Genomic DNA, 57671 nt, shown 5'->3' with positions numbered 1-57671 from the left:
TCCTGTGATGATATTTATATTTCCAGCTATATTACTTATGTAATTATAAAAACTTACTATCATGCTCAAAAATATAATCTTGGAATTTCTGTTGGTGAAGGCCTATCTTTAAAATACAATAAGATTAGGGAAATATATTATATTATTTCTTTATGCTATTTAGAGCTTAATGATATAGAAGCTTATAGGGAAAACTTTAAAAAATATTTAGCTTCTAGGGAAAATTCCCATAAATATTGTTTTGATTTAATTTTCCTTGAAAATAAAAGAATAATTCCTGAGATGTTTGGCTTTAGGATAAATAATTTGGTTATATAAAAAAAATAAAACATATCATTCTTTGACATGTTTTATTTTTTTTTATTTAATATTTTTTCTATTAAATCTAGCCTGCTTTTACCTAAAATTTGCTTAGTTTTTTTAGCAACCTCATCATTTTTATAAAACTTATCCCTATTTCCTTCTATTACTTTTACTATATTTGTTTCTAATTTTTCGTCCTCAATGTTTCCTTCAAAATAATAATCTATATATTCCCTTAATGCATAACTAAGATCTTCCTGATTTTTATAATACAATCTTAGCTCAGATTTATCCATACCTATCCCACCTTATATTATTCATAAATATATTTTATATCATTAAAATAAAACATACAATAACTATATAATTTTATTTATTATATATAAGAATTAATACATTGCTTTTGATATTCAAATAGCAGCTAATTTAACCACAAAAGAAAATATCTCAAAAAACAGCTTCATTTTTGTTGCCTTATATATAAGCTTTATTAACTCCTTATTAGAAGAACTATTTTTTAGAGGTTTTGCTTTTATTCAATTAAAAGAATTAATAAAAGAAAAATATGCTTATATATTTAGTTCAATAAGTTTTGCCCTATATCATGTCTTTATTATGTCTGGCTGGTTTAACCATGCCTTATTTATCCTGATACTTTTTTCATTAGTAATTGCAGGCCTTATTTTTGATTATTTTGATAGAAAAACAACAATTTATAACTCATGGCTTATTCATATGAGTGCTAACTTTGCAATAAACACAATCGGCCTTATGGCCTTTAATATAATATGAAAGTTCTAAAATTTTATTAAAATACATTAAAAAAGTTCACAATTTGTAAACTGTGCTACAAACTGTGAACTTTCTCCTCTTAAACTCCTAACTACTAACTACTAACTCTTAACTGTTAACTGTTAATTCCTAGCTAATTTAGCTTCTTTTCTTTTTTCAGTTTCATCTACAACTAAAGCTGATACTGCTGCTCCAGTTACGTTTGTTGCCGTTCTAGCCATATCAATAACTGCATCTACTGCCATTACCATTGCCATACCTTCTAATGGTAAGCCTAGAACAGATAATACAACTGTTGTTGACATAGTTGCTGCTCCTGGAACTCCTGCTATACCAATTGAACCAACTATAGTAGTTGCAATTATTAATATATAGTGATACATTGTTAAATCTATATTAAATACTTTTGCAACAAATATAGCTACTATTGCTGGATATAATCCACCGCAGGCATTCATTCCCATTGTTGAACCTAATGAAGCTGTAAAACTTGCAACTTCATCCTTAACCTTAGCTCTATTTATTAAGCTGTCTATTGTTACTGGTAAAGTACCATAGCTGCTTTGACTTGTGAAAGCAAGTAACATTGCTGGGAATATATCTCCAAAAAATTTAATTGGATTTCTTCTTGCTACAACTGATATTAATGGTGTATGAACTAATAATATTTGTAATATACATGCAATATAAACTGCTGCCACAACTGTTGCTAAAGATAATATTGTATCTAAACCGTTATTTGATGCTGCTGTTGCTATTAATCCAAATACTCCATATGGGATGAATTTAAGAACTATTCTTGTAATGCTCATAACTATTTCATAAGTTGCTAGAATAAAATCTTTAAAAGCCTTTATCTTATCTGGATTATTGTTATCTTCTATAACTAAAGCTATTGCTACGAAAATTGAGAAAACAACAACTGGTATAATTTGTCCATCTACTATTGAACCTATTACGTTTGATGGTAAAAATCCTAAAATTACATCTGTTAATGCAGGAATTTCTCTTGCTGTAAAATCTCCTGCTCCAGTAAATACAAAACCTTCTCCTAGATTAAATAACTTACCTATAATAATTCCTATTGCCGCTGCAATTCCTGTTGTTCCAAGTAATAATCCTACTGATTTAAATCCAATTGATTTTAAAGTTTCAATATTTTTAAATCTTACTAAACTTGTAATAATTGAAGTCATTACTAGAGGTATAACAACCATCTTAATTAATGACATATAGCCCTTACCTACTACCTTTAGGAATGGAATATTTCCCTTAAATACTATTCCTATAATTAATCCTAATGCTAAAGCTACTAAAGTAGCAATTGATCTTTTTCCATTTTTTTTGTTAACTACATATATTACATATGCAGCAGCTAATGAAGCAATAATTGCTAATATTAATTGAATATTTATATCCATTTTATATCCTCCTAAAATTAATTTTTTTATTGATAATATTAAAATAATTTATTAAATAATTCCTTAAAAATGTTCTATTACTGGCCAGTAAGTTCTATCGAATAAAAAACTTCTCCCCCTATATTCAGAGGCAGAAGATACATTTCCGCGGTTCCACTCTGATTAAATGTTTATATAAAAACATTCATCTCATTTAAAGTATATAAATATACTTCATCTCTATAATGGGAGAACCCATAAGGCCCTACTATTATTTCAAGCCTTAAACTCAGAGGTGCATTTCATTATTATAATTTTAGGTTATCTCAGCAACTAACCCTCTCTGTGAAAAATTAATAATAACTACTTCTCCTCTTCAACGTCTATTATTCTTATCGGATTACTATGATTTAATTATATCCACTGATTTTTAACTTGTCAATAATGATTAATGATATTTTATTTAAAATTTTTTCCAAAATAAGGTTAAACCTTTTCATTTTTCGATATTATTACAAAAAAATGTAATGGATAAGCTCCATTACATTTCCTTACTATTCTAAAAATCTATCAACATTTTCTCTTGTTACTTTTGTATGTTGAGTTTTTACATATTTTCCACTAATACCTTCTAGATCATTAACATCAAATCCCATAGCCAAGGAATAGGAAATATCAAAAATTGCCTTAGCCTGAAGCTTGGCATCACTTATTACAGTACCAGTTAATTCTCCTTTTTTTACAGCTTCTAAAGCTTCCTTTATCCCATCTATTCCCACTACTATTGGTTTCTTTGTAAAAAGCTCTGTTGAATTTATAGAATGCAGGGCACCTAAAGCCATTACATCATTATTGCTTATAACAAGTTCTATTGCATCCCCAAATTCCTCTATCCATTGATTCATTTTACTTATTGCTTGATCACTCTGCCAATTAGCACTATCATCAGCCAGCTTTTCTAGTTCAATACCATAATTATCAATATCTTTTATACAATATTCTGTCCTAATAGAAGCATCTTGATGCCCCGGCTCTCCTTCCAGCATAACATATTGTATTTTATTATCTTTATTTTTATCTAGTTCCCCTTTATTTTTATTCCATTCCTCTATAATAATCTCTGCCTGCATTTTTGCAGACTGCCTTGCCTGAGCCCCTACATAATATACCTTATTCCATCTATTTAAATCTTCTTCAACAGGCTCCCTGTTAAAAAATACTAAAGGTATATTGGCATTTTTGGCCTTATCAATTATTGTAGCGGCAGCAGTTCTGTCTACTAAGTTTACACAAATAATATCATAATCCTGTTTTATAAATTTATCTATTTGATTTCCTTGGTTTGTAGTACTGCCTTTTGCATCAACAAAATCTAACTGTATCTTTATATTTTCCTCTTGTTCCTTTTCCTTAGATATCTCTTCTAAATAAGAACTTATACTAGCTATGAAAGTATCATCTTGTCTATATAGGGTAACACCAATTTTTATTTCATTCTTTTTAGTTTCTTTATAATCTACATCACATCCTGAAAATATTGAAGTGCCTAATAATAACGTAGTAAAAACTATTAATCCCTTATACTTTTTCACAATAACCTCCTATAAATTACACCTGTATCACCTAATGATAGGAAATAAAATCTTTTGATTTTCTTCTGAATACATATTATAAGTATTTATTGTTGTTGATGTTATTTTGCTCTCATTAATTTTTTCATTTTCTATTTCAGAAACCATTGCCTTAATTCCTAAATAACCTAAATTAAACTCATTCTGCATAGCTATTGCATTAATAATTTTCTCTTCCATTAAGGAAATTATCAAACTTGTACTTCCTATTCCATAAAAAGCTGTTTCAGCCCTGTATTCCTTCTTAAGCTTTCCGGCAATTTCTAAGATATTTGGCTCAAAGGCAACTACTACTTTTGTATCTTCCTTCTTTAGAATTTCTGAAATACTTTTGTAAATTTCAGCCTCATCCTTAGGTAAATCTATAAATTCATAGGTGTTTTTACTTAATGAAATTTCGTCAATAAATCCTTCATATTTTTCTTTTTCACTACTTATATTAAATCCACTTCTTAGAATTTTTATTTTACTTCTTGTATTTCCATTTCTGATTACTTCATTAGCTAGTTTTTTACCAAGTTCATAGTTATCACAGGATATATATGTGAACTTTTCCTTAGTTTCTATATTAGATTCAAATAAAACAATTGGAATTTCCTTTCTAAAATCTTCTATAATCTTAGAAAGGGAATTATAATCTGCTGGAGAAATTAATATTCCATCTGTACCATTCATAATCTCTCTCTTAATTAGTTCCTTCTGTTCTTCCACATTATTATCTTCGAGAAGAGTTATAAAGCTTATATTTACATTTAAATCAGAAGCAGCCTGTTCCATACCATTTTTAACTATTCTCCAAACTTCACTGCTCTTACCCCTGACTATTACAGAAACCTTATATACTCTAACCTTTCCTTTTGCTCCCTTTGGCAGCAAGATAAAGGAAGATGTTATAAGAATTATTAAGAGAAAAATAAAGATTGTCCTTTTTCTTATTACCACAGTTATTCTCCTTTATTATCAAAGTATTTCCTTGCCGGCATATGAATTCTAATAATAGTGCCTTCATCAGGCTCACTAAAGATCTTTAATCCATATTCCTTACCAAAATATAGCTGGATTCTTTCATGAACATTTTTTAAACCTATGCCAGAACCTTTTTTGCTATTATGCTTTTCTTTTCTTACAAGCAGTTCCTCAGCTAGTTCCTGAGGCATTCCTAAACCATTATCAATAATATCTATATATAGATCCTTTTCTTCTAGATAAGCCTTTACTAAAATATTGCCATCTCCATCCATATATTCCATACCATGATAAATAGCATTTTCTATTAATGGCTGGACAATTAACTTGATGCATTGCAAATCTAAAGCTTCTTCTTGGGCTTCTATTTCATAGTCAAATTTATTTTTATATCTTATGCTTTGTATGGTTAAGTAATTTCTTGCATGTTCTAGCTCATCTTTTACTGTAATAATATTTCGCCCCTTACTTATACTAATTCTAAAGAATCTTGCAAGGGAAGTAACCATGGTTATAGCTCCGCTATAATTTTCATTTTCTATCATCCATACTATTGAATCTAAAGTGTTATATAAAAAGTGCGGATTAATTTGTGATTGAAGGGCATTAAGCTCGCTTTTTCGCTTTTCTTCCTGCTCTTTTACAATATTATCCATTAAAATATTCATTTGGTTTAACATTAACTTAATAGCTTTAGCTAAATGCTGAACTTCTTGAGAGCCCGTTTCTGAAATGTTTAAATTATCTACACCATTTTCAAATTCTTTAACTGCCTTTTCTAATTCCATAATTGGATTGGCTATTCTTGAAGAAACATACATATTAATTGATATCAAGGTAAAGATTGCAAAAAGCATTATGAATATGGCAAAGGCCCTAAAATCACTAGCCCCAGATACTATATCTTCTATAGGGGAAACAGAAACAATTTTCCAGCCTGTATAACCTACAGTCTTTATATTTATCATTCTTTTATTTCCCTGGAAATTTTCTAAATAGTTTCCATCTTCTAATTTTGCATTCTTATAATTTGTTTCTTCAATTAAGTTAGTATATATTAACTGTTGTCTAGGATGATATATAATTTCTCCATTTCCATCCATCAAATATACATAGGCATTTTGTCCTAAATCGACATTTTTACATATTTCCTCAATGCCGCTAAAGTTCATATCAACCAAAAGAACCCCTCTTTTAGCTTTACCATCTTCAGTTATTTCTACTGCCCTGCTTAAAGAAACAACCCAAGTATATTTGTAATTAGGATCGTAAAATAAATTTTGAACATGAGGAGTTGAAAAATGAAGGTTTTCACTTTTTTCTAAAGCATCTTGAAACCATTCATTTTCCCTTGGATCTATATTTTCTTTTAACTGTTGTACTGGATAGGAAGCTATTATATCTCCATGCTCTGAAAACAAGCTTATGCTGATTAAGAAGTCCTTATTGGCTTCGTAGAGTATATCCATTTCCTTATTAATATTTTCACTGGATAAATCCTTCTTCTTAATCCCTCTATAGTACATAGTATCGGATATTTTCATCATCTTTCTTAAATAGCTGTCTAAATTTAAATTAACTTGATCTAAAATAGCCTGATTATTTTTGGCAACCATTTCCTCAGTTAAGTTTGAAAATCTTAAATATAAGGCTCCCCCTACTACTATCATTCCAAGTACTGCCACAATTGTAAAAGAAACAGATATTATATTATGAATACTTGCTTTTTTATAATAATCTACTATTTTTTTTGGATTCCTTTTAACATATCTAATCATCATCTCTTTCTATACCTTGAAGGAGATATTCCATATTGCTTTTTAAATACATAGCTAAAATAATTAGCTTCCAAGTACCCAACCTTCCTTGCAATAATATAAGTCTTATCATCTGTTGTATTTAGAAGCCTTACTGCTTCCTCAAGCCTTATATTTGTAAGATAGCTCACAAAGTTCATGTCTGTTTCCTTCTTAAAAATTGTTGAAAAGTAGGTTGGACTTACATGTAATTCTGAACAAAGCTTTTCAACAGATATTTCTGGATCGCTGTAGTTTTCCTTAATATAGGCCTTAGCCTTTTCTACTAGCATTTTTGAGGAATTAATCCTATCTTTCTTTATAAGCTTATTTATTTTTGCAGATTTTTCTTTAAACCAGTTCTTTATATCATTTATTGAATCAGCCTTGCTTAAATATGAATAGCAATTAAAATCTTCTCCAAAGACTTCCTCAAAGTTAATGTTGTAATCTTGCAGAAGCCTTAATATAGCTGTAAAAACTTCCATAAGATAAACTCTGTATTTATTTAAATCTACTAAATCCTTCTCAACTTTACTAAATATCTTATCAATGATTTCTTCTATTTCCTCTTTACTTGATAATTTTATAGAATTTAACAGGGAACTTTCCTCTTGCTCCTCAAATTTTAACTGAATATCATTATTAGGCTCCACATCCTCTATATAAATTGCCTTTCCACTTCCTAATATAGGTCTATAATTTAAGGCTGTTTCGGCAGTTTTATAGGAATACCTTATATCCATTATATCTTCATATACTCTTCCAATCCCTGAAGATATTGTATTTGCAAAAACACATTGATATAGCCTGCTTACTTCATTCAATCCCTTAAGTAAATTATTCACTTCTGCTTTTTCTCCAAAGCTAGCCAATACAACAATTTTATCTGAGTAAGGAAAACTTACAAAATCACAGTAATTTCCAAGAGTTTCATCAACCATATTTTTAATGGAGATCAAAAGTAAACCAATATTATTTTCCTCTTCTTCTAAAACTGTTGTACCATCAATGTTTATTAAAGCAACTGTTAAATATTTTTTTATAAAATTTAGTCCTAATTTTCCTGCATCAGCTTCCCATCTCTCCTTGCTCATTCTTCCTTCTAGGGCTGAAACTAAATATTGCTCCCTTAGAACTGGAATACTCTCTAGGTAATGTTTTTTTAGTATTTCTACATTTCTTTTTTGAGCATATTCCTTATCAAGCTTGTCCTTTAACTTTTTAAGAATTTCTATAATTTCATTGGAATTAATCGGTTTCAACACATATTCAAAAACATTTATCTTTATTGCCTTATGAGCATATTCGAGTTCATCTGAACCAGAAAAAATTATTAATTTGGTAGAGGGCATTATTTCAGATAACTTTTCCCCTAACTCTAATCCATCTAGAAAGGGCATTTTTATATCGGTCATTACTACATCTGGGGCAAGTTTTTCAGCCATTTCCAAGGCTTCTTGTCCATTTTCTGCATCTCCTACCACTTCAAATCCATACTGCTCCCAGTTAACTTTATTTATTACTCCAACTCTAATTTCCTCTTCATCATCAACAACCATTATTTTGTATAGTTTCATAAAATACCACTCCTAGATATAGCATATACTTTTAAAAATATTATAAGCAAAATCCTAATCGATTACATTGTATATTATTCAAATAATTAGAATATTAACATAATTATAACACAAATAAATAAAAGTGCGAATATAATCTTAGTTAGATTATATTTGCACATTGCAATAATAAAAAACTCCTAGAGGACACCCCTGGGAGTTTTATTCTTAATTATTCATTGCCAATTCTCAATTATAAACTGTAAAAACTTTGCTTTTACAATACTATTCCAAAGATTAGTGATAAAATCATAGCTATAAAAAGTACAACTAAAAATTTATCCATAGTTTCTACTGAAACATCTATATTTCCATATAAGATACTTCTTATATTTTTATTTTCTTCTTTTTTTACTTCTTCAGCATTTTTATTTTCTATAATTTTATCTTCCACTTTAATCATCCTTTAATTTCTATTTCTTAGCTATATATTTTCTTACGTCTAATGATACTGCTGTGATTATTATTAAACCTCTTATTATATATTGCCAGTAAGCATTAACCCCAACGAAGTTTAGACCATAGTTAATAACTTGTAATAATACTGCACCTATTAATACTCCTGGTATTGTTCCTATACCACCTGAGAAGGAAACTCCACCAACTACGCAGGCAGAAATTGCATCTAGGTCATAGTTAAATCCTGTATTTGTAGTTGTTGAACCAGCTCTAGCTGCTTCTAAGAAACCAGCTAGTCCATAAAGAACTCCAGCCATGATAAATATAATCATTATATTCTTAACAACATTTACTCCAGAAACAGCAGCTGCTTCTGGGTTTCCACCTATTGCAAACATATTTCTTCCAAGCTTTGTTTTATTCCATACAAACCATATTATTAGTGATACTATGGCAAGATAGAATACAAGATAAGGTATTTCTAAAGCTCCTAATTTTAAGGATCCATTTACGAACTTAGTGTATTTTTCATCTAAATTTGCTATTGGTTGTGCTCCTAGCGGTGGTCTATCTATATAAAGACAAGATAATCCATAAGCAATAAGTTGAGTTCCTAAAGTAATTATAAATGCATGCACCTTTAATTTTGCAACACCAAAACCATTAATTGCTCCAAATATAGCTCCTATAGCCATTGCTATTAACATTGGTAATATTAATGGTAATTCTGGTAAGTTAGGATACATTCTTGATGCATAAGTTGTTGATTGCAGCAATGATGATGAAATTATTGCTGTAAATCCTAAAATACGTCCAGAAGAAAGATCTGTACCTTGCAGCACTATAAGACCAGCAACTCCAAGAGCCATTATTCCACGAGTTGAAGCCTGACTTAAAATATTAGTAAAATTCTTTAGAGATAAGAATCCTGGATCCTTTATTATAAAGAATATTATCATTAAAACTAAAACAATATATAATGCATAATTTAGCAAGAAATCTTTTACTGTATCTTTATTTATTTTTACTTTATTCATAACTTGCACCTCTATTCTAAATATATTTTGCTGCCATTGTCATAATATCTTCTTGGGTTAAATCTTCAGTTAACCCTTCTCCTGCTAATCTACCATTAGACATTACCATTATTCTGTCACAAATACCTAATAACTCTGGCATTTCAGAAGAAACAACAATAATTCCTTTACCTTTATTAGCTAAATCAATTATTAATTGATAGATTTCATATTTAGCACCAACATCTATACCTCTTGTTGGCTCGTCCAATAATAAAATTTCAGGTTCTGTAAGAAGCCATCTTCCTATAATAACCTTTTGCTGGTTTCCTCCAGATAAGGTACTTATTAAAGTCTTTTGACTTGGAGTTTTAACCTTCATACTATCAATTACCCATTGGGTATCCTTTGTCATTTTCTTATCATCTAAAACTCCTAATTTACTATATCCATTTATATTTGCTAATATAGCATTAGATTTTATATCTAATTTTCCAAATATTCCTGTTGCCCTACGTTCTTCTGTTAATAGAGCAAAACCATTCTTTATTGCCTTACTTGCATTTGTATTTTCTACTTTCTTACCATGTAAAAGGATTTCTCCTTCACTATGATGGGCAATTCCAAAAATTGTTTCTAATAGTTCGGTTCTCTTAGATCCAACAAGTCCAGCAATACCTAAAATTTCTCCTTTTCTTAACTTAAAGGATACATTTTTTATTGAAGGCTGATATGTACCTGTCAGATTTTTAACTTCTAGTATTACTTCAGCTGGTTTATTAGTCTTAGGTGGAAATCTATGTGTTAAATCACGTCCAACCATCAACTTAATTATTTTATCAGTAGTTAATTCCTTTGCAGGTTTTGTATCTACCCACTTACCATCACGCATTACTGTAACTTCATCAGATATTTGAAGAATTTCTTCCATTTTATGAGAAATATAAATAATTCCGCAGCCTCTATCTCTTAATTTATTAATAATTCTAAATAAATGCTTAACTTCTTCTTCTGTTAATGAAGATGTAGGTTCGTCTAGAACCAAGATTTTTGCATTATAGGAAACTGCCTTGGCAATCTCAACCATTTGCCTTTGTGAAACAGAAAGTTTAGCCATTTTAACTCTTGGATCAACATCTATTTCTAGTTCCTCTAATACCTTCTTAGTTGCTTCATACATTTCTTTATCATTTACAACTCCAGCTTTTCCTGGATATCTTCCAAGCCAAATGTTATCCATTACATTTCTTTGCAATACTTGATTTAATTCTTGATGCACCATGGCAACTCCATTATCCATGGCTTGTTTTGGATTTTTAAACTTTACTTTTTTTCCTTCAATATAAATTTCTCCAGCATCCTCAATATAAACTCCAAACAGACATTTCATTAAAGTAGATTTGCCTGCCCCATTTTCCCCCATTAAAGCATGTACAGTACCTGGTTTTACTTTTAATTGAACATTGTCTAATGCTTTAACTCCTGGAAACTCTTTACTTATACCAATCATTTCTAGAACATATTTATTGTCTGACATACTTATTTCACCACTTTTCTATTATTTATTAAACTGCATAGTGGTAAACCACTATGCAGTCCTATTTAGCTTTTTATTATTTTAAATATGGTTGGTAAGGAATACGGATAGCAACTCCTGTATCATCAAACTTGTAAGAAGTACCTTCAGTTGCACCTTTTCCAGCAGCTAAGTTTAATCCAGTTTCATATAATGCCTTAGCCATACCTTCAGCATCTTGAAGAACTGATCCTAACATATATCCCTTAGCTATATATTCTTGAGCAGCTGTTGTAGCATCAACTCCAACAACTATTATATTTTTATCGCCTTCGCCAGTGTTATATCCTTGAGCTTGTAATGCAGCAATAGCTCCTAATGCCATACCATCATTGTTAGCAATAACTGCTTCTATCTTATCTCCATGGCTTGATAACCAAGCTTCCATAGCATTTTGTGCTAATGCTTGATCCCAGTTACATACTTGTTTAGCTAATTCTTCTACTTCAATTCCCTTATCCTTAAGTGTTGAAACTGAATATTCAGTTCTTGCAACTGCTTCTGGGTTATCAGGTTCACCTTGTAACATTACATATTGAAGAACTCCATCTCCATTTTTATCAATTTTATCTTTGTTAGCTTCCCATTCAGCTGCTATAATGTCACCTTGCATTATTCCAGCTTCTATAGCATTTGTTCCAACAAAAATAGCCTTTTCATAAGACTTAACTACTTCTGCAGCTGGTTCTCTGTTAAATAAAACAACTGGTTTTTCAGCTGCCTTTATTTTATCAACAACAGTTTGTCCAGCTCCTGTATCAACTAAGTTAACTAATAGAAGGTCATAGTCTTTTTGAAGTGCTGTATCTATAGTATCATTTTGTGTAGCTTGGTCACCTTTTCCATCAAAGAATTCAAATTCAACCTTGCCACTATTTTCATCTTGTATCTTTTGTAATGCTTGACGAACAGTTGAAATATAAGTATCGTCAAATTTATAAAGGAATACAGCTACTTTTACTGTATCATCTGATCCAGCATTTTCTCCTCCGTTAGAAGTTTTTCCACCACAGCCTACCAATGAAGCTGCAACCATAACAGTAGCTAAAGCCATAGCTAATAATTTTTTAACCTTTTTCATACTAAACTCCCACCTTTTATACTTTTTAGTTTTATGATTTCGTTTACATATACAATTATAAAGTTTTTCCCAAATAACTCCATACAAAAAACTTAACAAAATTATCAAAATTCTTAGATTTTTTAAAATATATTTTCTAAGAATAATCTGTTAAATTTATTAAGATAATTTAAAATAAGATATTAATTTATAACATATAATAAATAAATATGATATAATTATTCCAAATCCACGAAAGGAGTTGTTATTATGAAAAAAGGACTAAAAATTTTATTAATAATATTAGCTGTAATACTTGTTATAACCTTTCCTATTATATCTAGTTATAACAATCTAGTATCCTTAGAGCAAAAGGTTGAACAATCAGCATCTAATATTGATACTAATCTTCAAAGGAGATCTGATTTGATACCTAATTTAGTTAACACAGTAAAGGGATATGCAGCTCATGAAGAAGAAATATTTACTGATATTGCTGAAGCTAGAAGTAAATTAGCAGGTGCAACAAATGTTTCTGAACAAGCAGATGCTGATTCAGAATTAAGCAATGCTTTATCTAGATTATTAGTAGTTGTAGAAAAATATCCAGACTTAAAGGCTAATGAAAACTTTATTGCCTTATCTGATGAACTTGCTGGAACAGAAAATAGAATTGCTATTGCAAGACAGGATTATAATACAGTAGCTACTCAGTATAACACAAAAATAAGAAAATTCCCTACTAATATAATTGCTTCAATATTTAACTTTGATGAGAAGCTCCTTTATAAAGCTGATCAAGGTGCTTCCGAAGTTCCAAAAGTAGATTTTGCTGATTAAAGATGATTTAATATGAAAAAATTTGCTTTAAAACTTTACAAGCTTATTTTACTTATTTTCTTGGGGGTATTTTCTTTAACTAATTTTGTTTATGCTGATACTACTTTCCCAGAACCTACAAGTTATAAATATGTTAATGACTATGTAAATCTGCTTTCTATAGAAGAAAAAGAAAAGATAGTATCTATAGGAAAGGAATTAGAAGATAAGACTGGAGCCCAGGCTACAATTGTTATAATTGACACCTTAAATAATCAGCCAATAGAGGACTATGCAAATAAATTATTTAGAGCATGGGGAATTGGAGAAGCTGATAAGGGTAATGGGCTTTTAATTTTATTAGCCATTGAAGATAGAAGCTGGAGAGTTGAAGTCGGTCGTGGTCTTGAAGGTGCAATTACAGATGCAGGCAGCGGAAGAATAATGCGTAACTTAGCAGTACCAGAATTTAAAAATGATGATTATGGCACTGGCCTATTAAATAGCTATAGTGCCCTATGCGACTTAATAGCAGAAGAATATTCAGTCACCCTCGATAAATCCTTAAATATTGATTTATCAGGTCTTGAAGATGAAGAATATGAAGACCTTGAAGCTGGTGATATGCTACCTGTATTTATAGTCGGAATTCTAGTAATGCTTGATATATTCTTTAATAGAGGACGCATTATATCAGCAATATTAAGAGCCTTCTTCTGGTCATCAGGCCGTGGTCCAAGAGGCGGCGGTCACGGAGGCTTTGGTGGAGGAGGCTATGGCGGTTTCAGCGGCGGCTCCCATGGAGGCGGCTTCGGCGGCTTTGGCGGAGGCTCTTCTGGCGGCGGAGGATCTAGTGGAAAATGGTAATAGTATTTTCCAAAGTTCATATTGCACAATTGTGCTAGATTTTCAGAGGACTTGAAAAGCTTCAATAATAAAAAGTAAAAAGCAGTCTCGTAAAAGAAACTGCTTTTTATTTATATATAAATTTAATTTAATGCTAATATATCTACAAATTCAAAGGGCTTAGATCAAATTAATTGACTTTTCTTTTAAAGAAAGAGAAGCAAACTAAAAGCCATAACCATCATTCCTCCAATCAGACCGTAAATTGATAAATGGTGTTCTCCATATTCTTTTGCTGCTGGTAATAATTCATCAAAGGATATAAAAACCATTATTCCTGCTACTAGAGCAAAGATTATTCCAGAAGTTAGATCTGTGAAGAAATTTCTTAGAAATAGGTATCCTACTAATGCTCCAATTGGTTCTGACATTCCTGATAAAAAGGAATAAATAAAAGCTTTTTTCTTATCTCCTGTTGCATAGTAAATTGGAACTGATACTGATATTCCTTCTGGTATGTTATGGATTGCAATTGCCACTGCAATTGGTATTGCTACATTAAAATCTGTTAAAGCTGAAACAAAAGTAGCAAGTCCCTCTGGGAAGTTATGTATTCCTATTGCAAGAGCTGTTAATACTCCAGTTCTCATTAATTTTTTTGATTCTTTTTCTTTTCTAATCCTCTTACATTCCTCAGTGCTACAATCATTTAGTACTTCCTTAATCTCATGAGGATTTTCTTCACTAGGTACGAATTTATCTATTAATGCTATTAAAAACATTCCTGCAAAAAATGCTATTACTGTTATATAACTTCCCTTCTTTACTCCTAGGGCATTAATTAATGAAGTTTTAGCATCAGAAAATAATTCTATCATAGATACATATATCATAACGCCAGCTGATAATCCTAAACTGACAGATAAAAATTTCTTATTTGTAGTTTTAGCTACTAAGGCAATTAAACTTCCTATTCCTGTTGCAAGTCCTGCAAATAAAGTTATTAAAAATGCTACAAATAAATTATTCATGTTTATTCCCTCCTTTTTTCTTTAATTAATAATCTATCTCTTCTTTTCTATCTTTTAACAACTAGATCAAATTAAATTCTCATATTTTATTTGTTAATAATAATTATTTGTTATTTATATATTATACTAATTTACATAATTTTTCAATGAAAAAACTACTTGTATTTTATAAAATTAACTTCTTTTAATATTCTTATACTTTCTTGATAAAAGCTTAGAATTATATAATATTAGACTTAGATACCATAGTATAAAATATATTAAAGAAAGAAATTCTAGCTTAATAAAATAATCATATCCACTACCTAAATCTTCTAATATTGTACCTTTAGCAGCAATATTGGAAGAAAAACTAACGAAAAAATAATCTGTTTTGTAAATTGAATTTATTATTCCCATACTTAATCCCATTAGTTGAAGAATTAAATATGCTCTAAATAATTCTAATTTGTTTATAAACCACTTATAAATTATGGCAAAGTATATTGGTACTATTATTATTGATAGGTGCGCTGTCATAAAATAATAATATTTTAAATATCTAGAAGACATTGATCTGTCCATTGACAGCAAACTGGATATACCACCTAATACTCCAGCAAATAATAAGAAATTAAATATCTTTTTATTTGGTTTTATTAAAATAGCTGCACATAAAACATTACAAATATAACATAAATGTAATGGTAATTTATTGATGGTTAATCCTTTTATTATCCAATTTCCTAAATAAAAAAGAGAAGTAACTATTATTATAATCCCTGCAAAAAAATATCTTAATCTTCTTTCAAACTTGTTATTTAATCTTATTTTCTTTTTAAAGATAAAAAGTAAAAATAAAATAACTATTAATAATATTATTGGAAGAAATCTTTCATAATCATTCATTATGTAATTTGGGTTTTCTCTCTCATAAATAATAAATTCTTTCATAGGCTCTCCTTTAATATATTTCAACCTTCTTTTAGTCTTTAGTACTATAGCAAATTTATGCATAGAGAAAACTGAAAATGCCAGCATAAGTAATTTTATACTGGCATTCATTATAAATTAATTAATTTATAATTTTATTTATTATCTTTTTTTCTTATCGTCCTTTTTCTTTGGTATTTCACATTTACCAGCATTTCTTTAGGCACTTAATAATTTCTCTGTATGCCTTCTTATAGCCAAGTACGAAGCCTTCTTTAAGTCCTTTTTCATGTCCTTCTGCGAAGCCTTTTTGTTTTCCTTCTGCAAAGCCCTTGTCACGGCCAACGCATAATCCGTTTGAGTAACCTCTGTTGTATCCAACATCATATCCTTTTTCATAACCTGCTTGGAATCCAATCTTATAGCCTTTTTCATAAGCTGCTTCTGCTAACTTTTCAGCTTTGCTTAGGCCCTTCTTACATCCTTTTTGGAATCCTTCTTTTAGGCCTTTTTCAAAGCCTAGTTTCTTGCCCTTTTCTAAACCTTTTTCAAAGCCTTTAGTATAACCAATTTTTATACCCTTCTTAAGGCCCTTTTCAAACCATTTTTTGCAATCAACTATTTTATTTTGTTTTTTATCTTCTTCTTTTTCTTTGCAATCTTTATTAAATTTCTTTTCATAATCTCTTTCAAAGTCTTTTTCACAATCTTCTTCGTAGTCATCATTTTCGTCGTCTTCATAGTCACATTCATAGTACTCTTCGTACTTGTCTTCTTGGTCATCTTCACAGTCGTCAAAATAATATGAAGTATATTCTACTTCATCATCTTCATATTCATCATCATAAACTTCTTCATAATCTTTAAATTCAAATTCATAATCGTCATTAGTAAAACCATATTTTGTTTCCATCTTTTTTCTCTCCTTGTTATTATTTTTTATAATACATAGATATGAAGCTAATAATTTATTTGTCAATGATTTTTAAGAAAATTTAACTGTATAAGCTTATTCATTCAATAATGAAACTACCTCTCTTACTAGTTTCTTAACCCTTGGTGGTAGCTTAGCCAAAGCCTTCTCCCTTTTTTCTTCATCCTCAATTTGAGCTATCCTCATAACCTCTTGTTGAACTCCTGGTATGGAATTGAATTCAGAGGCTATTCTATTGAATTTAGCTGCAAAGTTAGGATCCTGCATCTTAGCCTGTAATTTCATTAATAATTCAATACCATTCATATTTTTACTCCTAATCTTACTTTAATTTTATATTATTCATAATTATTTTCTTTGTTACATAATTCTTTATCAAAGTTTATACATGACTAAGCAAAAATAAAAAGAGCTGCCTTAGGACAGCTCTTTTTATTTGCTTTCTGAATTTAATATTAATTGAATTTTATCTATTCTTTTATCATCTAATTTTAAAAGTTTTAACTTAACATTGCCAGATACTACTTCGCAATTCTTTGTATCTGTAGGAATTTCTCCTAATTTTTCTATAAAGAAACCTGCAATAGTGTCTGCATCTTCTGATTCTAGTTCTATATCAAGATAATCATTTAAATCTGATAAATTCATTAACCCACTGATAATATAATTATTATCATCTAATTTTTCAAAATCTACTGAATCATCATATTCATCTAGGATTTCTCCCATAACTTCTTCAATGATATCTTCCATTGTCACTATACCAGAAAAGCCGCCATATTCATCTATTAATATAGCCATATATGATTTCTTTTCTTTTAACTTTTTAAATAATTCATCTATACTTTGAGTTTCAATAAAGAAACATGGCTCCTTTATTAAATCTCTTATATTTACATTATCAATACCTTTTTCTATTATACTAGCAAAAAGATCTTTCATGTGCAAAATGCCTATAATATTATCTATTTCATCCTCATATATAGGTATTCTAGAAAAGTTCTCCTCTAGTATTTTATTAATACAGTCTTTTAGATTTTCATTAACATCCAATAAGAATGTTTCTGTTCTAGGAGTCATAATCATCTTTGCTGTTGTATCATCAAATTCTATGATACCATCAATCATATCTCTTTCTGCTTCATTTATAGCACCATTTTCTTCTCCTATTTCTATAAGACTTCTAATTTCTTCCCTTGATATCTGCTCCTCTATTCCCTCATTCTTAAATCCAAAAATCTTCATTATAAGATTAGTTGAAAAGGATAAGAACCATACAAAGGGTTTTGTAAGCTTAGACACAAATAGAATTATTTTTATTGCAAACATTGCTACTTTTTCAGCATTTTGCAAAGCTATTCTTTTAGGTACTAATTCTCCTAAAACAAGGGTTAAATAGGAAATTATTAAAGTTGTTACTACTAAGGCAATATCATCACTATATGGCACATTAAAATTATTAAGAAGTTCTGCAAAGCCTACTGAAATTGATGTTGCTGCCGATGCTGAAGCAAAGAATCCAGCAAAGGTTATACCTACTTGTATTGTTGATAAAAGCTTATTTGGCTCCTTTAAAATATCTCTTAATAATATTGCTTTTTTATTTCCTTCTTCCGCTAAAATGTTTATTTTAGTTTTGTTTAATGATACTATTGCCATTTCCGCAGATGCAAAAAAAGCATTAACTAATACCAAAATAAAAATTAAAATAAAACTACTCCCGGGACTAGTTTCCATTAACTCATTCTCCTTTTTATTTGTTGATTTAAAATTTGTAATATTAATTATTCTATCATATTTATATGAATTTTCAATCAAAATTAATCTTGTTAATAATTATTTAAAAATAGCAAAGCTTTCTAACTTAATTGTGTACTATGAATTTTGAATTATGCATTAAAAAATAAAAAAGATTGCTAAGCAATCTTTTTTATTTTTTCTTAAAGGCTTCTTGAATTGTATGCCATGCAAGAACTGCACATTTAACTCTAGCAGGCATATTTGAGATATTTTGAAGAACCATTGCATCTTCTAGCTTTTCTAATTCTTCTTCATCTTTAATTTCTCTTTTTATCATTCCAATGAAAGTTTCAACTAAGTTTAATGCTTCTTCCTTACTTTTTCCTTTAAGCAAATCTATCATCATTGAAGTTGAAGCTTGAGAAATTGCACATCCTTGACCTGAAAAAGCAAGATCTTCTATTATATCTCCATTTAATTTAAGTTCAAGAGTTATTTCATCTCCACAGCTTGGATTATGACCTCTTTCACATATATCTGGATTATCAAGTTTTCTTCTGTTATGCTTAGAAGCACTTTGCTCCATTATAAGTTGGGTATATATGTCTTGTAAATCCATTGTATTACCTCCATTTTGCGAACATATCGTAGGTTTTCTTTATAGCTTCTATTAACTTATCTATATCTTCCTTAGTATTGTATAAATAAATACTTGCTCTACAAGTAGCATTAATTCCCATATATCTCATTAAAGGCTGAGCACAATGATTTCCTGCTCTAATGCAAACTCCTAGGGAATCGAAAATTGATGCGCAATCATGTGGATGAACTCCATCAATTGCAAAGGATATTACTCCCCCTCTTTTTTCTACTTCCTTTGGACCATATATGGTTACATAAGGTAGTTCGCTCATTTTTTCCATGGCATAGGTCATTAATTCAGCTTCAATTTCTTCTATCCTGTCCATGCCTACTTCATTTAAATAATCTATAGCCTTAGCCAAACCTACTGCGCCTTCAACATTTTGTGTTCCAGCTTCGAATTTATATGGCAGTTCATCAAAAGTAGCTTCTTGCTCATACACATACTCTACCATATCTCCACCAAAGGTTACAGGAGGCATTTTTTCTAGTAATTCTTTCTTACCATAAAGTACTCCTATTCCCATAGGTCCTAAAAGCTTATGAGCAGAGAAAACTAAGAAGTCTGCATCTAAATCTTGTACATCTACTTTCATATGAGGTACACTTTGAGCTCCATCTACAACAACTACTGCTCCCTTTGAATGAGCATATTTAGCTATTTCCTTAACTGGATTTATTGTACCTAAGGCATTAGATACTTGAGTTATTGCTACTAGCTTTGTTTTATCTGTTATTTTACTCTTAATTTCTTCTTCTGTAAGCTCACCATTTTCATTAGTGTACATATATTTTAAAACTGCACCCTTAGCTTTTGCTACTTGCTGCCATGGTATAAGATTAGAGTGATGTTCTGCAATGGAAATTACAATTTCGTCCCCTTCATTAATAAAATTTAAGCCATAGGATCTTGCTAAAAGATTAAAGGAGTCTGTTGCATTTCTTGTAAATATTATTTCTTCTTTATGTTTTGCATTAATAAAAGCTCTAACCTTTTCCCTTGCTTCATCATAAGCCTCTGTTGATGCAACACTTAATGCATAAGATCCTCTATGAGGATTTGCATTTGAATTTTTATAATATTCTACCATAGCATCAATAACAACTTGTGGTTTTTGTGTAGTTGCCGCACTATCTAAATATACTATTCTCTTACCATTTACTTCTTTTGTTAAGGTTGGAAAATCTTTTATTATATCTCTGTTATTCATTATCCAAACATTCCTTTATAGCCTTAAATATTTCTTCTCTAGAATTTTCATCATCTATTTTATCAATTATAGGATTGAATGCACCTTCAATTATCACTCTTCTAGCTTCATTGTAATCTAATCCCCTAGCCATTAAGTAAAATAGCTTATTTTCATCTATTTTGCCTGAAGCAGCAGCGTGTTCTCCTGAAACATCATCTTCTTCACATAATAGTAAAGGTAATGCCTTTGATTTAACCTTTGGAGATAAAATCATGCAATATTCATCTTCAGCACCAGTACTTCTTGTTGCTCCTCTTTTGAAATCTATAGTTCCTCTGAATATTTTTTGAGCTTCATCCTTTAAAGCACCCTTTGTAGAAATATTTGAGCTGCTTCTTCTTCCTCTATGAGTCATAACATAATTAATATCTATAATTTTATCTTTAGCACCTAAGTATATTGAATTTAGGGTTGAAGCTGAACTATCTTCTCTTAAATCTCCATGATAGTTTGTTATACTATACTTTCCACCTAGCTCTGCTGCTATAAAATCAACACTTCCATTATAGCTTACATCTGACAGGTTAGAATCTAGATGCATTGTCTTGTTGTTTAATAAGTTTATCTTTGTTAATTTTAACTTACTATCATCTTTACTAAATACTTTTAATATACCATTATGGTATCCTTCAGAATCATCTAAAGAATTGTATTTTATAATGATGTTTGCTTCAGATTGCTCTTCACAAACTATTATTATATTATCAACTAAAGTATTATTATCTTTATCCATATTGAACTCTATTATAATAGGTTCTTCTATTTTTGCCTTTCTTGCTATATTAATAATATAGCCTTGGTTAAAGTCTTTTTCACCTTGGCTTATTAATTCATCTGATACACCATAAGTGAATTTTTTATTAAAAGGAAGTACTTTTTCCTTATCTATCTTTTCAATTATTACTCCATTATTTTCATTAGCAGTTATTTTTACATTTTCAAATTTACCTATAACTGGAGCTTTATAGTCAGCTATTGTTACATCATTAACCTTTAGCCAGCTTTTTGTTCTTACAGGAGTCTTATTTAAATTGCTGAAATTTACATCATTAACCATTATCCTATGCTCCCTTCTAGTTCAAGCTTAATTAAGTTATTCATTTCAACTGCATATTCTAGAGGTAATTCCTTTGAAATTGGTTCAACGAAACCTCTAACTATCATTGATTTAGCTTCATCTTCACTTATACCTCTGCTCATTAGGTAGAATATAGCTTCATCACTTATCTTACCTATTTTTGCTTCATGTCCGATTTCTACATCATCTACTGCTAAATCAATTACTGGAATTGTATCTGATTTTGAAAGATTATCTAGCATTAGAGATTCACAGGATACAGTTGATTTTGAATTATGAGCATTTGCATTAACTTTAACAACTCCCCTGTAAGTTGCAGCTCCGCCATTTTTTGATATTGATTTTGAGTTAATTGTTGAACTTGTATTTGGAGCAGCATGAACAACCTTTGCTCCAGTGTCTAGGTTTTGACCTTTACCAGCAAAGGATACTCCAGTAAATTCTGCTGTCGCTCCTTCTCCCTTTAAAACACTCATTGGGTATAGCATAGAAATATGTGATCCAAAGGATCCTGATACCCATTCTATTCTTCCGTTCTTTTCAACAATTGCTCTCTTTGTATTTAGGTTCAACATATTCTTAGACCAGTTTTCTATTGTACTGTATCTTAATGTTGCTCCTTCTTTAACAAATAACTCAACACAACCTGCATGAAGGTTTGTTACATTGTATTTAGGTGCTGAACATCCTTCTATGAAGTGAAGCTTAGCTCCTTCTTCTACAATGATTAATGTATGTTCAAATTGACCTGCTCCAGGTGAATTTAATCTAAAATATGATTGTAGAGGAATATCTACATTTACTCCCTTTGGTACATATACAAAGGATCCTCCTGACCATACAGCTCCATGTAAGGCTGCAAATTTATGCTCTCTTGGAGATACGCATTTCATGAAGTATTTCTTAACAATATCTCCATATTCTCTTATAGCTGTTTCCATATCAGTGTAAACAACACCCTGTTTTACTAAATCTTCTTTTATACTATGGTAAACAACTTCTGAATCGTATTGTGCCCCAACACCTGCTAGGGATGTCTTTTCTGCTTCAGGTATTCCTAGAAGATCAAATGTCTTTTTAATATCTTCAGGAACTTCATCCCAGCTTTCAGCCATTTTAGATTTTGGTCTAACATATGTAACGATATTATCCATATCCAATTCATCTAAGGATGGTCCCCATGTTGGTAAAGTAAGTTCATTATATATTTCTAAGGACTTTAATCTAAATTCAGTCATCCATTCTGGTTCATTTTTTTCTTTAGAAATAGTCATTACTATTTCCCTTGTTAGTCCTTTATCTGTTTTAAACTCATATTTATCTTCATTCTTAATGTCATAGATGCCTCTATCCATTTCCTCTACGACAGTTTTTTTTCTATTTTCCACAGGCTCACCTCCAAACTAAATTGCTGCCTTCTTAAATGCTTCATAACCTTCTTGTTCAATTTGTTCAGCAAGGCTTGCATCTCCAGTTTTAACAATTCTTCCATCAACTAAAACATGAACGTAATCAGCTTTTAAGTTTTCTAATATCTTTGTATTGTGAGTAATTATTAATACTGCATTGTTTTCATTTGAATACATTTTGATACCTTGAGAAACTATTCTAATAGCATCTACGTCTAGTCCTGAATCTGTTTCATCAAGAATTGCTAGTTTAGGATTTAACATAAGCATTTGAAGAATTTCGTTTTTCTTCTTTTCTCCACCTGAGAAACCAACATTTAAATATCTCTTTGCATATTCTGGCTTCATTTTTAGTTCTTTCATGTTATTTTTTAAGTCCTTATCGAACTTTAAAAATTTAATTAATTGACCATCTATAGCAATTTTTGCACTTCTTATAAAGTTCTCAACAGTTATTCCAGGAACTTCTTCTGGATGTTGGAATGATAAGAATAAGCCCTTTCTTGCTCTTTCATCTGTCTTTAATTCTGATATATCTTCACCTTCGAAAATAACTTCTCCAGACTTTACCTTATATTTTGGATGAGCCATTAATGTGTTAGCTAGAGTTGATTTACCAGCACCATTTGGTCCCATTATTACATGAATTTCACCTTTTTTTATTTGTAAGTCTAATCCCTTTAGGATTTCTTTTCCTTCAACCTCTGTTCTTAATCCACTAACCTTTAATAATACTTCGCTCATTTTTACATCTCCTTGTTTATATAATCCATACAATTTCACTCTGATTTAATTATATCATACTAAATAACTCGTATTTAATCAAATATATTTTTTATAAATATAGGCTGTATGTGTTTATTTTCACATAGTAGCTTTTAATAGCTATTTATTTCTTATGAAAATGATAGGATTTTGCATATTTACGAGTAATCCTATCAATTATTGTGTAATGTAGAATTTTCAAGGTTCATTCTACATTACTATCTTAGTTCTTTAGAAAGAATGTATCTCCTTAACCCTCCGTATTTTAGCTTATCTTTTTTTATTTTATAACCTGAATTTAAAAATGTGTTTAGACTATATTTATTATAAGGTGATACTGTTGCTGCAAGAAGCTCCATTCCATCTTCTCTTGCAATTTCCTCTATTCTCTCACATATTATCCTCTGTAATCTGTTACCCCTATACTCTTCCTTAACAACTGTTGTCTCAATTTGGGCAGTTTTTAAAAGTATTTCTCCTTCTAAGCCTAAATCATAAGCATAATTTTCCTTATCATATCCCTTTTTTAAATAAACCCCCATCGCTATTAAATTATCTTCTTCATCTAAACACCCTATTACTTTTCCCCTTTCAAAGGATTTTATAAATTCCTCCCTATCTGTCTTTGCAAATAACTGCTTATCTTCTAATCCCTTATATATTTCTTCCTGCAGTTCCATAATTTTATCTAAATATGATAGATCCAATTCCTTAAAAAAAGCATCTATAATTTTACCACTTCTATTTTTAATTCTTAATTTAGTCATAATACATCACCCCTTTAATTCAGTGTGGAGTTTGGAGTGTGGAGTGTGGAATTCAGTGTGGAGTTTGGAGTGTGGAGTGTGGAATTCAGTGTGGAGTTTGGAGTTTGGAGTGCTGAGTGGGGAGTTGTTTGGGCTGGACAAGCTAACTGATAACTACTAACTCAAAACCCAACTCCAAACTCCACACTCCTAACCCCTAACCCCTAACTCCAAACTCCACACTCCTAACTACTAACTCCACACTCCTAACTGCACCTAACTATTTATAAAATTGCTTATTGCAAGGTATGCCTTAACATCAATATTTTGACCTGATTTTAATATTTCCCTTCCCTCTTCCTTAGTAATTAATTTTACTTCTATTTCTTCATCTGCTTCTAAATTTTCTAAGGATACTTTTCCTTTACAATTACAGCTTACCAAGGCAAAGGATTCATCAGTCATTCCTACTGAAGCATAAGTTTTTTGAATTGTCTTATCATAATCTATGTCAACTAGATCTAATCCAGTTTCTTCTTTTAATTCCCTTCTAACTGCTTCCTCAAAAGTCTCATTTCCATCAATTAAGCCTGCTGGAAGCTCTATTACAAAATCATTAATTGGAACTCTAAACTGCTTAATTATTACTAATTTATTTTCTTCAATATGTCTAGGGATTATTACAACTGCATCTATTTTATCTTTTTTTCCCTTAAAAAACTTATCATTTATTTCTTCTATATCTTTTCTAGAAGCTATAGTCCACTTTTTATTTTCCCCAAGCTTATTTATATATTCTGCTTCATATAAGTTTAAAAACTTAGTTTGAGCTAAAGTATTTATTTTAGTTATTTTTCCCATATTATCACTCCAATATCTACTATATTTATTCACCTTTTATTATACAATATATTATTGTAATCAGCTTCTAAAATATGTATAATATTTGTAATAAAAGCAAAAGGATGTGAAAGATTGAAAGAAATAGACGAGAAATTTAAAAAGAATTTATTATTAGGAACATTATTAATAGCAATATATTTTATACTTTCAAACTTGGGATATTTTTTAAAGGGCTTTAGAATTTTTATTCAAATAATTAATCCCTTTTTAGCTGCTTTTGCAATTGCCTTTGTATTAAATATTCCTATGACTTTCTTCGAAACAAAAGTTTTCTCCTTTTTAGAAACAAAAAAATATATCAAATATAGAAATTTCAAAAGACCATTATCCATTTTAACTACTTTTATAACAGTCATTGGACTAATCACTGCCCTAGCTTTATTTGTTATTCCACAATTAACTTCTAGTGTTTCTACATTACTAAAAACTATTCCTGGATACATGAGTTCTTTTGAAAGATTAATTTCCCAGTACATTAGTGATTCTGAAATTTCTAAAGAGCTTTTACAAAAAGTCTCCTCAACAATTATGACTGCTTGGAAGGATTTATTTACTGTTGGCGGAGAAATTATATCTAATTCCTTATCAAGCATTTTAAATACAACATTGAATATAACTAGCGGTTTGATAAATTTTATTTTATCAATAATTCTTTCTGTTTATATGTTATCTAGCAAGGAGACCTTAATTTACCAGATAAAAAAATTACTTTATGCCTTTTTAGATGAAAAAACTGCTGATAAGCTTATTTATATTGGAAAAATTAGCAACCTTACTTTTTCGAAATTTATTTCTGGTCAATGTGTAGAAGCTGTGATTTTAGGCGGCCTCTGTTTTATTGGAATGATTTTATTAAGAATGCCTTATGCTCTATTGATAAGTGTACTAATTGCTGTAACTGCCTTAATACCTGTGTTTGGTGCCTTCATAGGAACCATACCTGCTGTTTTTTTAATTCTTTTAATAAGTCCTATAAAAGCCTTATGGTTTATAATTTTTATACTATTCCTACAACAATTTGAAGGAAACATAATCTATCCTAAAGTAGTTGGAAACTCTGTTGGCCTTTCAGCCCTATGGGTTATGATGGCTATGTTAGTTGGAGGAAGTAGCTTAGGAATATTGGGAATGCTTATTGGAATTCCAGTCTTTAGCGTTTTATATCAACTATTAAAAGACAAGACAAATAAAAAACTAAAAACAAAGGAAATTGAAATTAAATAAAAAAGGCTGATCCTTTAGGATTAGCCTTTTTTATAATATTTATATCTTAATTATCCTTATTTATCCTATCTAATATCTCCTCACAAAGCCTATGAGTTTCTAAAGCATCCTCTAGACTTATTGATGGTTCCCTATTTTCTTTTACTGCACTTATAAACTCATCAATAATCGGTTCAAATCCTCTTCTGTATAATATTCTATCCCAATCATTAAATTCTTTGATTTCCTTTTTATTATTCTTGTATATTTTAGAAGTCATTAGATGAATATCCTGATTTATTAGCTCCTTATACATTGGAGCAAATCTTCTGTTTAAGCCAACCATTAATATTTTATTTTCTTCTTTTGCTAAGTTACATGCCCTTACACTTTCTTCGTAAGAATAGCTAATAGGCTTATCTACATAAACATTAATTCCGGCCTTTAATAGTTTTTCTATTATTTGAAAATGACTTTCTGTTGCAGTATGTACAAAAGATAAGTTCTATATCTTCCTTTACCGTAATATATGGCAGATATGCTTTAGTACATATATTTCCAAGTCCAATAATTGCAATTCTCATTAATATCACCTCATACCCTTAATTACATAAGATTATCAAATTTATTACTATTTTCTTTTATAACTTCTATAAAGGCCTGACTTATTTCAGGATCAAACTGAGTTCCTGAACATTTTTTTAATTCTTCAATTGCCTCTTCATAAGTTTTTCTCTTATTATATGGTCTATTTGATGTCATTGCATCAAAACTATCCACAACACTTAAAATTCTTGCTAAATAAGGTATTTCTTCAGCCTTTAATCCATAAGGATAACCCTTTCCGTTATATCTCTCATGATGATGAAGAATTATTGGTATTGCTCCAGATAAACTGTCTATATTCTTTATTATCTCAACACCATTTTCAGGGTGCTGCTTAAGCATTTCCCATTCCTCATTAGTTAAAGGCATCTTCTTCATAAGAACTTCCTTAGGAATATTTATTTTACCAATATCGTGCATATAAGCTCCATAAATTAAATTTTCCTTATCTTCTTTAGATAAGTTTAATTTATCAGCCATTAGACGGCTATATAAAACTACCCTTTCTGAATGGCCATATGTATACCTATCCTTAGCATTAATGACGCTAATCAAGGTTTTTACTGAAGAAACCAATTCTACATCCTTATCTTCTATGTCCTTTTCTAATTCTTCTAATATAGATTTATATCTTTCAACCCTGTTCTTATTAAAGAATTTCGCCCTATATAAGGCATCATCAGCACTCTTTAATAATTGCACTTCATCTTTAGCATTATCTGGGAAAACAGAAACTCCTGCAGAAATTGTTAATACTTTATTAGGCTGATTTTCCTCTCCATAAAAGCTTTCTTTTTCTACTGCTTCTCTTATTTTATCTGCTATTCTTAAAGCTTCCTCTTCATTAGTCTCTGGCAGGATTATTGCAAATTCTTCTCCCCCATATCTTGCTGCAAAATCCTCTTTTCTTACATTTCTCTTAACAATTTCTCCAATAGTTTTTAAAACTTCATCTCCCTTTTGATGACCATTTAAATCATTATAATGCTTAAAATAATCTATATCAAAAAATATCATTGAAACTGGCTTTTGAACTTTTTCTGATAAAAAAACTTCTTCTTTCAATCTTTCCTGAAAAGATTTATGATTATATAAACCAGTTAAGGCATCAAAATTAACTAATTTTTCTAATTGTTTAATGTGCTCTCCTTCAATTTTTACATAAAAGCCCAAAATCCATGCAGTTAACATAAATATTCCAACAAGAATTAAATCATTTTGAAAATACATATTTACTCTCTCATTAGCTAGAGATATTAAATCTAAAAATATTATTAAAGCTGAACTAATACCAGCAGTTGTTAGTCCTGCCTTAAGACCGCTTTCAATAGTAGCTGTACAAATTATAAATAAAAATAATATTTTATAAGGACTTTCATATCCCTCAGACGCTAAAAGTGCTATAAAAAATATAGCTATAAATACAAAATATTCAATCCAATTTCCATACTTTCTATTTCTCATAACCAATCTTTTATCTATTGAAAAGGTCCAAAGAAAATAAACCAATAAGAATATTAAACCAGCAATAAAAACTGAAACAGTTTTTATTAAAATATTAACTTCATTTATCTTATCTTCATAAAAAGTATATTGAAAAAAAATAATACTAGTCAATAGAAGAGATACTATTTTTACAGTTGATACAATATCATATATTCTCTTTTCTCTTTCATTCATTTCAATAACCTACTTTCATTTTTAAATAAAGATCGGTTTCCCGACCTTTATTTAAATATTACTCATCTCTTAAGCATTTTGGCTCTTCTGGCTGATATGATAGCCATGCACATGCTGATGTAGCAACTGTTGTAGCAATAAGTGTTGCAAAAGCAGCAATAGCCATTAAAATCTTATTATTTCTTTTCATTACTTTTCCTCCCCACTAATAAAAATTTTATTTAAAAAATGATCCACTAAATTAGTTGCTTTATGTCCAGCTTTAGTTAATGTAAAAACTTGCCATGCTGTTCCAAAATAAATACATAAAGCATAAGATAAAAAAATCTTATTTGAATTAATAGAAAATAAAATACAAGCAACAATAACTAAAACCAGATAAAAAACTAATGTTGTTATGGAATCATTTTTTAACCTTTTTATCTTTTTCTCTGACTTTATCGGCTTATTTGGATTATCAACTGGAGCTAACTTATACACTAGCACAAAAGAAAATAAAAATATGATTACTCCTATTACTGTTACAGCTATTATATTTTTATCAATTATTGAAATTATTTTTGCAGGTATTAGTGTTACTAATAATCCAATAATTGTACAATTCATTGCCTTGCTTGCATGTGCTCCTCCTGATGACCTTCTTAAAATGCTGCTTGTAAAAGCTATAAGCAGCGCTTCCTTCACAATCCCAAATATGCCTCCTAAGATAATAGTTAAAATTATAGATATAGCCATTTGAAAAAATGAATGTAATCCATATTTTATTACTTCATATTTATCATTATCTAAGTTTAATTCTCTTTTTAAGTTAAGAGCTATATTTTCTGAAATTTTATCTATATTATACATTCTTAAAACCATCTTTCCTTGAAAAGAATTTATAGTATAAAAATATAAAGCTAAGACTTAGAACTAATGAAGGGATTCCTAAAATACTTTTACTTATTGGATCCTGTAATAAAAGATTAAAATTTAACTTAAAAATATATTTTAATAAAACTAAATTTATTCCTTCTGACAAATATTGAACAATAAAATGTATAATAGTTCCTTTAATAGCACTTATTAAATCTATCTTATTATAAAATATAGATAAAATTATTATAAATAATATAGATAGTATTGTGTGAACTCCAAAAACTATAGGCAAAAATCTAATTGCAAACATAGCTACAGCAGCTATTAAGGAGGATATTACATATCTTTCTTTATCTATTTTAGTTTCTGAAAAAACATATACTCCTAATAAATATATAAATCCTTCTGGGATTGCCCTTAAAAAAAACTCTATTGGTTGTATCTCTAACATATTAATCCTCCTAAGCAATCTAATATTCAGATTAGCTTTTTATTAAATTTTGCTTTTTATTAATTTCTTTTATTACACTGTAAATAATAATAAAAACATATAGCCTCATAAAAATATCACCTAAACTAAGTACGCTATAACCTATATCAAATATATCTGTTAAAAACTTCAGCTTAGTGGATTCATTTCCCAAAATATGTATATTATCAATTTGGCCAAAGGCATTTATATCTATATAGCCTGTTATACGGGAAAGGGTTGGAAATACAGGCATAAATCCATTATTTGCCCTTATGGCTATATCATTTAAAAATCCTCCAAGAAATATAAATATCGAACCAATAATAGCTTGTACATACTTTTCATAATAAAATATTAAGGGCAGATAGGAACATAAATATATAGTTTTCAATATATTTACATATTTAATCATAAAATAATTACCCATAAAAATATTAACTTGAGCAAATAAGTATATAGCTTCTAAGGCTAATACTGGATATATTGTCCAACTTTTAAAAATTCCCTTTATTTTATATCCTTTAATTTTAGAAAAAATTAAGGAGATAATTATTGCCTCTAACATAGATTCACCTTTTAAAGCATTCAAATAAATTACAAAATTCTTATTCCAAAAATACCACTGTTACATTATACCATTATAGAGCAATATTTTCCATATTATTTTACAAATTTATATGATATTTTATTTAATTATATTAAAAATTTTATACAAGTTTGTAAAAAAAGAACTATATCTAAAATAATTTAAAAGATATAGTCCTTTTGTTTTTAATATTCTATTTATCTTCTCCATAAATATTTAAGGAAAATCCCTTTTCTAGAGCTTCCCTTGCATATTCCTTAGCCCCAAATAAAGATAAATCCCTATAATTTCCGCATTGAATTTCATTAGCTGCTGGAATTTCTCTAGCTTCTAATACCTTCTTTAATGCGTCTTCAAGGGCTTCCTTTATTTCTGAAGCTTCCCTATCTCCCCATATGCTTAAATAAAATCCAGTTCTACATCCCATTGGAGATAAATCTATAATTCCAGTTAGACTTTCTCTTAGAAAATTTGCTAGTAGATGCTCTAAACCATGCATTGCTGCTGTTCCAAAAGCTTCTTTATTAGGTTGTAAAAATCTAATATCAAACTTAGTAACCTTGTCTCCCATTTCTCCATTTAACACACAGCACTTTCTTATATATGGCGCCTTAACAATTCTATGATCTAATTCAAAACTTTCTACCTTTTCCATAACTAAACCTCCTATTTTCAATTAATCATTAAAATTTACCTTCACTGATTCCGCTTCAACATTATTTATTGTATTAATTTCTAATTAGCAATAATACAATTGATATTAAGCTGAATGCTAGACTTACTGCATTTATGTATATTACTACTTGTTTTGGTGAAAATCCTTTTGCCTGTAATCTAAAATGTATTTGACTTCTGTCAGCTTGATAAACTGGTTTTCCATCAATAAATCTCTTTATTATTACAAATATATTATCAAATATAGGTACTGCCAAAGCTAATATTGGTATAAAAATACTCATTAAGGTAGCTTGTTTAAAAGCTCCATCTAAAGCAATTATGCTTAAAATAAAACCAAGAAAATTTGCTCCCGAATCTCCCATATATACCTTTGCTGGATATTTGTTATAAATTAAAAATCCTAAAGTTATAGCTGCTACCATCAAGGAAAGTACTATTGACCCCTCTTGCCTCAATATTATTGCAGCTCCTAAAAAGGTAATAGATGATATACAGGACAAGCCACCTGCCAGGCCATCCATCCCATCACACCAATTAATCACAGTTGTAACGCCAAATATCCAAGTAATTGTTAATATTAATTGAATTACTGGGGATAATTCTATATATATTTCTGTTAAAGGGTTAGTAAAACCTCTAAATATTATACCTGCCTTATAAATAATAAAAGCAGAAAAAAGTTGAATAATCAGCCTTGGATAGATAGGAAATTCCTTCCCCTTTGTCTTATAAAAATCATCTAATAAGCCAATAGCAATTATTAATGTAGAAGCTAAAAATATAGATAGTTTAACAGAAAAGTCGGAATAATCATAAAAAATAAAATAGGTAATAAAAAAAGCTATATACATAGCTAATCCACCTGTAAGAGGAGTGTCCTTACTATGTTTTTTTCTTTTAGTAGGTTTATCAGTAAAACCAATTTTAAAAGCAAATTTGATTAAAATCGGAGTTAATAAATATACTATTATAAATGCTAATATAAATGCTAAAACATATTGCATATTATTCTCCTTAAATTTAAAATATTAATGTTGACCTTGAAGCTAATTATTTTAAATTAAAATTTCTATAATTTGTTGAATAATTGCAAAACAGCTTCAATTTTTTTCTTCAGTCATATAATTTATTATTAATTATACTATTATTATGATTAATTATCAATTAATAAAAGATTACATAATTATTAACAAGGGAGTTATTTATATGAGTATTTTGACCTTTTTCTTAACAGGTGTTGGACTATCAATGGATGCCTTTGCAATATCATTAACCAAAGGCTTTTGTATAAGAAGGGATATTATTAAAAAGTCTTTTATAATATCTTTATTTTTTGGACTATTTCAAGGGATAATGCCACTATTGGGCTGGCTTTGTGGTATTTATTTTGAAAGTTATATTAAATCTATAGATCACTGGATAGCCTTTCTTCTACTAGGATATTTAGGCTGTAAAATGATTTATGAAAGTGTTAAAAATAAGGAAAATGAAGAATTAGAATGCTCCTTAGAGGATGATAAGTTAGATTTAAAGGAATTAACTGTGCTTTCAGTAGCAACAAGTATTGATGCCTTAGCTGTTGGAATCAGCTTTGCCTTTTTAAGCATAAATATAATTCAAGCCTCATTAATAATATCAATTACAACTTTTATTATCTGCTTCTTGGGAGTTTCCTTTGGAAAAGTAATAGGCAATTACATTCAAAAATATTCAGAAATATTAGGTGGAATTATTCTGATAGGAATTGGAATTAAAATCTTAATAGAGCACCTTTTTATCAGTTAACAATTAATAAAGATTGCGAAACAATCTTTATTAGTGTGTAGTTTACAGTGTACAGTTGAGGAAATAATTCAACTTAAGCTGAATTATAAGAAATATAATTTTAGAAACTACGCAGTAGTTTCTTCCTTAACTGCTAACTGCACATTATAAACTGTAAACTAAAAGATTGCTTCGCAATATTTTATAGGTATTCATCTGTAATTACTAGTCCTCCATGACTATATTTTGCAATTTCTTTCTTAGTTAACTTTTCTCCTGCTAAAATTCTCGGTAATAATACATCAAAGCTTGTTGATTTTGAAAAAATGACTCCTCCTGGTAAGCCTAAAATTGGAATTTCCCCTTTATAAGAAACTAAAAACATTGCACCTGGAAAAATTGGTGTTCCATAAGAAATTATTTCTCCAGCAGCTTCTTCTATTGCCTTTGGAGTAACATCATCTGCATCAACAGACATCCCCCCTGTACATAATACAAGTTCTGCTCCCTTATCTATCCATTCGTAAATAGCCTCTTTAATTTTCTCCTTATCGTCTGCTAAAATACTTTGTCCTATTATTTCACAATTATATTTTTCTATTTTCTTGCTTATTGCAGCTTTTGATGCGTCTTTTATTCTTCCATAATATACTTCACTTCCTGTTGTTACAATTGCAATCTTTTTTGCCTTTATAGGAATTACTTTAATTATCTTTTCCCTTAATAACTTTCTTACCTCAATTAATTTATCCTTTTTTATTGCTAAAGGAATAACCTTTGTAGCTGCTATTTTATCTCCCTTTTTTACTACACTATTATTTCTTATGGTTGATAAAACTATTTCCTCAATAGAATTTAATTCTATAAGCTTTTCCACATCTATCTTTAAAAGTCCATCTATCTTTGCAAAGATTTCTATCTTTCCTTCCTTAACTTCAGCAGCTACAGTTCCTTCTCCGCAAGCCATATTAAAAAGCTCCTCTGCTGCCTCATTTTCATGTATAAGCTCCTCATTGTCTTCCCAAATATAAATATGATCCTTTCCCAAGGAAAGCAGCTCTTCTATATCTTCTTCCCTAATTATATGTCCTTTCTTAAATGCAACTCCCTTAAATTCTCCTGGCACTATTTTAGTTATATCATGACAAAGGGCAACTCCTACTGCATCTTTAACATTAATTATCTTCATATTACCAATCCTTTGCTATTATTAATTTTTCAACTTTATTATAGTATATAATTTATTTAGACTTTTCTAAAGACTCACTCTTATTTAATTCTGTAATCTCATTTTCTATGTTAAAATTTATAAACATTAACTCAATTTCTAAGTCCCTTAATATTTTAAGAATATCTAAATTAATTTCTTGCTTAAGCTTTTCATATTTATAATAATTCATTTCAGTGGTATAAAAAAAAATGAATATTCCATATCCATATATTGAAAATTCATTAAAGCTTACAATTATCATTTCTTTACTAATTTTTTCCTTAATATTTAAATACTCTTCAATTGCATTTACTGCCTTTTCTATTTTTTCAATTTCAATATTGGGCTTTATTATAAACTTATAACTTATCTTCATTACTTTTCTTTGAGAAAAATTAAATATTTTATCATTAGCAAGTTTCGAATTAGGTACTGTAGCAATTGCCTTGGAGAAGGTTCTAATTTTTGTACTTCTAAAGGTTATTTCCTCTACTATTCCTTCAACCTCTTCTGTTTTGATCCAGTCTCCTATTGCAAAAGGCCTGTCTAAAGCAATAATCACCCCGCCAAAAAGATTTGAAAATGTATCTTGAGCCATTAAGGCAAAGGCAACTCCACTTATTCCAAGTCCAGTGATAAAACCTGAAAAGCCAAATTCCTTTGCAATGCAGCTAACACCCACAATAATTATTAGCAGCCTAAATACTATAGATAAAAATGGAAAGGCTATTGTATTGTTAGCATTATTTTTTCCAATATTCTTATATAATAAAGAATTTTCCAAGGTTAGATTATATAAAAAGCAGCATACAACTATGACTATTATCATCTTTCCAAGTCTATCTAAGGAAATCTTGGCAATATCTATTTTTTCATATTCTATTATATGTAAAGATATATGAGCAGCCTTTAAAAATATAAATAATTTTAATGGTTTTTCTAAAGCTTTAACAAGGCTGTCATCAGCAAAATTTTTTGTTTTTTCAACTATTTTAACTATATATTTAAAAATATTAGAAATAATATACTTATTAATTAAGGAAGCAAAGAAAATTATAATCATTGATATTATATATCTGCTAATGCTAATCCTGGTCATTTGTATAAATATTCTCTCTAATTCTTCCATACTACCCCTACTTTCGCTTTACAATTAGCTATTAACTATTTTATTTTTTATCTTTCTATCTTTTATTATTCATTTTATATAGTAGAAGAAGGGTAATAGTAGTTAAATTTGTTTAGAAAAATAGGGATAGCTTAGCTATCCCTATTTCCCTTATTTTACTGTAAACTTACTGTAATTACTTTAATTCAAAGGAATTACAGTCTGTGCATTCTGGAGTAGTTGCACGATTTTCATGTTTTCCAATTTGAATACCATCTAAACTACAGTAATTTTCTGCTTGTGCATGATATTTGCACTCATTTACTGTACATTTAATGCTTGGATTCTTGTGCATCCCTTATCACCACCTTCGAAATTATTATTTGCGTTTTTTTATTAAGTATTCACTGATAATATTTCCTATACTGGTGATAGAAATGCATTATTTCTTCATTTTCTATCTAATTTTAAAATTCTTTAGCTAAAGTTTTCGCCTTTTCAATTGCTTCATTTAATATTGCATTTACATCCATTCCTTGAACGTCTAATTTTTCAGCAGTAATTGCTTTTATATCTTTAACGCCAAAAAATGTTAAAATTGTTCTTAAATATCTTTCTCCCATTTCAAAGGCAGCTCCTTGAGGACTTGAATAATCTCCTCCTCTTCCTGCAACTATAAGAGCCTTTTCAGCTTTGCATAAGCCAACAGGACCATTTTCTGTATATTTAAAAGTAATTCCGCTTACACATACGTAATCAAAATATGCCTTAACTATAGCAGGATTTCCTAAATTCCACATAGGTGCAGCTATAATAATCTTATCAGCTTCTACCATTTGATAAGCATATTTTAAAATCGGATGATTTCTGCTTTCTTCTGTTTTAGGTCCAAATATTGTTCCTAAATCTTCTGGTCTTAGGAAATCAATATTTTCCTTATATAAATCTAATACTGTTACTTCGTCTTGAGGATTTAATTTTTTATATTCCTCAATGAAAGCATCAGAAATTTTAAAAGTTCTTGATTCACCTTCTGGCTTTATGTTTGCTTTTATATATAATACCTTACTCATTTTTACCCTCCAAATTTAATAATTTTGATTTGTCATCTTATCAATAATTAATATTAATTGATTTCTATTATCAATATCTTTTAATAAAAGGATACACTATATAACTTATTTTTACAAGTATTAATTTTTTTATGCACACTAATAAAGATTGCTTATCAATCTTTTATAATTCTTCCTAAATTGTCTATTAGCCTATGTCAATTATCCATAAAAAAAGTCTTTGGCTATTAGCTGCCAAAGACTTTTTTTCTTAATTCTATTCCTGTTTTTGTCACTGCAACTCCGCCTTCTCCTGTTTCTCTTAAGGATGCAGGAAGATTTCTACCAACCTTATACATGGCTGCAACTGCATCATCAAAAGGAATTTTTGATTCAACTCCAGCCATAACTAAATCAGCTATACAAAGGGCATTTATTGCCCCTCCTACATTTCTTTTTGCACAAGGAACCTCTACCAAACCTGCCACAGGATCACATACTAAGCCTAAAATATTTTTAAATACAATTGCTCCTGCATCTAAGGACATTTTAGGACTTCCACCCATCATTTCTACAATAGCTGCTGCTGCCATTGCAGCTGCAGAACCACATTCAGCCTGACAACCACCCTCTGCTCCTGCAAAGGTTGCATTTCTTCCTATTATCATTCCAACTGCAGCTGCTGCAAATAAGGCCTTTATAAGTTCATCATCCTTTTTAGATAGTTTTTCCCCTGCTGTTAATATTGCTGCTGGCAATATTCCACAAGATCCAGCAGTAGGGCAAGCCACTATTTTTCCCATGGAAGCATTTACTTCCGAAGATGATAAAGCCATTGCCATAGCAAGAAGCATAGTATCACCTGTTAAGGATTTTCCACTTTCTAAGTATTTCTGTATTTTATAAGCATCTCCACCTATTAAGCCGCTTACAGAAAAAACTTCTCTTTCTCTTGCTTCCCTGGAACTATTTTTCATGACCTCCAGCACTTTCTTCATTTTTGAAATAACTTCTTCCCTGGATAATTCATTATCTTCCATTTCCCTTAAAATAGCATATTCGCTTAAGGATATTGAATTTTCCTTACATATTTTTATAAGTTCTTCACCAGACTTTGCTATATCCATACCTTATTCTCCATCCTCTACCTTTTCTATTAGTATAACCTTCTCTATTCCTTCTACTTTTTTTATTTTTTCAATTAAAGTCTTATCCACTTTACTGTCTAATTCAAAAGTCATAGTAGCAATTTTACCTTTTTGCTTTCTCTCTAAATTCATAAAAGCTATATTAATTGCGCTTGAATATAAGATATTTGTTACCTTTGCTACTGTACCCGGAATATCTCTATGAGTCGTTATAATAGTGTCATAACTACCAGTAAAATGAACCTTACTTCCGTTAATTTCAACTATTTCAATATTTCCTCCACCAATTGAACTTCCAACTATTTCGCAGCTTTTATTATTGGCACATTTAATTAAAAACTTAACTGTATTTGGATGACAATCTCCTAAATCCTCTTCCTTAAAGATAATATTTACTCCCTTTTCCCTGGCAATTTTCAATGAATCTCTTAATCTATCATCAGAAGGATTCATCCCTAATATTCCTGCTGCCAAGGCCCTATCCGTTCCATGACCTTTATAGGTTTTAGCAAAGGAACCATGCAATAAAAAAGTTACTTCCTTTACTTCACAGCCTGCAATTGCCCTAGCAACCTTTGCTAATCTAGCAGCCCCTGCAGTATGTGAAGAAGATGGACCAACCATTATAGGACCTATAATATCAAAAACTCCTAATCCAGACATATTTTATTTCCTTTCTTTAATCCTCATTTCTATTTTTAAGCCACTAGGGACAATATTGCAATATATTTTATTATTATTTTCTCTTAAATTAATTTTATCAATTTCGCTCATTTTATAGTATATAAATTCTTCATCATTAGCTATAATAAGTTCCTTCCCCTTCTTATTTCTTAAAATCATATAGCCCCTACAATAATCTTGTTTTTTATATAATATTATACACCAATAAAAGTAAATAAATATATAAATTGTAATATTAACTAATAAAAAAACCTCATTACTAGGGGATTTTCAATTAATCAATTCCACACTCCTAACTCCACACTCCTAACTCCTAACTCCTAACTCCTAACTCCTAACTCCAAACTCCTAACTCCACACTCCTAACTCCACACTCCCAACTCCTAACTCCACACTCCTAACTCCACACTCCTAACTCCAAACTCCTAACTCCACACTCCCAACTCCTAACTACTAACTCCAAACTCCACACTCCTAACTCCTAACTGAGTTTCAACTCCTAACTCCTAACTGTTTCACACTGTTTTAGTATTTATAAAAAATGCTTCCTCCAATAAACTCCCTCAATATACTGTTAGTTGGAACATAATCCTTATCTATTTCCTTAAAGAAACCTAAAAAAGATTTAAGCCTGCTGGCTTCTAAATATACCGGACTATCTTCTTTAATCTTATCTAATTCCTCTAGAGCATATTTCTTTAGTACACACAATTCATATACCAAGGTTGAATTAAACATTACATCTGCTTCTTCCTGATAAACAAAGATATTTCTTTCTTCTCCTCTTCTTATAGAAGGCCACATCTTTAGGGTAAGTTCTCCTCCATAGCCCCTTGATAAAATATCTCTAACTATTCTCCTTACCCTTCTTATATCTGTTGTTGCAATTCTATTGTGATTATCTAAGTTTAACTGAGTTAGGGCTGAAATATATATTTTAAACTTATTTTCATCAGGTACAGAGCTGGTTAGCATTGGATTTAAACCATGAATTCCTTCAATTATTAATATTCCCTTTTCTGGAAGACTAAGTTTATTGCCTATCCATTCCCTTTCTCCTGTCCTAAAATTATAATGAGGAATTTCTACTTCTTCCCCCTTTAATAAGCCAGTTAAATTCTTATTAAATAAATCTAAATCAAGGGAATAAATACTTTCAAAATCATAGTCTCCATTTTCATCCTTTGGTGTGTTCTCTCTATTTACAAAATAATCATCTAAAGAAATTGGAATAGGGGTGTAACCATTGACCTTAAGCTGAATTGCAAGTCTGTTTGCAAAGGTAGTTTTACCTGAAGAGCTAGGTCCAGCAATTAAAACTATTTTTGTTCCCTTCTTCTCATGAATCATATCTGCTATCTGAGCTATTTTCTTTTCATGAAGAGCTTCAGAAACCATAACTAAATCTCTAATTTCATTTTTCTCTATCTTATCATTTAATGCCCCTACCTCACCAACGCCAAGAATATTTATCCATCTTTCTGTTTCTATAAAAATCTGAGAAAGCTTTCTATTTTCCTTAAAGAAAGCTAATTCCTTTAAATTATCTTTTTTAGGATATCTTATAATAAAGCCTGGCTCGTAATACATTAAATCAAAAGCCCTTATTACTCCTGTAGAATAGGCCATTTGTCCATAAAAATAATCATATCTTCCATCTAACTCATATAATTTTACAGTTTTAAAATCAACATGACTTAATAGGGATATCTTATCTTCCATGCCATAGCTCTTAAAAATTTCCATGGCCTTTTCCTTTTTAACCTTTATCTTATTTATAACTATGTCCTTATCTATTAATTCAAGCATTCTCTTTTTAATCTTCTGAAGATCTTCCTCATTTAATGGCTCTTTCTTATGAATTTCGCCAAAAACTCCCCCATCTAAACTATGTTCTATAGTTATGGTTGCATCTTTTGGAAAAACATCTAATGCAGCCTTAATAAATATAAACTGCAGGGTCCTAGTATATATTTTATATCCAATTGGACTATCAAAACTTATTAATTCAATACTTCCATCTCTATCTATTTTATCTATTAATTCCTTATATTCACTATTTATTCTACATAAAGCAAATTCGCTTGGATCCATTTTTAGATGGTTTTCTATGAATTCCCTGTAACTTATACCTTTATGCACAATATATTCCTTATTTTTGAATTTTATATTAAAATCTCCCATAATACCTCCTATCTATATAAATTCTAATATATTTTAATAACATTATATACATTTAGTTGTAAAAATGCATAAGAAAAACACTAGTTATCTTTTTAACAGTATAACTTTGTATTATATAAGAATAATTAATAAAAAAAAGATAAATACTAGGATTAAGAGGTGTTTCATATGCTAATTGTGTTAGTAAGAACAATAATTTTATACGCTTTAGTTATATTAGTAATTAGATTAATGGGTAAAAGACAAATAGGAGAACTTCAACCCTATGAATTTGTTATAACTATAATGATTTCAGATCTTGCCTCCTTACCAATGCAGGATACAAGGCTTCCACTATCCTTAGGAATAATACCAATAATTACATTATTATTTATAAAAATAGTATTATCAATAATTCAGTTAAAAAGTCAAAAAGCTAGAAAAATATTAGAAGGAGAACCTACAATTTTAATTTCAAAAGGAAAAATACATTTTGAAAACCTAAAAAAACAACAAATTAATCTAGATGAACTTATGGAAGAAATAAGACTTGCTGGGTATTTTGACTTGTCAGAAATAGAATACGGAATACTAGAAAATAATGGACAAATGTCCTTTTTAGCAGGAAATAAAAATCAAAATGCTTCAATGCCTGTAATTTACGTTCTAGATGGAAAAATAAACACAAATTCTTTGACCTCTGGTGGTAAAAGCAAAGAAGTTATACTTGAAGAATTAAAAAAGCATGGAGTAGGTTCAATTGAAAATGTATTGATTGCAATGACTGATACTAATGGAAAGTTCTTTTGCCAACTATACGATGAAAAAGGTGATGCTTAATGAAAAACACAATTATCTCCATAATACTCTTTGTCTTATTAGTTACTGGCTTAACTTATATAAATAATAAATTTACTAATTTATGCTCTGATTTAATAGATAAATCAAATGAAATAGAAAAATTACTAGATAAAAAGGAGCTAGACACAGCTTATACAAAATCCCTAGAGCTCTTAGAGTACATAAACTCAAAGGATTTTATTCCTTCAATTTATTTAAACCATATTGACTATGATGACTTAATAAATGAATGTTTAAAACTATGTGTTTATATTAAAAGGGAAGATATTGCAGAAGCCTCTGCCTCCTTAGATTTAATAGAGTTTTCCTGTGAACATTTAATAAAAATACAAAAAATTAATTTAAAAAACATACTTTAATAAGTTCATACTCCCCAATTCATAATGCCAGTTAAGGAAATAATTCATTGGATGCTATTTTTTTTAGATTCATAAATATTAAATTCCTTGACTGGTATTTTATTTATGCATAAAAATAAATTTTTCTTGCATATTTATACATAATAGTTTTATAATTATAAATAAGTTTTCACTTTTATTATTTAACAAATTGGGGGTAGAAAAAATGAAAAATAATAATATGAAAAAAATAGTCCTTGCTTATTCTGGCGGTCTTGACACATCTATTATAATTTCATGGCTTAAGGAGAATTATAATTGTGAAGTTATAGCCCTAGTTGGAAATGTTGGACAAAAGGATGAGCTAGTAGGATTAGAAGAAAAAGCTTTAAAAAGCGGGGCATCAAAATGTTATATAGAGGATTTAACAGATGAATTTGTTAATGATTATATTTTCCCAACAATAAAAGCTGGGGCAGTTTATGAAGGAAAATATTTATTAGGAACATCCTTTGCCCGTCCAATAATAGCAAAAAAATTAGTCGAAATTGCTCTTAAGGAAGGAGCTGATGCTATTGCTCATGGATGTACAGGAAAAGGTAACGATCAAGTAAGATTTGAGCTTGCTGTTAAGGCCTTTGCTCCTGATATGAAAATAATTGCTCCTTGGAGAATTTGGGATATAAAATCAAGGGAAGAAGAAATTGAATATGCCTTAGAAAGAAAAATTCCTATATCCATAAGTTATGAAACTAACTATAGCAAGGATAAAAATCTATGGCACTTAAGCCATGAAGGACTTGATTTAGAAGATCCTGCTAATGAACCTAAATATGATAAAATTCTTGAAATGTGCAACACTTTAGAAAATGCACCAGATAAGCCAAGCTATATAAAATTAAAATTTGAAAAAGGCATTCCAGTTCAATTAAATGGAGAAAAACTGGATGGAGTTAGTTTAATTGAAAAATTAAATAAAATTGGCGGAGAAAACGCTATTGGAATAGTAGATATGGTAGAAAATAGATTAGTAGGCATGAAATCTAGAGGAGTCTATGAAACTCCAGGGGGAACTATTCTTTATAAAGCCCATAAAGATTTAGAAGAAATTTGCTTAGACAAAGAAACTGCTCACTATAAGCAGCAAATTGCCTTAAAATTTGCAGATCTTGTTTACAGTGGTCAATGGTTCACTCCACTTCGTGAAGCTCTTTCGGCCTTTATAGACAAAACTCAAGAAACAGTAACTGGCGAAATCACTTTAAAACTATACAAGGGCAACATCATAAATGCCGGCATGACTTCCCCTTATTCACTATATAGCGAAGAATATGCAACCTTTGGAAAAGATGCTGTTTATAATCAAAATGATTCCTCTGGATTTATAAATCTTTTTGGACTGCCTATAACAGTAAAAGCAAAAATGGAAGAAAAATTAAAGAAGGGTGATAAATAAATGAAACTTTGGGGCGGACGTTTTGAAAAAGGAATTAATGAAAATGTAAATGACTTTAATTCATCAATAAGAATAGATAAAAGAATGTATAAGGAAGATATAAAAGGAAGCATTGCTCACTCAAGAATGCTTGGAAAAGAAAATATTATCCCAGAAGAAGACAGTCAAAAAATCATTTCTGGGCTTAATAAAATATTAAAAGAAATTGAGGAAGGAACTCTTGTTATAGATGATAATGCTGAAGATATCCACAGCTTTATTGAAGAAACTCTGACTTCCTATATAGGTGAAGAAGGAAAAAAACTTCATACTGGAAGAAGCAGAAATGACCAAGTAACCCTAGATACAAAACTGTATCTAAAAAAGGAGTTAAAAATAATTGCTAGTTTACTTTTAGCTCTTCAAGAAGTTATATATGATAAGGCAAAGAGAAACATTGATACAATAATGCCTGGCTATACCCATATGCAAAAGGCTCAGCCAATTACCTTTGCCCATCATATTTTAGCCTATGCCCAAATGTTTATAAGAGACTTAAGCAGGCTGGAAGACTGCTATAAAAGACTAGATGAAATGCCTTTAGGGAGCGGTGCCCTGGCTGCTACCAGCTATCCATTAAATAGGGAAATGGTTGCAAAAGAATTAGGCTTTTCTTCTATAACATATAACAGCATTGATGCAGTTTCTGATAGGGACTATGCAATTGAAGCCTTATCAGTTTTATCTATAATAATGATGCACTTATCAAGATTTTCAGAAGAAATAATTCTATGGGCAACTAATGAATTTAGCTTTATTGAATTATCAGATGAATATAGTACAGGCAGCAGCATTATGCCACAAAAGAAAAATCCTGATGTGGCTGAACTTGTAAGAGGTAAAACTGGAAGGGTTTATGGCAGTCTAATTACCCTTCTTACTGTTATGAAGGGCCTTCCCCTAGCTTACAATAAAGATATGCAGGAGGATAAGGAAGCATTATTTGATGCTTTAGATACTGTAAAACTGTCATTAAAAACCTTCACTGGCATGTTAGATACAATGACTATAAACAAGGAAAAGATGAAAACAGGTGCAGCTCTAGGTTATACTAATGCTACTGATGTGGCTGACTATTTAGTAAAAAAAGGCCTCCCCTTTAGAAATGCTCACGAAATTGTTGGACAAATTGTTTTATACTGTATAAAGAAAAAGCTTGCTATTAATGATTTATCTTTAGAGGAATTAAAGAACTTCTCATCTCTTTTTGATATAGATATATATAAAGCAATCAGCCTAACAACTTGTGTTGAAGAAAGAAAAGTAATTGGCGGCCCAAGCTCCTTCTCAGTGGAACTTCAATTAGAAATCCTTGAAAATTCAATTATAAAATATAAGGAAATCTTTGAAAAACTTAAATAACAATATTTACCAGTGCAGAGTGCACAGTTCACGGTTCACAGTTAAAGGATGAAACTGTGTACTGCAAACTGTGCACTGTAAACTATTTTCTCATAATTTCCGTCTTAATTAGATATAATAATCTTATTGTAAATGTAAATTTCATTTTTTTATTTCATTTAAACTTGATTTAGGTTATAATACATATATATGGATACGCAACTCCCCGTTGTCTATCCTTGTAGTAATTAGCTTTAGTACTAATTATAATAAAATAAATATTTTGGAGGTTTGTACCATGTTAGTTTCAGCAAAAGAAATGTTAACTAAGGCAAGAGCAGAACATTATGCTGTTGGTCAATTTAATATTAACAATTTAGAATGGACAAAAGCTATATTATTAACTGCTCAAGAAAATAATTCACCTGTTATTTTAGGAGTTTCTGAGGGAGCTGCTAAATACATGACTGGCTATAAGACTGTAGCTGCAATGGTTAAAGCAATGATAGAAGAATTAAACATCACTGTACCTGTTGCACTACACTTAGATCACGGTAGCTATGAAGGTGCTTTAAAAGCTATTGAAGCTGGATTCTCATCAATAATGTTTGATGGTTCTCACTATCCAATAGATGAAAATATAGCAAAAACAAAGGAAATGGTTAAATTAACTTCTGAAAAAGGTCTTTCATTAGAAGCAGAAGTTGGTTCAATCGGAGGAGAAGAAGACGGAGTTGTTGGTGCTGGTGAAATTGCTGATCCAAATGAATGTAAAGCAATTGCTGACCTAGGAGTAACTATGTTAGCTGCTGGTATTGGTAACATCCACGGAAAATATCCAGAAAACTGGCAAGGATTAAACTTCGAAGCTTTAGAAAAAATCAATAAAGCAACTGGAGATATGCCATTAGTATTACACGGTGGTACTGGTATTCCAGAAGATATGATAAAGAAAGCTATTTCACTTGGAGTTTCAAAAATCAATGTTAACACTGAATGTCAATTAGCATTCCAAGAAGCTACTAGAAAATATATTGAAGAAGGAAAAGACCTTCAAGGAAAAGGCTTTGACCCAAGAAAGCTTCTTCAACCAGGATTCGAAGCTATCAAGGCAACAGTTAAAGCTAAAATGGAACTATTCGGATCAATCAACAAAGCATAATAACATAAAAAAAGAGCTGTTATCAGCTCTTTTTTTATAGATTTTAAAGTGCATAGTTCACTATAAACTGATGCTCTTTATCCTAGGGCAACATCTAAGACCATCATCACTATAAATCCTAAAATAAGCCCCAATGTAGTAAGTTTTTTATTTTCCATAGATGCCTCTGGAAGCAGCTCTGCACCAACTACAGCAATCATTGCTCCTGCTGAGAAGGATAATAAAAATGGTAATATACTTCTAACTGCTAAGGCTGCTGCCACTCCTATAACACCTGCGATTGGTTCAACTAAGCCTGAAGCTTGTCCATATAGAAAACTTCTTGTTCTTGATAAACCTTCCCTTCTTAATGGAAGGGAAACTGCTGCCCCTTCTGGGAAATTTTGAAGGCCAATTCCTAAAGCTAAGGTTATGGCAGCACCTAATGAAGCTCCTGGAATTCCTACAGCAACTCCTCCAAAGGCCACCCCAACAGCAAGACCTTCAGGAATATTATGAAGGGTTACAGCTAAAATAAGCAGGATACTCCTCTTAAAACTATTATTTATAATAGCTTCAGTAGCACATTCAGAATCTCTATCACTTATTTCAAAACCATAACAATATTTATCCATTAATTTATCAGCAAATATTAAAAATAATCCACCTAATAAAAAACCTAATGAAGGAATAATAACACTATTAAAGCCTAAGTCTTCACATAAGGTTATGGCAGGACTAAGCAGGGACCAAAAGCTAGCAGCTATCATAACACCTGCTCCAAAGCCTATCATTGTATTTAAAATTCTTTTATCTACCTTTTTAAAGAAAAATACTAAAGCAGCACCTAGTGCTGTAACAAACCATGTAAATGTAGTAGCAAGGAACCCCTGTAGCAATGGGTTTAATTCACTAAACCATTCCATATTAAACCTCCTAATAAAAAGTCCTTACTACTAATCTACTAAATTAACTAAATTTGGTTACAAATCTCAACAAAAATTTTCATAAAAAATTATATTCCTGCAGTATTATTTTTATTTACTCCTCTTTCTTCTAAGTACTCATAAATAGTTTTAGAACTTGTGTCCTTTAAGGTATAACCAAGAAGTTTTATAATTTCTTCTAAACTTTCTAAAGATTTCGTCTCTATTTCTATGTAAGGAAATGGACAAAAGCTCTTATCATTAATGTCTATTTCAATAAGAGAATCTCCAAGCCTATAACTCTCCCTATATTTTTTTATTGTTTGTTTAAGTTCCAAACCTAAGGATAAAAATATTCTTTCTGCTGCGTCCTTATCTTCTACTATAGTTTCATTTTCCTCCATCTCCTTAAAGGTTCCTTGACTTAACATTTTTTTAGTTGTCATATAAACTAGTTTTCTATTATTTAATTTATCATCAACCAATCTTATTCTTGCATAACCCTTCTGCTTTAAAAGAAAATTATCTTTAAAATCATAAATATTATTTATTTGATTTTCTTCTTTAACTTTAACAGCCTTTAACTCCTTCAGCTTTCTTCTAACTTCTTCTACATCTATATCAAAAATTCTAGTTTCCAACTCTTTCATTTACCTTCCTCCTAAAAGCAATTTTTAATTATTATAACATAAGTTAATTCAAATAATAATCTACTCTATAAATTAATAATTACGAAGAAATATCATACACTTTTTACCTTTAAAGTTTAAATTTGTTTTATTTTTTTCTAAAATAATTATATAATAGTTATAGTATCTATTTTTATGGAAGCGGGGTAAATTAAATGGAGCTTGAAAAAAAATATATTAACTTAGAAGACCTAAAAGTTGGAATGATAACTTCCCATAGAATTAGAAAAATTTATTAGTTCAAATAAAAGCGTTCTAAAGAATTTGATTATTAACGGAAGTAATGAGGATTCAATATATACTCACTCTGTAAATGTTGCCTCTTTAAGCTACTTGATAGGCAAATGGCAGGGATATGATAATAAAAAGCTGCATAATTTAGTATACGCTTCCCTATTACATGACTTTGGAAAAACAAAGATAGACGAAAATATAATTAACAAGAAAGACCCTATAACTAAAGATGAATATAATATTCTCAAAACCCACTCCTCTCTTTCTTATAATGCAGTAAAAGCTATTCCATATATAAATAGAGATATAGCCTTGGGAATCTTATTGCATCATGAAAGAAATGACGGTTCTGGATACCCTCTAGGGATAACTGGTGATAAAATACCTGAAATAGCAAAAATAATAGCAATAGCTGATGTATTTGATGCAATAAATTCAAATAGAGTTTATAAGAAAAAGAAACAGCCTTTTGAAGCCCTTCAAGAAATTAAGGAAGAAAGCATAAAAGGAAAACTTGACTATGCCTTATGTGATACTTTCCTAAAAGGTCTGTTAAACTTTTATGTTGGACAAGAAGTTGTATTATCTAATGGAGAAGTAGGAAGAATAGTACAAATGGATATAAACAATATTTCCAAACCTTTAATTCTATGCGATGAAAAATTTATTGATTTAAAAACAGAAAAAGATTTAACTGTAACAAAAATCCTTTAAATATATAAAGGCTGAATAAAAGGATATGCTAAACAAGCATATCCTTTTAACTTATATTTAGGCTTTTTATTTTAATTTAATCTTTTTTCCAAATTAGAATTTATATCATATCTAAAGCCTTGCCTATTATAAAAATTAAGTTCTTCTTTAGTAAAATTTCTTCCTGCCACTAGTACATCGTTTACATATTCATTTTTAATACGGCCTTCTAGTTCTAAAAACAATTGATATCCAACACCAAGACCTCTATACATTTCATCAACTACTAGGTCTATTATCTTCGCCCTGTTATTCCCATCTATGTAATATTTTAAATATCCTATTACATCATCATTTAATTGAGCAACAATTGTTTTATTATCTCCCACTAATTCTTCTTCCAAATAAGCTATATCTGGATTTAATTTAATAATATAGTTATAATCTCCCTTTTTTATAGCTCTAACATCAAATCCTACCATAATTATACCCCCATATCATATGCGTAGATTTAATATCTATAAAAATATATAAAACATATATTTTTATAATATTAAGAATTTTCTAACTATTTATATTTTAATTATACATCTTTTTTATAGTTATTTCCATATTTTTTCAAATATACGAATTTATTTTTTATTTACGATTTTTTTATATAAAAAGAAACTATTTCTTTACATTTAGAAATAGTTTCTTTATTATCTTACTTCATATTATAATTATAATCTTTCCCTTCGCCTGCTTGATTTTATAAATAACTCCTTTAATAATTTTTCATCATCATTTAATAAGGCTCTTTTTATCTTATTTAATTCGTACATAAAATTATTTATTGCCTCAAGCAGGTTCTCCTTATTCTCAAAAAATAATTCACTCCATAAATCTTCATTAATATTAGCTATTCTTGTTAAGTCCCTATAGCTGTCTCCAATAAACTTTCCTGTATCTCTTCCCTCTTCATCACTATTAATTAAGGCTACAGCAATAGCATGAGGAAGCTGACTTGTAAAGCCTATCATTTTGTCATGGTAGCTCGGACTAACATATTTTATATTTTTAAATCCAAGGTCATAAATTATCTTTTCTAAAAGTTCTATATTTTCCTTCTTATTTTTTTCAGTTAAGGTTATCAAATAATTTGCACCCTTAAATACTTCCTTTGAGGCATAATCTATTCCCTTTTTTTCTCGCCCAGCCATAGGATGTCCAAAAATAAAATCTACATCCTCAGGCAATATATCTAAAATTTTTTGAACAAATAGCTCCTTAACTCCTGTTACATCTGTTATAAGACTTCCAGCTTTAAAGTATTCCCTGTTTTCTAAGATAAAATCTTTTACTAACCTAGGATATAAGGAAATTACTATTAAATCCATATCTTTAATAATATCCTTCCCCTTTGAATATCCTTCCTTTATTATTCCAAGAGCTTTAGCCTTTTTTATAGTTTCTAAATCTATATCTATTCCATAAATCTCCTTATAACCTACTGCCCTAAGTGCCATAGCATAACTTCCCCCTATAACACCAAGCCCTACAATTAAAATTTTTAAATTCTTCCCTTCCATACTACTATCCTACCCTCTCTTCCTATTTAATAAAGATTGCGAAGCAATCTTTTAGTTTACCTATACACTTCGTACTAATAAAAAGTGCTTAGCACTTTTTATTTATTATTTTAATAATATTATCTAGCACATCACTAATTGTCCCATCATTTGCTACTTTGTAGTGGCAGTATTTCTCATATAACTTATGCCTTTCTTCATATAAGCTATAAAGGCGGGCCTTTCCATCCTTTAATAGAGGTCTGCTTTCTGTATCTATATCCTTTAAAATATCTTCAACAGACCTAAAAATATAAATAATTACAGCCTTATCTTTAAAGGCATCTATATTTTCCTTTCTTTTAACTACTCCGCCGCCGCTTGCTATAACTGTTCTCTTTTTTTTAGAAAGTTCTAAACATGCCTCACTTTCACAAGCTCTAAAATAATCCTCACTTATGGCAAAAAGCTCCTTAACTGCTTTATTAGTCTTTTCTTCAATATAAAGATCCATATCGCAAAAATCATAGCCTAATTTTGAAGCTAAGAGCCTTCCTATAGTACTTTTTCCTGCTCCAGGCATTCCTATTAATAAAATCAATTCCTTATTCATAAGCTTTCCTCTTAATTATTTTTATTTATTTTAGGATGATTTTTTAATTTATCATATATTTCTTTTATTATTTCCTTGTCGATAGGCCTTTGCTGCCATATTTCCTGGGCTTTAAGGGCCTGCCCAATAAGCATATATAAACCACCAACAGTTTGCTTTCCAAGCTTTCTTCCCATTTCTAAAAACTTAGTTTCAATTGGATTATATATTAAATCTACTAGAATATTAAAATTCCTTAATATATCTTCATTAACTGGAGAAGCATCCACCTTAGGATACATGCCAAGGGGAGTTGAATTTATGATTATATCTCCTTTTATGCCTTCCAGTTCCTTATAGCTTATCATTTCTACATTATTTTGAGTAAATTCATTTTTCTTAGGATTTCTGCTTACAATATAAACCCTGCCTATCCCCATATCTAATAAATAACATAGCACAGCCTTGCTTGCTCCACCACTGCCTAAAATAACAGCAGTTTTATCCTTTAAATCTATCTTATGAAGCTTTAACATATAGGCAAATCCATAATAATCAGAATTATCTCCATAAAGTTTTCCATTAAGCAAGGATATTGTATTTACAGCTCCAATTCTTTTAGCCTCTTCTGATATATGATCTAAATATTTCATTATTTTTTCCTTATAAGGAATGGTAACATTAGAGCCCTTGACCTTTAAGATTTTTAAGGCATTAGCAAAAGCCTCTAGGTCCTTTTCTTCAACTTCAAATAATTTATAGGCTCCCTCTTCCCCTATATATTTTAATATTTCCCTATGAATTTCCTCTGATAGACTATGGGAAAGTTTTTCTCCCAATAAACCATAAAACTCCATAAAGTCACCTTCTTTTATTTTAAACTTGATTTATAACTTCCTAATACCCTGAAATATCTGCTGTTTTCTTCTATGCTGCTTAAGGCCTTTCTTACATATTCATTTTCTAAATTTCCTTCAAAATCTACATAAAGAAGGTATTTCCAGGATTCATTTTTATTTGGCCTTGATTCTATCTTTATCATGTTTATATTATTTTCTGCAAAATATCTTAATAAACTATACAAATTCCCTGCCTTATCTTCCAGCGAAAATACTACACTTATTTTATCGCTCTTTTTATCATAATTAGGCTTTCTAGATATAATTATAAACTTGGTACAGTTATCTTTTTTATCATTTATCTTTTCCTTTAATATTTCTAAGCCGTATATCTCAGCTGCCCTTCTGCTTCCAATGGCAGCTTTCCTTTTATCCTTTAAATCAGCTACATATTTAGCGCTTATGGCTGTATTATAGTAAGGAATAAGCTTAACCTTATCAAATTGACTTAAAAATTTTTTACTTTGATGAAAGCCTTGAGGGTGGGAATAAATTTCTTCAATTTCCTCTAAAGCAGCACCCTTAATTCCAATTAAATGCTGATCTATCTTTACACATTCTTCTCCAATTATATAAAAGCCATATTTAACTAACAGGTCATAAACTTCACTTATAGCTCCAGTATAGGAATTTTCTATTGGTAATACCCCATAATTAATTTCTTTTTTCGCTATGGCCTCAAAGACATCCTCAAAATGCTCATATTTTTTTGTATTTTTAGGATTATTGAAAAACTTTAAAACTGCTTCCTCACTAAAGGCTCCTTCCACTCCCTGATAGCCAATTACCATTTCTTCCTTATTTATATAACTTTCATCAGCTTCTTCTTTAACTATATTCCTTTGAAGGGATCTGCTAAGCTCCATTATCTTTTCAAAAAACTCTTCTGTTATATTTGAGTAATTTATATTTTTAAGCTTTGATATATTTTTTCTAATTACTTCCTTTTCCCTTGCTTCATTTAATATAGGAAGATTATTTTCCTTTTTATATTCCCCTACCTTTACTGCAAGGTCCATTCTTCTTTCAAAAAGAGAAACAAGCTCCTTATCTATTAAGTCAATTTCCTTTCTATAGTCCTCTAATTTACTCACTGCCCTGCCCCCTTAATTAAATCCAATATTCCTATGGCTGCCACTGCTTCAATTACTGGCACTGCCCTTTGAACTATGCAAGGATCGTGTCTTCCTTCAACCCTAAACTTAACATTTGTCTTGTTATTTATATCTATTGTATTTTGTTCCTTGGCAATAGAAGCTGTAGGCTTTATTGCAACCTTAAAGATTACTGGCATTCCATTTGTTATGCCCCCTAGTATTCCTCCATTATTATTAGTTTTTGTTTTTACTAAATCCCCATCATAATAAAATTCATCATTTGCTTCTGAGCCAAACATCCTTGTCATTTCAAAGCCCTTACCAAATTCTATTCCTTTTACTGCCGGAACGCTAAAGATTAAATGGGCAAAGGTTGATTCAACTGAATCAAAGAAGGGGTTTCCTAGACCAGCCTTAATTCCTATTATTGCACATTCAATTGTTCCTCCAACTGAATCTCCCTCATATTTAGCTTGTAAAATTTTATGCCTGATCTTATGCTCTAAGGATTTATTTAATAAAGGAAGCTCCTCTTCCCTTAATCTTAATAGTTCTTCCTTAGTTAAATTGATTCCATTAAAGTCGTCATCCTTTATATCCTTTATTGAAGATATGTGGGAAGCTATATATATGCCCTCTTTTTCTAAAAGCTGCTTACATATAGCTCCTGCAAAAACTAAGGGAGCTGTTATTCTTCCTGAAAAATGACCTCCACCTCTATAATCATTAAAGCCTGAATATCTTATATTTCCAGTATAATCTGCATGGCCAGGTCTCATATAATCCTTAAGTCTGCTATAATCCTTAGACCTTGTATCCTTATTTCTAATTATCGCACATAGGGGAGTACCTGTTGTTCTTCCTTCAAAGTATCCGCTTAATATTTCAGGAAGGTCCTTCTCTTTTCTTGCAGTAGACAATTCATTTTTCCCTGGCGCCCTTCTTTCCATCTCAAAAAGCAGCTTTTCCATGTCTATTTCAAAACCAGATGGCAAGCCATCTATGGTTATGCCTATAGCATTACCATGAGATTCGCCAAATATTGAAACTTTTATGTTATTTCCCCATATTCCACTCATCTGCAATTCCTCCTAAAGTTTTAAAGTCCTCGAAGAAACTTGGATAGGACTTAGCTACACAGTCATAATCAATAAGATTTATAGCTTCCTTACATCTAGTTGATGCTATTGCCAAGGTCATTGCAATTCTATGATCCTTCCAGCTCCAGACATCAACACCTCCCTTAAATTCTTCTACTCCATATATTACTAAGCCATCTTCCTTTTCTTCTATTTTTGCACCAATCTTATTAAGCTCACTTGCAACAGCCCTTAATCTATCACATTCCTTTATCCTTAATCTTCCTGCATTTATTATTTCTGTTTTTCCCTTGGCTAAGGCTGCGGCAACAGATAAAACTGGTATTATATCTGGACATTGAGATCCATTTATAATTGTTGATTTAATTTCATAAGGAGCTGTACACCCAATTCCATCTTCTTCCTTATAAAATTTTGCTCCCATACTCTCTAATATATCTATAACAGCCTTATCTCCTTGAAGGGAAGTTAAATTTAAGTCTTTTACTTTTACCTTTGAGCCAATTAGGTCTGCTACTAAGTAAAAGGCAGCCTGGGAGTAGTCTCCTTCAACCCTGTAGTTCCTTGATTTATAGCTTTGATTTCCCTTAATTATAAGTTCCTTATAATCCTTATTTATTATTTCTACTCCAAAGTCCTTCATGCAGGAAATAGTTAAATCTAAATAGCCCTTTGATTCAAGTTCTGTTGTTATAATAATCTTTGAATCTCCCTTTAATAAAGGCAGGGCAAATAAAAGTCCTGATATAAATTGAGAGCTTATATTTCCTGGGACTGTAAAAGTTCCAGGCTTTAGAAGCCCCTTAATTATTAAATCTAATTTATCCTTTGTATAATTATATTTAATTCCTTGTTCAGCAAAAATATTATAATAAACATCTAAGGGTCTTTTTCCTAAATTCCCTTCTCCAGTAAATTTAGAAATTCCATCAAATAATAAGGAAATCGGTACTAAAAACCTCAGGGTAGAACCAGATTCCTTACAATTTATATCCCTTGCATTTTTTCTTACTGCCTTTTCATTAAAGATACCTGTAATATTAAGACTGTCAGGATTTTTCTCTATTATCGCCCCTAATTCCTCCATGGCGCTTATGGTTGCTATAATATCATCAGAATAATCTATATTTTCTACTACAGATGTTTCCTTTCCAAGGGCTGCACAAATAATGGCTCTATGAGCTATACTCTTTGAAGGAGGAACTTTTACACTTCCACTAAGAAGTGATTTTTTTAAGTGTAATTTATTCATAAGATTTCCCCTCTCTTAAAGAAAAAATTCCTTTTTTGTTTTATAAATAAAGCTTTCCCCTATTTCCTTTAAAGCAATTATATTTAAAGTCTTGCCTAAATTCTTTTTATCCAATTCTATAGTTTTTATAAGTTCTTTAATATCAATATCCAAATTATAAGGCAGTTTATATTTAATTAAAATTTCCTTAATTGCTTCAGAAGTTCCTTCTTTTGTTATAGTGTATTTTTCAGAAATTTTACTTATTATATACATTCCGATAGCAACAGCTTCCCCATGGGTATACTTATCATAGTTATAATACTGCTCTATTGCATGACCTATTGTATGGCCAAAATTTAATAACATTCTTTCTCCAGTATCTTTTTCATCCTTTTCAACAACTTGAGCCTTTATTTTGCAGCAAGTGTGAATAATATATTCAATATTGTGCATAGCATCTTCTTTATTCTTATAATTTAATAATTTATAAAAAAACTCTCTATCCTTTATACAGCCATACTTTATTACTTCTGCCATTCCATCACTGAAAACTCTATCTGTCAAAGTTTCTAAAACTATAGGGTCTATTAAAACCTTCTTTGGATGATAAAAACTTCCTACTAAATTTTTTCCCTTATCTAAATCAACTCCAACCTTTCCTCCAACACTGCTGTCAACTTGGGCAAGTAAAGTTGTTGGACATTGAACAAAGGGAACTCCCCTAAGGTAAGTTGAAGCAATAAAGCCAGCTAAGTCCCCAATTACTCCACCCCCAAGGGCTATGATTAAATCACTTCTTGTAAATTTAAAATTAAGAAGTTCATCATAAACTAAAGGCAGAGTATTAAAGGATTTTGTGGATTCTCCTTCCCTTAATACCAGCTTTTTTGCCTTATAGCCTGCTTCTAATAAATTATTTAACAGCCTATCTCCATAATATTTATCTACTATTCTGTCAGTAATAATAAATACCTTATCCCCTTTAAAGACCTCTCTTATTTCTTCTGCAATTTTATTTAAAATACCCTTTTCTATATTAATAAAGTAGCTATTTTCTTTTAAATTTACCTTTAGCTTCAATTTAAATTTCCCTTCCAACTGCAGCTGCAATAGCTTTTAGTTCCTTTACTAAAGCATCATAATCTTCTGGTCTAATTGATTGAGGTCCATCAGATAAGGCTTTTTCTGGATCATTATGTACCTCTATTATAAGGCCATCTGCTCCAACTGCTACCGCTGCTTTTGCTAAAGGAGCAATCATAAATCTCCTGCCTGTTGCATGACTTGGATCTACTATTACTGGTAAATGACTTAACTTTTTAATTGCAGGTATTGCACTTAGGTCTAAGGTATTTCTTGTATAAGTTTCAAAGGTTCTTATTCCTCTTTCGCATAAGATTACATTATTATTACCACCGGCTAAAATATATTCAGCACTCATTAAGAATTCTTCTATAGTTGCAGCAAAACCTCTCTTTAATAATATTGGCTTATTTATCTTTCCCAATTCCTTTAATAAATCAAAGTTTTGCATATTTCTAGCACCAACTTGAATTATATCTACATCTCTCTCAAAAATTTCTATATCCCTTGGTGACATTATCTCTGTTACTATTGGCAGACCTGTTTTTTCCCTAGCTATCTTTAATAATTCAAGTCCATCATATTCTAAACCTTGAAAGCTATAAGGTGATGTTCTTGGTTTAAATGCTCCGCCTCTTAAAAAGCCTGCCCCTGACTTTTTAACTTCCTCAGCTATAAAGCTTATTTGTTCCTCGCTTTCTACCGAACAAGGCCCTGCTATCATTGCTATTCTATTTCCGCCTATTTTTCTTCCATTAACCTCTACTACAGTGTTTTCTGGATGAAAAGCCCTATGAGCTTTTTTAAAAGGTTCCTGAACCTTTATTACCTTTTCTACAATTTCATTTGCTTCGATTTTTAATGGATCGATTTTTGTTGTATCTCCTATTATTCCCAAAACTATTAACTCCTTACCTACTACAGGACATACATCTACGCCCTCTTTTTTTAATTCTTCAGTTAATTTTCTTATGTCTTTTTCTTTAGCTTTTGCTTTTAATACTACTACCATTAATAATGCCCCCTTTAATTATATTTTTAATAAAAAAGAGAACCCCAAAGAGTTCCCCAATAAAGCAATTTATAACTATACTTATATAGTTTCTAAATTTATATAAAAACTCTGCTGAAAGGGGGTATTTTATTGTATGAGAAATAGCCAGCGCTAAAATAAAAGCCCCAGAATGCAAAGTAAAAGCTATAAAATTTTGCTATTTCTTTTACAATACCTTTCATAATTTCCTCCATATAAATTTAGAAGTTTTGTTAAGTTATATGATATTTGAATTTCATCTCCCCTTTGAGTTATCTTATATATAGAGAAAAACAAAATGCCTCCGAAGGAGAGATGAAATTATGTGCAAATTATTGAATAAAATTTCATGTCCAAGATGCCATAGTCAAAATCTCTATCGCTTTGGAAAAGACAAAGCAGGTAATCAAAAATATCAATGTAAAGACTGTAGACGTCAGTTTACTTTTGAAGATTGTAGGGGTAAGAAAAATCGTATATTGAGAGGATATCCTCGTTGTCCTGTTTGTGGTAATGG

63 protein-coding genes and 1 other annotated feature (1 of these 64 running past the window's edge) are annotated in these 57671 nt (G+C 30.1%); of the genes, 13 read left to right on the top strand and 50 right to left on the bottom strand.

Translation table 11 applies throughout. The features are described from left to right. On the top strand, positions 1 to 318 hold the end of the coding sequence (locus tag KQI16_RS01835) for a glycosyltransferase family 2 protein (protein ID WP_216431747.1). The gene continues 678 nt to the left of window position 1, outside the view; only the last 318 of its 996 coding nucleotides appear in the window; its start codon lies off the left edge, out of view; its stop codon occupies positions 316 to 318. 32 nt (positions 319 to 350) lie between these two features. Here KQI16_RS01835 and KQI16_RS01830 read toward each other — a convergent pair whose 3' ends face one another. Next, on the bottom strand, positions 351 to 599 hold the full coding sequence (locus tag KQI16_RS01830; protein WP_216431745.1) for a TIGR04540 family protein: 249 nt from the start codon (positions 597 to 599) through the stop codon (positions 351 to 353). 100 nt (positions 600 to 699) lie between these two features. Between KQI16_RS01830 and KQI16_RS01825 the strand changes: the two genes are divergently transcribed. Then, positions 700 to 1095, top strand: a complete 396-nt coding sequence (locus tag KQI16_RS01825; RefSeq protein ID WP_216431779.1) for a CPBP family intramembrane glutamic endopeptidase — start codon at positions 700 to 702, stop codon at positions 1093 to 1095. A gap of 122 nt (positions 1096 to 1217) precedes the next feature. Here KQI16_RS01825 and KQI16_RS01820 read toward each other — a convergent pair whose 3' ends face one another. From KQI16_RS01820 to KQI16_RS01780, 9 genes are all read right to left on the bottom strand, one after another. Further along, positions 1218 to 2516 (bottom strand): dicarboxylate/amino acid:cation symporter, encoded by a 1299-nt coding sequence (locus KQI16_RS01820; RefSeq protein WP_216431743.1) that lies wholly within the window; start codon positions 2514 to 2516, stop codon positions 1218 to 1220. 123 nt (positions 2517 to 2639) lie between these two features. After that, positions 2640 to 2884: a binding site (T-box leader), on the bottom strand. A 165-nt stretch (positions 2885 to 3049) separates the two neighbouring features. Next, positions 3050 to 4087 carry a galactose ABC transporter substrate-binding protein gene (locus tag KQI16_RS01815; protein ID WP_216431741.1) on the bottom strand — a complete coding sequence of 346 codons (1038 nt, stop codon included), beginning with the start codon at positions 4085 to 4087 and terminating at the stop codon, positions 3050 to 3052. A gap of 27 nt (positions 4088 to 4114) precedes the next feature. Next, a complete protein-coding gene (locus KQI16_RS01810; protein ID WP_216431740.1) occupies positions 4115 to 5068 on the bottom strand; it encodes a substrate-binding domain-containing protein in 954 nt (317 codons plus the stop codon). A 2-nt stretch (positions 5069 to 5070) separates the two neighbouring features. Continuing rightward, positions 5071 to 6870, bottom strand: a complete 1800-nt coding sequence (locus KQI16_RS01805; protein ID WP_216431738.1) for a sensor histidine kinase — start codon at positions 6868 to 6870, stop codon at positions 5071 to 5073. Next, on the bottom strand, positions 6870 to 8468 hold the full coding sequence (locus KQI16_RS01800; protein ID WP_216431736.1) for a response regulator: 1599 nt from the start codon (positions 8466 to 8468) through the stop codon (positions 6870 to 6872). The genes KQI16_RS01805 and KQI16_RS01800 overlap by 1 nt, the downstream gene beginning before the upstream one ends. A gap of 256 nt (positions 8469 to 8724) precedes the next feature. Continuing rightward, positions 8725 to 8901: a hypothetical protein gene (locus tag KQI16_RS01795; RefSeq protein ID WP_216431781.1), complete on the bottom strand. Its 177-nt coding sequence runs from the start codon at positions 8899 to 8901 to the stop codon at positions 8725 to 8727. 19 nt (positions 8902 to 8920) lie between these two features. Next, positions 8921 to 9943 carry a galactose/methyl galactoside ABC transporter permease MglC gene (mglC, locus tag KQI16_RS01790; protein ID WP_216431734.1) on the bottom strand — a complete coding sequence of 341 codons (1023 nt, stop codon included), beginning with the start codon at positions 9941 to 9943 and terminating at the stop codon, positions 8921 to 8923. A 16-nt stretch (positions 9944 to 9959) separates the two neighbouring features. Then, positions 9960 to 11459 carry a galactose/methyl galactoside ABC transporter ATP-binding protein MglA gene (mglA, locus tag KQI16_RS01785; RefSeq protein ID WP_216431732.1) on the bottom strand — a complete coding sequence of 500 codons (1500 nt, stop codon included), beginning with the start codon at positions 11457 to 11459 and terminating at the stop codon, positions 9960 to 9962. Positions 11460 to 11535: 76 nt separating this feature from the next. After that, positions 11536 to 12579, bottom strand: coding sequence for a galactose ABC transporter substrate-binding protein (locus KQI16_RS01780; RefSeq protein ID WP_216431730.1), 1044 nt, complete (start codon positions 12577 to 12579; stop codon positions 11536 to 11538). 249 nt (positions 12580 to 12828) lie between these two features. Here KQI16_RS01780 and KQI16_RS01775 point away from each other — a divergent pair, with 249 nt between their 5' ends. Further along, positions 12829 to 13398, top strand: coding sequence for a LemA family protein (locus KQI16_RS01775; RefSeq protein WP_216431728.1), 570 nt, complete (start codon positions 12829 to 12831; stop codon positions 13396 to 13398). A 12-nt stretch (positions 13399 to 13410) separates the two neighbouring features. Next, the gene (locus tag KQI16_RS01770; protein WP_216431726.1) at positions 13411 to 14244 is read left to right on the top strand and encodes a TPM domain-containing protein; all 834 of its coding nucleotides are present in this window, start codon (positions 13411 to 13413) and stop codon (positions 14242 to 14244) included. A gap of 185 nt (positions 14245 to 14429) precedes the next feature. On the opposite strand, the gene zupT is transcribed toward KQI16_RS01770, so the two are convergent. From zupT to KQI16_RS01710, 12 genes are all read right to left on the bottom strand, one after another. Then, on the bottom strand, positions 14430 to 15254 hold the full coding sequence (gene zupT, locus KQI16_RS01765) for a zinc transporter ZupT (protein ID WP_216431724.1): 825 nt from the start codon (positions 15252 to 15254) through the stop codon (positions 14430 to 14432). Positions 15255 to 15428: 174 nt separating this feature from the next. Further along, positions 15429 to 16187: a TMEM164 family acyltransferase gene (locus KQI16_RS01760; protein ID WP_216431722.1), complete on the bottom strand. Its 759-nt coding sequence runs from the start codon at positions 16185 to 16187 to the stop codon at positions 15429 to 15431. 184 nt (positions 16188 to 16371) lie between these two features. Further along, positions 16372 to 17079, bottom strand: coding sequence for a hypothetical protein (locus tag KQI16_RS01755; protein ID WP_216431720.1), 708 nt, complete (start codon positions 17077 to 17079; stop codon positions 16372 to 16374). A 96-nt stretch (positions 17080 to 17175) separates the two neighbouring features. Further along, positions 17176 to 17406, bottom strand: a complete 231-nt coding sequence (locus KQI16_RS01750; protein ID WP_216431718.1) for a hypothetical protein — start codon at positions 17404 to 17406, stop codon at positions 17176 to 17178. Positions 17407 to 17532: 126 nt separating this feature from the next. Continuing rightward, positions 17533 to 18837: a hemolysin family protein gene (locus KQI16_RS01745; RefSeq protein ID WP_216431716.1), complete on the bottom strand. Its 1305-nt coding sequence runs from the start codon at positions 18835 to 18837 to the stop codon at positions 17533 to 17535. Between the two features lie 193 nt (positions 18838 to 19030). Continuing rightward, entirely contained in the window at positions 19031 to 19459 is a 429-nt protein-coding gene (gene sufU / locus KQI16_RS01740) for a Fe-S cluster assembly sulfur transfer protein SufU (RefSeq protein ID WP_216431714.1), read from the bottom strand. A gap of 4 nt (positions 19460 to 19463) precedes the next feature. Next, a complete protein-coding gene (locus tag KQI16_RS01735; RefSeq protein ID WP_216431712.1) occupies positions 19464 to 20693 on the bottom strand; it encodes a cysteine desulfurase in 1230 nt (409 codons plus the stop codon). Continuing rightward, entirely contained in the window at positions 20686 to 21792 is a 1107-nt protein-coding gene (sufD, locus tag KQI16_RS01730) for a Fe-S cluster assembly protein SufD (protein WP_216431709.1), read from the bottom strand. Before sufD ends, KQI16_RS01735 begins: the two co-directional genes overlap by 8 nt. Continuing rightward, a complete protein-coding gene (gene sufB, locus KQI16_RS01725) occupies positions 21792 to 23201 on the bottom strand; it encodes a Fe-S cluster assembly protein SufB (RefSeq protein ID WP_330654125.1) in 1410 nt (469 codons plus the stop codon). Before sufB ends, sufD begins: the two co-directional genes overlap by 1 nt. Before the next feature lie 15 nt (positions 23202 to 23216). Further along, positions 23217 to 23966, bottom strand: coding sequence for a Fe-S cluster assembly ATPase SufC (gene sufC, locus KQI16_RS01720; RefSeq protein ID WP_216431707.1), 750 nt, complete (start codon positions 23964 to 23966; stop codon positions 23217 to 23219). A gap of 239 nt (positions 23967 to 24205) precedes the next feature. Continuing rightward, complete coding sequence (locus KQI16_RS01715) at positions 24206 to 24754, bottom strand: GNAT family N-acetyltransferase (protein ID WP_216431706.1); 549 nt, start codon at positions 24752 to 24754, stop codon at positions 24206 to 24208. 255 nt (positions 24755 to 25009) lie between these two features. Next, complete coding sequence (locus KQI16_RS01710; RefSeq protein ID WP_216431704.1) at positions 25010 to 25594, bottom strand: NUDIX hydrolase; 585 nt, start codon at positions 25592 to 25594, stop codon at positions 25010 to 25012. Between the two features lie 114 nt (positions 25595 to 25708). Here KQI16_RS01710 and KQI16_RS01705 point away from each other — a divergent pair, with 114 nt between their 5' ends. Further along, positions 25709 to 26860: an AI-2E family transporter gene (locus tag KQI16_RS01705; RefSeq protein ID WP_216431702.1), complete on the top strand. Its 1152-nt coding sequence runs from the start codon at positions 25709 to 25711 to the stop codon at positions 26858 to 26860. Between the two features lie 46 nt (positions 26861 to 26906). On the opposite strand, the gene KQI16_RS12830 is transcribed toward KQI16_RS01705, so the two are convergent. The 8 genes from KQI16_RS12830 to KQI16_RS01665 all read right to left on the bottom strand — a co-directional run bounded on the left by KQI16_RS12830 (position 26907) and on the right by KQI16_RS01665 (position 32723). Then, on the bottom strand, positions 26907 to 27185 hold the full coding sequence (locus KQI16_RS12830; RefSeq protein WP_286172832.1) for a hypothetical protein: 279 nt from the start codon (positions 27183 to 27185) through the stop codon (positions 26907 to 26909). Between the two features lie 260 nt (positions 27186 to 27445). After that, a complete protein-coding gene (locus KQI16_RS01695) occupies positions 27446 to 29125 on the bottom strand; it encodes a bifunctional diguanylate cyclase/phosphohydrolase (protein WP_216431701.1) in 1680 nt (559 codons plus the stop codon). Between the two features lie 58 nt (positions 29126 to 29183). Further along, positions 29184 to 29315 carry a cyclic lactone autoinducer peptide gene (locus KQI16_RS01690; protein WP_216431700.1) on the bottom strand — a complete coding sequence of 44 codons (132 nt, stop codon included), beginning with the start codon at positions 29313 to 29315 and terminating at the stop codon, positions 29184 to 29186. Continuing rightward, the gene (locus KQI16_RS01685) at positions 29315 to 29974 is read right to left on the bottom strand and encodes an accessory gene regulator ArgB-like protein (protein WP_216431699.1); all 660 of its coding nucleotides are present in this window, start codon (positions 29972 to 29974) and stop codon (positions 29315 to 29317) included. Before KQI16_RS01685 ends, KQI16_RS01690 begins: the two co-directional genes overlap by 1 nt. Next, positions 29967 to 30434: a hypothetical protein gene (locus KQI16_RS01680; RefSeq protein ID WP_216431698.1), complete on the bottom strand. Its 468-nt coding sequence runs from the start codon at positions 30432 to 30434 to the stop codon at positions 29967 to 29969. Before KQI16_RS01680 ends, KQI16_RS01685 begins: the two co-directional genes overlap by 8 nt. Positions 30435 to 30465: 31 nt before the next feature. Continuing rightward, complete coding sequence (locus KQI16_RS01675; protein ID WP_216431697.1) at positions 30466 to 31020, bottom strand: DUF5317 family protein; 555 nt, start codon at positions 31018 to 31020, stop codon at positions 30466 to 30468. Between the two features lie 214 nt (positions 31021 to 31234). Further along, positions 31235 to 31696, bottom strand: a complete 462-nt coding sequence (locus tag KQI16_RS01670) for an S-ribosylhomocysteine lyase (RefSeq protein WP_216431696.1) — start codon at positions 31694 to 31696, stop codon at positions 31235 to 31237. Between the two features lie 73 nt (positions 31697 to 31769). Then, complete coding sequence (locus KQI16_RS01665) at positions 31770 to 32723, bottom strand: MraY family glycosyltransferase (RefSeq protein ID WP_216431695.1); 954 nt, start codon at positions 32721 to 32723, stop codon at positions 31770 to 31772. A 202-nt stretch (positions 32724 to 32925) separates the two neighbouring features. On the opposite strand from KQI16_RS01665, the gene KQI16_RS01660 reads away from it, so the two are divergent. Further along, entirely contained in the window at positions 32926 to 33504 is a 579-nt protein-coding gene (locus KQI16_RS01660) for a manganese efflux pump MntP (RefSeq protein WP_216431694.1), read from the top strand. A 181-nt stretch (positions 33505 to 33685) separates the two neighbouring features. On the opposite strand, the gene KQI16_RS01655 is transcribed toward KQI16_RS01660, so the two are convergent. The 8 genes from KQI16_RS01655 to KQI16_RS01620 form a co-directional block, all read right to left on the bottom strand. Then, the gene (locus KQI16_RS01655; RefSeq protein WP_216431693.1) at positions 33686 to 34672 is read right to left on the bottom strand and encodes a molybdopterin-binding protein; all 987 of its coding nucleotides are present in this window, start codon (positions 34670 to 34672) and stop codon (positions 33686 to 33688) included. A gap of 52 nt (positions 34673 to 34724) precedes the next feature. Continuing rightward, entirely contained in the window at positions 34725 to 35822 is a 1098-nt protein-coding gene (locus tag KQI16_RS01650) for a mechanosensitive ion channel family protein (protein ID WP_216431692.1), read from the bottom strand. Between the two features lie 175 nt (positions 35823 to 35997). After that, on the bottom strand, positions 35998 to 36156 hold the full coding sequence (locus KQI16_RS01645; protein ID WP_216431691.1) for a DUF1540 domain-containing protein: 159 nt from the start codon (positions 36154 to 36156) through the stop codon (positions 35998 to 36000). Positions 36157 to 36268: 112 nt separating this feature from the next. Continuing rightward, on the bottom strand, positions 36269 to 36874 hold the full coding sequence (locus KQI16_RS01640; protein ID WP_216431690.1) for an FMN-dependent NADH-azoreductase: 606 nt from the start codon (positions 36872 to 36874) through the stop codon (positions 36269 to 36271). A 227-nt stretch (positions 36875 to 37101) separates the two neighbouring features. Next, positions 37102 to 37980, bottom strand: a complete 879-nt coding sequence (sdaAA, locus tag KQI16_RS01635) for an L-serine ammonia-lyase, iron-sulfur-dependent, subunit alpha (protein ID WP_216431689.1) — start codon at positions 37978 to 37980, stop codon at positions 37102 to 37104. A 3-nt stretch (positions 37981 to 37983) separates the two neighbouring features. Further along, entirely contained in the window at positions 37984 to 38664 is a 681-nt protein-coding gene (gene sdaAB / locus KQI16_RS01630) for an L-serine ammonia-lyase, iron-sulfur-dependent subunit beta (protein WP_216431688.1), read from the bottom strand. Positions 38665 to 38667: 3 nt separating this feature from the next. Beyond that, a complete protein-coding gene (locus tag KQI16_RS01625; RefSeq protein WP_216431687.1) occupies positions 38668 to 38844 on the bottom strand; it encodes a hypothetical protein in 177 nt (58 codons plus the stop codon). A 366-nt stretch (positions 38845 to 39210) separates the two neighbouring features. Continuing rightward, entirely contained in the window at positions 39211 to 40869 is a 1659-nt protein-coding gene (locus tag KQI16_RS01620; RefSeq protein WP_216431686.1) for a nucleoside kinase, read from the bottom strand. A 168-nt stretch (positions 40870 to 41037) separates the two neighbouring features. Here KQI16_RS01620 and KQI16_RS01615 point away from each other — a divergent pair, with 168 nt between their 5' ends. The 5 genes from KQI16_RS01615 (at position 41038) to fba (ending at position 46045) form a co-directional block, all read left to right on the top strand. Beyond that, entirely contained in the window at positions 41038 to 41688 is a 651-nt protein-coding gene (locus tag KQI16_RS01615; RefSeq protein ID WP_216431685.1) for a DUF421 domain-containing protein, read from the top strand. Continuing rightward, a complete protein-coding gene (locus KQI16_RS01610) occupies positions 41688 to 42068 on the top strand; it encodes a DUF4363 family protein (protein WP_216431684.1) in 381 nt (126 codons plus the stop codon). The genes KQI16_RS01615 and KQI16_RS01610 overlap by 1 nt, the downstream gene beginning before the upstream one ends. Positions 42069 to 42273: 205 nt before the next feature. Then, positions 42274 to 43503, top strand: a complete 1230-nt coding sequence (locus KQI16_RS01605) for an argininosuccinate synthase (RefSeq protein ID WP_286172831.1) — start codon at positions 42274 to 42276, stop codon at positions 43501 to 43503. Then, positions 43504 to 44904: an argininosuccinate lyase gene (gene argH, locus KQI16_RS01600; protein ID WP_216431683.1), complete on the top strand. Its 1401-nt coding sequence runs from the start codon at positions 43504 to 43506 to the stop codon at positions 44902 to 44904. Between the two features lie 277 nt (positions 44905 to 45181). Further along, positions 45182 to 46045: a class II fructose-1,6-bisphosphate aldolase gene (gene fba, locus KQI16_RS01595; protein ID WP_216431682.1), complete on the top strand. Its 864-nt coding sequence runs from the start codon at positions 45182 to 45184 to the stop codon at positions 46043 to 46045. 77 nt (positions 46046 to 46122) lie between these two features. Here fba and KQI16_RS01590 read toward each other — a convergent pair whose 3' ends face one another. Both KQI16_RS01590 and KQI16_RS01585 read right to left on the bottom strand, forming a co-directional pair. Further along, on the bottom strand, positions 46123 to 46950 hold the full coding sequence (locus KQI16_RS01590) for a ZIP family metal transporter (protein ID WP_216431681.1): 828 nt from the start codon (positions 46948 to 46950) through the stop codon (positions 46123 to 46125). 89 nt (positions 46951 to 47039) lie between these two features. Continuing rightward, positions 47040 to 47600, bottom strand: coding sequence for a class IV adenylate cyclase (locus tag KQI16_RS01585; RefSeq protein WP_216431680.1), 561 nt, complete (start codon positions 47598 to 47600; stop codon positions 47040 to 47042). Between the two features lie 303 nt (positions 47601 to 47903). On the opposite strand from KQI16_RS01585, the gene KQI16_RS01580 reads away from it, so the two are divergent. Further along, positions 47904 to 48587 (top strand): HD-GYP domain-containing protein, encoded by a 684-nt coding sequence (locus KQI16_RS01580; protein ID WP_286172830.1) that lies wholly within the window; start codon positions 47904 to 47906, stop codon positions 48585 to 48587. Between the two features lie 71 nt (positions 48588 to 48658). On the opposite strand, the gene KQI16_RS01575 is transcribed toward KQI16_RS01580, so the two are convergent. The 10 genes from KQI16_RS01575 to KQI16_RS12825 all read right to left on the bottom strand — a co-directional run bounded on the left by KQI16_RS01575 (position 48659) and on the right by KQI16_RS12825 (position 57357). Continuing rightward, a complete protein-coding gene (locus tag KQI16_RS01575) occupies positions 48659 to 49048 on the bottom strand; it encodes a GNAT family N-acetyltransferase (RefSeq protein WP_216431679.1) in 390 nt (129 codons plus the stop codon). A gap of 240 nt (positions 49049 to 49288) precedes the next feature. Continuing rightward, a complete protein-coding gene (locus tag KQI16_RS01570; RefSeq protein WP_216431678.1) occupies positions 49289 to 50137 on the bottom strand; it encodes a prephenate dehydrogenase in 849 nt (282 codons plus the stop codon). An 88-nt stretch (positions 50138 to 50225) separates the two neighbouring features. Further along, positions 50226 to 50729, bottom strand: coding sequence for a shikimate kinase (locus tag KQI16_RS01565; RefSeq protein ID WP_216431677.1), 504 nt, complete (start codon positions 50727 to 50729; stop codon positions 50226 to 50228). Between the two features lie 11 nt (positions 50730 to 50740). After that, entirely contained in the window at positions 50741 to 51565 is an 825-nt protein-coding gene (gene aroE, locus KQI16_RS01560) for a shikimate dehydrogenase (protein WP_216431676.1), read from the bottom strand. Positions 51566 to 51579: 14 nt separating this feature from the next. Next, a complete protein-coding gene (pheA, locus tag KQI16_RS01555) occupies positions 51580 to 52701 on the bottom strand; it encodes a prephenate dehydratase (RefSeq protein ID WP_216431675.1) in 1122 nt (373 codons plus the stop codon). After that, positions 52698 to 53783, bottom strand: coding sequence for a chorismate synthase (gene aroC, locus KQI16_RS01550; protein ID WP_216431674.1), 1086 nt, complete (start codon positions 53781 to 53783; stop codon positions 52698 to 52700). Before aroC ends, pheA begins: the two co-directional genes overlap by 4 nt. After that, complete coding sequence (gene aroA, locus KQI16_RS01545; protein WP_216431673.1) at positions 53761 to 55056, bottom strand: 3-phosphoshikimate 1-carboxyvinyltransferase; 1296 nt, start codon at positions 55054 to 55056, stop codon at positions 53761 to 53763. Before aroA ends, aroC begins: the two co-directional genes overlap by 23 nt. Before the next feature lie 15 nt (positions 55057 to 55071). Then, a complete protein-coding gene (gene aroB, locus KQI16_RS01540) occupies positions 55072 to 56118 on the bottom strand; it encodes a 3-dehydroquinate synthase (RefSeq protein ID WP_216431672.1) in 1047 nt (348 codons plus the stop codon). A gap of 1 nt (position 56119) precedes the next feature. After that, on the bottom strand, positions 56120 to 57133 hold the full coding sequence (gene aroF / locus KQI16_RS01535) for a 3-deoxy-7-phosphoheptulonate synthase (RefSeq protein ID WP_216431671.1): 1014 nt from the start codon (positions 57131 to 57133) through the stop codon (positions 56120 to 56122). A 98-nt stretch (positions 57134 to 57231) separates the two neighbouring features. Next, on the bottom strand, positions 57232 to 57357 hold the full coding sequence (locus tag KQI16_RS12825) for a hypothetical protein (protein ID WP_286172829.1): 126 nt from the start codon (positions 57355 to 57357) through the stop codon (positions 57232 to 57234). 120 nt (positions 57358 to 57477) lie between these two features. On the opposite strand from KQI16_RS12825, the gene KQI16_RS12820 reads away from it, so the two are divergent. Continuing rightward, a partial coding sequence (locus KQI16_RS12820) for an IS1/IS1595 family N-terminal zinc-binding domain-containing protein (protein ID WP_442861798.1) occupies positions 57478 to 57671 on the top strand: 194 nt, incomplete at its 3' end.

It is taken from the genome of Caproiciproducens sp. MSJ-32 (assembly GCF_018918055.1).
GTDB lineage: Bacteria > Bacillota > Clostridia > Clostridiales > Clostridiaceae > Clostridium.
This window is presented reverse-complemented; position numbering and strand designations above follow the sequence as displayed.

Bases quoted from the DNA above. Each gene is read 5' to 3' on its own strand.
- KQI16_RS01830 (WP_216431745.1), bottom strand. From the start codon at position 599: ATGGATAAATCTGAGCTAAGATTGTATTATAAAAATCAGGAAGATCTT.
- KQI16_RS01820 (WP_216431743.1), bottom strand. From the start codon at position 2,516: ATGGATATAAATATTCAATTAATATTAGCAATTATTGCTTCATTAGCT.
- KQI16_RS01805 (WP_216431738.1), bottom strand. From the start codon at position 6,870: ATGATTAGATATGTTAAAAGGAATCCAAAAAAAATAGTAGATTATTAT.
- KQI16_RS01800 (WP_216431736.1), bottom strand. From the start codon at position 8,468: ATGAAACTATACAAAATAATGGTTGTTGATGATGAAGAGGAAATTAGA.
- mglC (WP_216431734.1), bottom strand. From the start codon at position 9,943: ATGAATAAAGTAAAAATAAATAAAGATACAGTAAAAGATTTCTTGCTA.
- mglA (WP_216431732.1), bottom strand. From the start codon at position 11,459: ATGTCAGACAATAAATATGTTCTAGAAATGATTGGTATAAGTAAAGAG.
- KQI16_RS01780 (WP_216431730.1), bottom strand. From the start codon at position 12,579: ATGAAAAAGGTTAAAAAATTATTAGCTATGGCTTTAGCTACTGTTATG.
- KQI16_RS01775 (WP_216431728.1), top strand. From the start codon at position 12,829: ATGAAAAAAGGACTAAAAATTTTATTAATAATATTAGCTGTAATACTT.
- KQI16_RS01770 (WP_216431726.1), top strand. From the start codon at position 13,411: ATGAAAAAATTTGCTTTAAAACTTTACAAGCTTATTTTACTTATTTTC.
- zupT (WP_216431724.1), bottom strand. From the start codon at position 15,254: ATGAATAATTTATTTGTAGCATTTTTAATAACTTTATTTGCAGGACTT.
- KQI16_RS01760 (WP_216431722.1), bottom strand. From the start codon at position 16,187: ATGAAAGAATTTATTATTTATGAGAGAGAAAACCCAAATTACATAATG.
- KQI16_RS01755 (WP_216431720.1), bottom strand. From the start codon at position 17,079: ATGGAAACAAAATATGGTTTTACTAATGACGATTATGAATTTGAATTT.
- KQI16_RS01750 (WP_216431718.1), bottom strand. From the start codon at position 17,406: ATGAATGGTATTGAATTATTAATGAAATTACAGGCTAAGATGCAGGAT.
- KQI16_RS01745 (WP_216431716.1), bottom strand. From the start codon at position 18,837: ATGGAAACTAGTCCCGGGAGTAGTTTTATTTTAATTTTTATTTTGGTA.
- sufU (WP_216431714.1), bottom strand. From the start codon at position 19,459: ATGGATTTACAAGACATATATACCCAACTTATAATGGAGCAAAGTGCT.
- KQI16_RS01735 (WP_216431712.1), bottom strand. From the start codon at position 20,693: ATGAATAACAGAGATATAATAAAAGATTTTCCAACCTTAACAAAAGAA.
- sufD (WP_216431709.1), bottom strand. From the start codon at position 21,792: ATGGTTAATGATGTAAATTTCAGCAATTTAAATAAGACTCCTGTAAGA.
- sufC (WP_216431707.1), bottom strand. From the start codon at position 23,966: ATGAGCGAAGTATTATTAAAGGTTAGTGGATTAAGAACAGAGGTTGAA.
- KQI16_RS01715 (WP_216431706.1), bottom strand. From the start codon at position 24,754: ATGACTAAATTAAGAATTAAAAATAGAAGTGGTAAAATTATAGATGCT.
- KQI16_RS01710 (WP_216431704.1), bottom strand. From the start codon at position 25,594: ATGGGAAAAATAACTAAAATAAATACTTTAGCTCAAACTAAGTTTTTA.
- KQI16_RS12830 (WP_286172832.1), bottom strand. From the start codon at position 27,185: ATGGTTGGCTTAAACAGAAGATTTGCTCCAATGTATAAGGAGCTAATA.
- KQI16_RS01695 (WP_216431701.1), bottom strand. From the start codon at position 29,125: ATGAATGAAAGAGAAAAGAGAATATATGATATTGTATCAACTGTAAAA.
- KQI16_RS01690 (WP_216431700.1), bottom strand. From the start codon at position 29,315: ATGAAAAGAAATAATAAGATTTTAATGGCTATTGCTGCTTTTGCAACA.
- KQI16_RS01685 (WP_216431699.1), bottom strand. From the start codon at position 29,974: ATGTATAATATAGATAAAATTTCAGAAAATATAGCTCTTAACTTAAAA.
- KQI16_RS01680 (WP_216431698.1), bottom strand. From the start codon at position 30,434: ATGTTAGAGATACAACCAATAGAGTTTTTTTTAAGGGCAATCCCAGAA.
- KQI16_RS01675 (WP_216431697.1), bottom strand. From the start codon at position 31,020: ATGTTAGAGGCAATAATTATCTCCTTAATTTTTTCTAAAATTAAAGGA.
- KQI16_RS01670 (WP_216431696.1), bottom strand. From the start codon at position 31,696: ATGGAAAAGGTAGAAAGTTTTGAATTAGATCATAGAATTGTTAAGGCG.
- KQI16_RS01665 (WP_216431695.1), bottom strand. From the start codon at position 32,723: ATGCAATATGTTTTAGCATTTATATTAGCATTTATAATAGTATATTTA.
- KQI16_RS01660 (WP_216431694.1), top strand. From the start codon at position 32,926: ATGAGTATTTTGACCTTTTTCTTAACAGGTGTTGGACTATCAATGGAT.
- KQI16_RS01655 (WP_216431693.1), bottom strand. From the start codon at position 34,672: ATGAAGATAATTAATGTTAAAGATGCAGTAGGAGTTGCCCTTTGTCAT.
- KQI16_RS01650 (WP_216431692.1), bottom strand. From the start codon at position 35,822: ATGGAAGAATTAGAGAGAATATTTATACAAATGACCAGGATTAGCATT.
- KQI16_RS01645 (WP_216431691.1), bottom strand. From the start codon at position 36,156: ATGCACAAGAATCCAAGCATTAAATGTACAGTAAATGAGTGCAAATAT.
- KQI16_RS01640 (WP_216431690.1), bottom strand. From the start codon at position 36,874: ATGAGTAAGGTATTATATATAAAAGCAAACATAAAGCCAGAAGGTGAA.
- sdaAA (WP_216431689.1), bottom strand. From the start codon at position 37,980: ATGGATATAGCAAAGTCTGGTGAAGAACTTATAAAAATATGTAAGGAA.
- sdaAB (WP_216431688.1), bottom strand. From the start codon at position 38,664: ATGTCTGGATTAGGAGTTTTTGATATTATAGGTCCTATAATGGTTGGT.
- KQI16_RS01625 (WP_216431687.1), bottom strand. From the start codon at position 38,844: ATGATTTTAAGAAATAAGAAGGGGAAGGAACTTATTATAGCTAATGAT.
- KQI16_RS01620 (WP_216431686.1), bottom strand. From the start codon at position 40,869: ATGGGAGATTTTAATATAAAATTCAAAAATAAGGAATATATTGTGCAT.
- KQI16_RS01615 (WP_216431685.1), top strand. From the start codon at position 41,038: ATGCTAATTGTGTTAGTAAGAACAATAATTTTATACGCTTTAGTTATA.
- KQI16_RS01610 (WP_216431684.1), top strand. From the start codon at position 41,688: ATGAAAAACACAATTATCTCCATAATACTCTTTGTCTTATTAGTTACT.
- KQI16_RS01605 (WP_286172831.1), top strand. From the start codon at position 42,274: ATGAAAAATAATAATATGAAAAAAATAGTCCTTGCTTATTCTGGCGGT.
- argH (WP_216431683.1), top strand. From the start codon at position 43,504: ATGAAACTTTGGGGCGGACGTTTTGAAAAAGGAATTAATGAAAATGTA.
- fba (WP_216431682.1), top strand. From the start codon at position 45,182: ATGTTAGTTTCAGCAAAAGAAATGTTAACTAAGGCAAGAGCAGAACAT.
- KQI16_RS01590 (WP_216431681.1), bottom strand. From the start codon at position 46,950: ATGGAATGGTTTAGTGAATTAAACCCATTGCTACAGGGGTTCCTTGCT.
- KQI16_RS01585 (WP_216431680.1), bottom strand. From the start codon at position 47,600: ATGAAAGAGTTGGAAACTAGAATTTTTGATATAGATGTAGAAGAAGTT.
- KQI16_RS01575 (WP_216431679.1), bottom strand. From the start codon at position 49,048: ATGGTAGGATTTGATGTTAGAGCTATAAAAAAGGGAGATTATAACTAT.
- KQI16_RS01570 (WP_216431678.1), bottom strand. From the start codon at position 50,137: ATGGAAGGGAAGAATTTAAAAATTTTAATTGTAGGGCTTGGTGTTATA.
- KQI16_RS01565 (WP_216431677.1), bottom strand. From the start codon at position 50,729: ATGAATAAGGAATTGATTTTATTAATAGGAATGCCTGGAGCAGGAAAA.
- aroE (WP_216431676.1), bottom strand. From the start codon at position 51,565: ATGGAGTTTTATGGTTTATTGGGAGAAAAACTTTCCCATAGTCTATCA.
- aroC (WP_216431674.1), bottom strand. From the start codon at position 53,783: ATGAGTGGAATATGGGGAAATAACATAAAAGTTTCAATATTTGGCGAA.
- aroA (WP_216431673.1), bottom strand. From the start codon at position 55,056: ATGAATAAATTACACTTAAAAAAATCACTTCTTAGTGGAAGTGTAAAA.
- aroF (WP_216431671.1), bottom strand. From the start codon at position 57,133: ATGGTAGTAGTATTAAAAGCAAAAGCTAAAGAAAAAGACATAAGAAAA.
- KQI16_RS12825 (WP_286172829.1), bottom strand. From the start codon at position 57,357: ATGAAAGGTATTGTAAAAGAAATAGCAAAATTTTATAGCTTTTACTTT.